Here is a 54,717-nt window from a genome sequence, read left to right on the forward strand (position 1 = left end):
ATGTCACACAACTCTCCGTCATCATCTATATCAGGCCGCCAACTATGTGAACCATGCCGCATCTTACAGCCTCGGTTCGTCAGCTGCGGCGTTAGCACTTGTGGGTAAGAGACAGGGCTAAAGACGCGGGGCTCCCACAAGCCGGTCTTGCTGAGTTGGGATGGTTACGGTTTACACCCCGACGAGGTGTTGGCACTGCCACGGCACCGTTACTCCTATCCAGCGATGGATTCGGAGGTACCTGGTTATTTTGCGTCGGTCTGCGTGTCCGAGGGCTTACTTATTTGATGAGGCAAACACCGAGTCAACTGCCAGTTGTCGAACTGTCAGTATCCGATGGGGTACCATCGAATCGACAGTGAAGGATACGCACAAAACGCACCTAAGACTGCACCGTGCAGTGAAAGTGAACAAAGACGGCGATTCATCCACGCCCTCAAGGGCATGGTATTCTCGCCTGTAATTCTATAATTGCATATGAAATAACCTGGACTTTCTCTAAGATACGACGTTCTCATTCGAAAATGCGGATGACGGTCGCAGGTCAAGGAGAAAGCACGCTACGTCCTCCTTGTTCGACTGCCCGGTCGGGAACGAAGTCGACCCGTTCCATCTTCGTCGAGGGAAAACGGTTTGCTTGCGACCGCACTAGAAGCAGTATGTCGGACGCGTGGTCGGACTGGAAACACGTAACGAAGGTGGACCCCGATGAACGACTCCACGGAGCGGACACGCTCACCGACGTCGCCGAAACGGGGACCGACGCAATCGTCGTCGGCGGGACGACGAACGTGACGGAGGCGGCCGTACTGCCTATCGTCGATGCGCTCTCGTCTCACGACGTCCCGCTATTCGTCGAACCGACGTACCGACCATCCGGGACGTACGGCGGTTCGGTCGCCGGGTATCTGATTCCAGTCGTCCTGAATGCAGGTGACCCGACGTGGCTTGCGGGTGCCCACAAAGAGTGGGTTCGCTCCGCCGATGCCATCGACTGGGAGCGCACGCACACCGAAGCGTACCTCGTTCTCAATCCGGACTCTGCAGTGGCGAGGTACACACGGGCCACCTGCGACCTTTCTGCCACGGAGGTCGCCGCGTACGCCGAGGTCGCAGAGCAGATGCTCGGCCAGGAACTCGTCTACATCGAGTCCTCTGGAATGCTCGCCGAGTCGGGCGTCGTGGCGGCCGCGAGCGACGCGCTGTCTTCTGCGACGCTGTTTTACGGCGGCGGTATCCGCGATTACGAGTCGGCGTACGAGATGGCGTTGGTCGCCGACACGGTCGTCGTCGGCGATTTGCTCCACGAAAACGGGGTTGCAGCGGTCGCCGACACCGTTCGAGGAGCGGCCGCCGCCCGTCGGGAGACGTAGCCGCGCCGTTCGAAACGCGGCCGATTCGTCGGGAACACTTCATCTCCGGTGCGATGAGAATGGTACCGTCTTCGGTGAGATGAGGGTGGATACTAGTGGGAACGTGTCGTGTCGAACGGATGCGGTGGCAGTCGGAGGTCGTCCAGATCCGGGAGATGTTTGACGTTGTAGACGACCTTCATCTCGTCCGTGGTCGGCACGCCGTTACACGAGAGTCGGATATTCTGTTCGAGCAACTCCGGCGAGAGGATGTCGTCGATGGGCATCGCCAACTCACCCTCCATCACCGCGACCGCACAGTTCGCACACGCCCCACCGCGGCAGGCGTACGGCCAGGCAAATCCCTGTTTCTCTGCGGCCTCGAGCAGGGTCTCGTCGGGCTGTACCGTTATCCGACCGTAGTCGACGGGGTCTAACCCTTCGGCCGACGCTTTCTCGAACAGGTCTCCGTCACCGAGATTCCACTGGTGGTCGTCGAGCACCTCGTAGTTGAGATACTCGACCAGCGTCGTCTCCGGTTGGTTGCGTTCCGTTACACTCTCGTGCTCGGCCTCCTGTATCTCGCCGTCGGATCCGTCCCGAATTCGTGTGTACGCCGTCCGAACCGCCTGAAATTCGGCCACGGACCCGCCGTGGTCTGGATGGGCTTCCTTCACCCGCTTTCGATACGCTTGAACGATTTCCGTGTCGTCTGCGTCTGCGTCGATTCCGAGGATATCGAACGGGGAATCCACACGACCCGCTAGGGGAATCGTGCCAATAAATCCTCCTTCTGGTGGCCAGTAATTTCGACGGTTCGTCCGTCACTCCGCGTCGACGCGCGGGTCGAGGCTCGAATACGCGATGTCCTGAATCAGGTTGCCGACGATACCCGCAAAGGCGATGACGAGTGCGATGCCGATGATGAGCGGCAGGTCACGTTGTTCGATTGCGAGCAGTCCTATCCTCCCGATACCCGGAATACCGAGCACTTCTTCGAGGACGAACACGTTCACGACCAGGACGCCGATGAGATCCGCAAAGAACAGCGAGAGTAGCGGTATCGCTGCGTTTCGAAGGATGTTACGAGTGACGCGTCTCGCCGAGGCATTTCTGACGACCGACCGATGCTGTCGCACGGAAGTCACGGACTGGAGTCCGTCTCCGTGATCACCCGAGGGAGGCGACCTGCCATTGTATACACAATCCGTATTCATCATACACAAAAAACTTATCCAACATCGGGACGACGATGAGAGTGACGTTGTCATGCCACAAGCCGTCTTCGACAGCAACGAATACGAACGGCGGATAGCACGGACGAAAGAGCGGATGCGGGAGGCGGATCTGGATGCACTCGTCGTCTCTGACCCGGCGAACATGAACTATCTCGCTGGCTACGACGGGTGGTCGTTCTACGTCCACCAGGCCGTCATCGTCACCCACGACCGCGACGAACCGGTCTGGGTCGGGCGAGAGATGGACGCGAACGGTGCACGAGCGACGACGTGGCTCGCCGAGGAGAACATCCAGTCGTACAGCGACGACCACGTTCAGTCGCCCTACGACCTCCACCCGATGGATTTCTTCGCCGAGATACTGGACGAACTCGACGTCGCGGATGGTCGCATTGGTTTGGAGATGGACGCCTACTACTTCACAGCGAAGTCGTACACCCGACTTCAGAAGAACCTCCCCGACGCCGAGTTCGACGACGCGACGCTCCTCGTCAACTGGGTTCGAATCATCAAATCCAAAGCGGAGTTGGAGTACATGCGCCAGGCCGCCCGCGTCTCCGAGAACGCGATGCAGGCCGGACTCGACGCCGTCGGGGAGGGTGTCCCCGAGTACGAGGTTGCGGCGGAGATCTACGACGGACTCATCAGGGGAACCGACGAGTTCGGTGGCGACTACCCCTCCATCGTGCCGTTGATGCCGTCCGGTGACCACACCGGAACGCCACACCTCACGTGGACAGACCGTCCCTTCGAGCGCGGCGACCCCGTCATCATCGAACTCTCCGGTTGTCGGAACCGGTATCACTCCCCGCTGGCGCGAACAACCTTCGTCGGCGAGCCGCCCGAGGAGATGCAGTACCGGGCGGAAATCGTCGTCGAAGGCCTCGAAGCCGCTATCGACCACGTCGAACCCGGCGTCACCGCCGAATCGGTCGAACGGGCGTGGCGTGAGGTCATCGAGAAGTACGACATAGAGAAGGAAGACCGAATCGGCTACTCCATGGGACTGGGCTATCCGCCGGACTGGGGTGAACACACCGCCAGTCTCCGCCCCGGCGACGAGACGGTGCTCGAAGAGAACATGACGTTCCACATGATTCCGGGCCTCTGGTTCGACGACTTCGGCGTCGAACTCAGTGAGACGTTCCATGTCACCTCGAACGGTGCCGAAGTACTGGCCGAGTTCCCCCGAAAACTATTCACTGCCTGACGAGATTCGAGGATGGGAGACCTCGACACTCGACGGCGCAGCGTCTCGGCCGGTTTCTCGACTGGACGACGGGTTCGTCTCCTCGCTGTCGCCGTTCGCGCCGCCGGCATCGGCGGGTGGGTCGTCTGTGCGGTCGACGGCAGCGTCCGCGTCGACGTCGACACTCGTGCGTTCGTGAGAAGATCCGGTGTCTCGCGATGGCACCGTCTCGTCAGTTCGACTCCGGCGCGAGAATCTGATTGTTCAGCGTCTCGCCGGTGTCGAGTCGTTCGACGTTCCCAGCGACGATGTCTGCGAGGCGTTCCCAGTGGCGCGGTGTGTGGCCCCCCGTGTGCGGCGTGATGAGGCAGTTTTCGAGGTTCCAGAGCGGATGGTCGGCCGGGAGCGGTTCGGGGTCCGTCACGTCGAGTGCCGCCCCACGGATCGTGTTCGACCGCAGTGCGGAGACGAGCGCGTCAGTTTCGACGATGGCCCCGCGTGCAGCGTTGACGAGAATGGCGTCCGTCGGCATCGTCGCGAACTCCGATGCCCCGACGAGGCCGCGCGTCATCTCGTTGAGCGGACAGGCCACGACGACGTACTCACTTCGCGAGAAGGCGTCGTGGATGGCGTCTTCCTCGAAGCCGACGACTTCGTCCGTTGGACCGCCTTTCTTCGGCGTGTATCGAACTCCGATGGTCTCGACCTCGAAGCCCTGGAGACGCTGGACGACGGCCTTCCCGATGGAGCCGAGACCGACGACCGTGACGGTGCTGTCGGTGAGTTCACCCGACTGGAAGTGTCGCCACTCGTGGTTCTGCTTGCGTCGCCACCCCTCGTGGAGGCGGCGTGCGAAGACGAGCACGTTGCCAATCACTTGCTCGGCGATACCGGGTGCGTGGATGCCGCCAGCGTTCGTCACGGTGATACCACGCTCTGCGAACGCGTCCAGCGGGACGTGGTCGGTTCCGGCGAACGTGCACGCGAACAGTTCGAGTCGGTCGGCGTGTGCGAGCAGGTCTTCGTCGACCGTGATACCGGTGACGACCCGTGCGTCGGCGACGAGGTCGCGTTCCTGTTTCGGCGTTCGGGCGAGCGCGATCGACCGGTCGGGCAGGCGTTGGCGCAATTCCTGGGCGTACGATTCCATCGAGAGTCCTTCCGTCCCTTCGCGCAGGACGACGATATCGGGGTTCTCACTCATTCTCTCACCACCGCGTCGGTTGACGCGAATCGATGGTCGAACGATTGTGACTGTCTAACTTAGTCCTTTATGTACCCGATGTCAACGGAAAGCGTTTACAATTAAGTGGATGGGACGTGTCAGTACCACACATGGCCGAGTCAGTACGAGACCGACTATCCGAGGTACGACGTGAGTTCCATCGGTATCCGGAACCAGCGTGGCGTGAGTTCTACACGACGTACCGACTCGTCGAAGAACTGCACGATATTGGCGTCGACGACCTCGCCGTCGGAACCGAGGTGTACGACAGCGACGATCGCATGGCTGTCCCCGAGGCCGACGATGTCGCCAGGTGGTACGACCTGGCACTCGACCGCGGCGCAGACTCCAATATCCTCGACCGGATGGCGGGTGGAAACACGGGCGTCGTCGCCGTCCTCGACCGGGGTTCCGGGCCGACGGTCGGCCTCCGGGTCGACATCGACGCCCTGTTCATCGAGGAATCGACGGCAGACGACCACGCACCCGTGGCCGAGGGATTCCGGTCGGAAGGAGACGGGACGATGCACGCCTGCGGACACGACGCCCACATGACGTGGGGACTCGCCACCCTCGAAGCCATCAAAGACAGCGACTTCGAAGGGAAACTCGTCGTCTTCTTCCAGCCCGCCGAGGAGGTGTCTGGTGGCGGCCATCCGATGGCCGAGAGTCGGTTCGCCGACGACATCGACTATCTCTTCGCCGTCCACGTCGGTCTCGACCACCCGACGGGCGAGGTCGTCGCCGGCATCGAGCGTCCGCTCGCCATGTGCCACGTCGACGTGACCTTCGAGGGGACGTCGGCACACGCGGGGAAAGCGCCCGAGGAGGGTGACAACGCGATGCAAGCGCTCGGAACCGCCATCCAGAACGCCTACGCCATCCCCCGTCACTCGGACGGGATGACTCGCGTGAACCTCGGGAAGGCGGAAGCGGGTACTGCGAGCAACGTCATCGCCGAGCGGGCACACGTCGTGGCAGAAGCCCGCGGTGAGACGACCGAACTCAAGGAGTACATGAAATCTCGTCTGACGAAGACACTCGAATCCGCCGCCGAGATGCACGGCTGTGACGTGGATATCGACGTCGTGAGCGAATCCCCTCGTGCCGATAGCGATCCCGAACTCGTCGACGTCGTAGCGAACGTCGCTCGCGACGTCGATGGGGTGGAATCGGTCGTTCCGACTGCGGACTTCGGGGCGAGCGAGGATGCCACGTTCCTGATGGAGCGAGTGCAGGAGGAAGGCGGCCTCGCCACGTACCTCATCGTCGGCACCGACCACCCGACGAGTCACCACACGCCGACGTTCGACGTGGACGAGCGGAGCCTCGGCGTCGGCGTCGACGTGCTGACGAAGTCGATACTGTCCGTCGCGGCGGACGAGTCATGAGTTTCGAGCAGACGAACGGGGAGTCTCCGACCGCCGCCGAGGTCGTCATCGGTGTCGACGTGGAAGCGGCCCGAGACCGTCTCGAAGCGGTGGTTCGTCGGACGACCATCGACCGCTCCACGGCGTTCGCTCGCGGGATGGTGTCGGTGGGACACGAATCGGGGACCACGCAGGGAACCGGGAAAGTAGAGCCGCAGTGTGTCCGACGCGATGGGCCCAGTTATCACCAGCCGCTAGCGTACAGCGACGAACGGTTCACGCCGCCTCGATGGCGTCGTTCAAGATGCCCATGCCGAGTTCGATCTCGCGCTCGGTCGAATCCAGCGGCGGGAGCAGGCGGATTGTCTTTGCGCCACAACCGAGGGTGAGCATCCCGCGTTTCAAGGCTTCTTCGACGACCGAATCGCGTCTTTCTGCCGTATCCAACTCGACGGCGAGCATCAACCCTCTCCCGCGAACGTCGTCGACGTGCGGGGAGGCGGCGTCCCGGAGCAGTTCTTTGGCCTGGTGGCCGCGTTCCGTCGCGTTGGCGAGCAAGTCGTACTCCTCGATAGCTTCCAGCGTGAACAAGCCCTGCATCGACGAGAGGAGGTCGCCACCGCCGAACGTCGAACCCAGGCGATTCTCCTCCGTCGGGAAGAGGTCCGACCGCGAGATGGTCGCGCCGACCCGGAGTGCTTTCGCGCTGGCGATGACGTCGGGTTCGATGGGGTAGTGGTCCGACGCCCACATCTCGCCAGTTCGACCGACTCCCGATTGAATCTCGTCGACGACGAGCGGGATGTCGTACATTTCGCAGACGTCGCCCACTTCGGTAACGAAATCGGTGCTCGGAAACCGATAGCCGCCGACCCCCTGTATCGGTTCGACGACGACGAAGGCGACCTCGTCGGGGTTGACGTGACCACCTTCGGGTTGGAGGGAGTTCCGGAGCTGTGAGCCGTCTTCGGTGAAGAATCCACAGTCGCAGGTTTCGGTGGCGCTGTCGCGGTCCTCACAGAACGGAACCGTTCGTACCCCCGCGATTTCAGGGTAGTGGCGCGTGTACACCTCGTTCGAGCGAGTGATGGAGAGGGTACCGAGTGTGCGACCGTGGAAGCTTCCGTCGAACGTGTAGGCGTACTTGGCGGGAGGGTTGTGGTCGTGGGTGATCTTCATCGCGTTCTCCATGGCCTCGGCTCCGGAGTTCGAGAGGAAGACGGTGTCCATTCCGTACTGGTTGGAGACGTCGACGAGCTTCTCGATGAGGTGGCTGGACGCCGGAAATTCGGCGGACTTCGGGTCGTCGCCTGCGCCGAAGTACATGTCTTGCCCGGCGACCTTCATCGGTTCGACGAGCGAGAACTCCCGCAGTTTGGAGAGGAGCTTCTCGTTGTTGTATCCGAGCGGTGCCGCACCGATATGACAGGTAAAATCGAGGAGGACGTTACCGTCGACGTCAGAGACGAACGGCCCGTCCGCCTCGCCCGTCACGTCCCAGACGAAATCGTGAGAGAATTCACTCGGTGCCGCGTGTTCGTGGTGGAAATCGATCCACTTCCGCGCGTTCGGCCCAGGAAACGCGCCCATGTTTGGTTCTGCCGTGTCCCTGTCCATACACAAAGTTCGTATATGCCGTTATTAAAACTTGTTATCGCACGTGTGAGGGAGGGCGACTTTCGCCGGTCAGTCGTCGTCAGGGGCCGTGGATTGCCTGGCGGACCCCGGTTGCTCGGCGGCGTCGGGCGGGCCGACGAGCGTGGTCTGGTCTTGGAGCAGCACGCGACCGTGCTTCGAACTGAACTCTTTGATGAGTCCGAGCATCGCGACGAAGCAGACGAAGGCGAACGGGGTACCCGTGATGATGGCCGCCTGCTGGAGCGTGTCGATGGCCCCGCCGCCGATCGTCATGAGGATGGCGGCGGTCATCCCCAGGACGACGCCCCAAAAGACTCGGTTGATGTTCGACGGACGGGCCTTCCCGCCGGTGGTCATCATCGACACCGCGAGCGTCGACGAGTCCGCCGACGTGATGAAGAACGTCGTCACGAGCAACATGAACGCCAGCATGAACACCGTCCCGAGGGGGAACGCGTCGAAGAGGATGAAGCCGGAGGCCTCCGCGCCTGGTGGGGTGTCGGCAAGCACCGGGCCGAAGTTAGCGATGCCGTTGTGCTGGGCCCAGACCGCGGAGCCGCCGACGACGGTGAACCACGGGATGGTCGCCGCCGAGGTTGCAACGATTCCTGTGAATGCGACCTCGCGAACGGTCCGACCCTTCGAGATGCGCGCGATGAACAGTCCGGCGAACGGCGACCACGAGAGCGCCCACGCCCAGTAGAACACCGTCCAACTGTTGGCCCACTCCGTTCCGCCATCGACGCCGGCCCCGGTGAAGAGGCTCATCGAGACGAAGTCGGTGATCATACCGCCGACAGCCTGCGTCCCGAGCAGCATGAGGAACACCGACGGGCCGACGATGAACGTCGCGATCAGCAGGAGCATGAACAGTACCATGTTGAAGTTCGAGAGCCGTCGGATACCGCGGTTGACCCCGAGTACCATCGAGACGGTGAACAGTAGCGTCATCACCGTTACGACGACGATAACGCCGAGGTCGCCGAGGTTGATTCCCCACTGGAAGTTGAGTCCGGAGATGAACTGGCTCCCGATGAACCCGAGTGACGTCGCCACGCCCCCGATGGTCGCGAACACCGCGATGATGTCGATGAACTTCGCGAGCGGACCGTCGAGGTTGTCTCTGCCGAGAACCGGCGTGAGCGCCGAGGAGACCCTGAGCGGGACGTCCTCGTAGTTGTACGCGAAGTAACCGATGGCGATGCCCATGATGGTGAAGACGGCCAATTGCGGGAGCGCCCAGTGGAAGAGCGTCTGCTGGACCGCGATGGTCATCGCCTCGGCCGACCGCGCCTGAACGTCGAACAAGGGCGAGGGGTTGTCGTAGTAGAACAACGCCTCCGTCGGGCCCCAGAAGACGACGCCAGCGGCGAATCCCGCCGAGTACAGCATCGCGAAAAACGACAGGAAGCTGTACTCCGGCGGTCCGTCACCGAACTTGATCTTGCCCCAGGGGCCGACTATCAAATACAGCAGGAAGACGACGACAAGGAAGACGATTAGTAGTAGCGCCCAGTTGAGATACTGATTCATTGCGCCGTTAGCCATGTTAAGACCGTCTTTGACCGTGCTAGGGCTGATGAAATACAGGGCAATCAGGCCGACCGTCAGACCAGCCCCAAAGAGGAAGACGAGCGGGTCGAGTTCTTCGCGGAAGCGACCGACCGCACCTGGGCCGTCAGAGTTGCTCACGCGAAACCACCTGTCTCGGGACTGTGAAACGTCGAATATGTCGCAGTGAGATCGTTCGAGCGCCTCTGGTATTGGCCACTGAGACGTTCTCTCGATGGTATCCCCGTCCGTCTGAACCGTCCGCGTCTATGTATGCTGTCGTTCATGGATGCGCCCTCACACCGTGTGGTTTGGTGCCGTGCATCAAACCAATCGTCAAATATCTTGATAAATGTTACGACTATTGAATCCTGTGGATACAATATACGTTTACAAAATTTGTCTCGGAACGTTATCTGTTTTTGTCTATGAACGTTATCTGTGTATTTTCACACGAGTAACATACCGTGTCACAGTTTCGCCAGATGAGCTGTCGTGGTGGGGGACTATGAGGGGATTTTTACCCGAGAATATCGGTAACAGAGCTGGATTCGAGTCCACCGGGTACGGTCGGAGAACTCGGTTCGTCGTTCTTCTGTCAGTCGGCAGATCCGCCCAGCGAGTCGGTCGGCCTGTGTTTCGACTTACTCGTACGGCGACCGATTTTGGAACTTCGCAACCCTTAATTCCAGCCATACACAAAATCTGTGTATGAGTGATCAGTCCGACACTGAGTCCCCAAACACCCTCACTTACTCCGCGGATCGTGACCGAGGTATCCTCACACCGAGCGACAGGGAGTACCTCATCGGCCGAAAGTCCGATTACACCGAACACTCGAAGAAACAGAAACGAAATCGGATTCGTCGTCGCGTCCGCAACGCCATCCTCGATTTCACCATTCTCTTCGAGCACCTCGAAGACCGCGACCGGGAGACCGTCTTCAACCCCGACGACGAGGCACGAGACGCCTACACGCAGGGAATCACCGACATGCTCGCGTTCCTCCACCTCGGCACGATGGGGTACTACACTCCGTTCAAGGATATGCTCGCCGAGGGCGTCAACAAGGCTGAACAAGAATTAGCCGGGTCGGACTATCGCATGGTTACCGTCGATTTCAACGTCGACCCGGTCGGCCGGATCGACGTGGACGAGGTAATCGACAAACTCGAATTCGGCGACTTCGAGGAGATCACCGACGAGGAACTCCGTGCGTTCGTCCGTCTCCTCGCCGAATCCGAGGACTTCTCGGCGACCTCCATGCGTTCGGAGATGAAAGAGCAGATGAGCGAGCTCATCGAGAAGGTCAGCGCCGCGGAGGAACAGCGCGACCAGCGCGTCGAAGAACTGAACGACTGATATTTTCTCTCGGGACCACCAGCCCAGATACGCCACTGTGACCATCTCGACGTGAACGTCCCCGGGAGGGACGACTTCGACGCAGATGCTCGCAGGTGGACCCCTGAAACCGGGCTCCGTCGACTTCGACAACGGTGGCGACTTGGTCCAGCACCTGGTCGGTCGTGCCTGGACGTCGGTTTCGACGGCGTCATCCAAGTGTATCTACATCTTACCGGAGCCTTACCCTGTCGGTCAGACGAGGCCCAGCAGTTCGTCGACGTGGCGTTTCCCGAGAGCGATCGAGTCGTAGTCTTCGGTGCCGATCTCGAGCGTCGCCGTCCCCGACCAGTTTGCGTCGGATAGCCCCGTCAACACCGTCTCGAAGTCGATGCGACCCATCCCGACCGGCAAGTGTTCGTCGTCGTCACTACGGGTATCGACCAGGTGGATATGTTCGATTCGATCGGTGTACTCGCGGACGAACTGGGCCATCCCGGTCTCGTCCATTCCGGCGAGGAGCGCGTGACTGGTGTCGAGTGTCATCGATGCGTCGGGGTACCGCGCCAGCAGTTCCGGAAACGACGTCACGTCGTAGTAACTGGACACGACGTTCTCGACACACGGGTTCAAGCCACGCTCCAGGGCTGCGGGAATCAAATCATCCAGTCCCGCGTGGACGAACTCACGACGTTCGTCGGCGGTCCAGCCGAGATTCCACGCATCCGAGGAAGGATGAAACACGACCGTTTCGGCTCCGAGGTCGGTCGCGAGGTCCATTCCCGCCGTGAGTTCGGCGACTGCACCCTTCCCGAACGGGCGTAAATGGCGACCCAGCGTCGACGGTAAACGGGAGGTGGACGACGATGTCGACGCCGGAGTCGATGAGGATGGTTCGCATCGATTCACGTCGGTCGACGATTCGTTCGCGCGCGTACGGGCCGTCGAGTAACAACTCCACGAGTTCAAACCCCTCGCTCGCGGCCCACTCGACGGCTTCCTCGAACACCATGCCGAGGCCGACGGTAAAGCCGAGGTCGATGTCGACGTCCCGTCCACGCTCGGCGTCACTGGCCGTCATGGAAACTACACCTTTCGGTTCGAGTGAATATGGCTTTCGATTTCTTCCCACAGAGCCGAGCTATCGGGTCGGGGTCAGGAGTCTGGGCGGCAACACCGCCGGGTTCGGACCGTCGTGACCGCCCCCTCGATTACGACTGTTCTACTACGAGGAGTGTCTGGTGACGGTCACATCGAATCAGACGGTCGTAGTCGACCCGCTCGACGCGGTGACGGTGGGGAGTCACGAACCGGGTGACGATTGATACTCCTTTCCCATACCAGCGGTCGGTTTGCGTCGGAAAATTCGCCACGCTCGAAGCACACTCGATAGTATTCGAAGGTGCAATCGGTTCACTCGTGTTCTATCTCCTCTATGCTCGCTCGCCAGTAGCTAACGTCACCGTCGGGTAGATTCCACGCCACTTCGGCGTCTATCGGGATGCGCATCCCGTTTCGAACCTGGTAGTTTCGAAAGTAGCCGGTCCACGGTTCGAAGCTGTCGTCCTCCTGTCTGTACCGGCCCTCGGCGAACACGCGTTCTACTTCGTCCCGGTCGTCGAAATGAAACACGAGGGAAGCGGTGTTGCCGTCGTGTTCTATCATCGCCCTGGCCGATTGGTCGTCGATTGGCTTCCACTCGACCCCTTCGTCCGGAAGGAGGGCGGTCGGAAACCAGACGCTCTCGCCGAGGTATCGTAGCAACTCACCTTCGTCCATCTCCGGACTCGGCTCGACATCGGCGACGGGAATCGTCGATAGAAGTTTCGCGTGTAACGAGCCACTGCCGGCTTTGTACGCGTCGACGACGCGAGTCGGAACGAACGGCATCATTTCGATTTCGGCGTCCCAGACGAATCCCGGCGGGTCGACGGTGAAGTGTTGGGTCGCTTCGAGTGGTTTCCACGCACCAGTCGCACCGCCCAGTCGAAACTCTCCGCGCTGGTGTAACCGAACGGCTCGTACGTACGGTTGCCCTTCCTCGAGGACGGTCTGGAAATACCGCTGTACCGGTTCGGGAAGCCCCTCTAGCGAGTCTTTCGAGAACTCTCGCTCCGGATGAGAAGCAGCATCCGAGAGGAGTTCACCGACGAGTCTGGTGTTTTTCCTTTCGAGACGAATCCTCCCCAGGAAGACCGCAGCGAAGACGCCGACTACGAATACTCCGACACCCCGAAGAAAACGTTTGAACCGCATGGGTCGTCTTTTCGTTCAGATTCACATCAATGTTGGCGTCGTTTGGACGGGCCGAGAGACGGGGTTTCGGATCGATCTTGGTCTCCACGTTGCGCTTCGACCGGGCCGAACGGGTATCCCACCGGTGATGAAAACGGTCGTACCGTGGACCGATCGTCTTCAGCCGAGAATATACTCGAGTGACGGATATCTCTCGATGAGTGGCTGGCCATCGACTTCGAACCGTTCGACGTAGGTGTCGAGACCGAGAATGCGGCCCGCTCCAAACGCAGCGACGGAGAGAAACACCAACAAGTACATGAAGTCACTGTTGATTAACCCGTGGGCCATGTCCCAGTTGCCGAAGTAGAACATGAGCATCATGAGCGCGCCGAAAAACGACGCGAGGCGGGTCAAGAACCCGACCATGAGACCGAGGCCGATCGCCGCTTCACCCCACGGGACGGCGACGTTCACGAAGTCCACGAACCACGGAGTCTGACTCATCCAGAGAAACAGGCCTTCCAGCGGATTTCCGTTCGTCGCTGCGACGTTCGCGAGATATCCCTGTGCTTCGAAGCTGGAGATGATTTTCTCGACACCCGAATAGAAGAACGCGAAACCGATTACGAGACGCAACGCGAGGACGAACCACGCGCTGAGGGGGTGGGCTCGTCCGTCGACACTCACGCTACCGATTCTCGATCGAAATTCGTTGTAATGCGTTTGCGTATCTACCATCGTCTTATCCTCGGATACCCTATTCTTGCAAGATACAAGTCCGGACTGCTTGATTGTTCAAGGGACGCCGAACTCGAATTTCACAATCCAACAACGGTCGAATCGAGGGTGGGTTCTCGTGCGCAGACGGCAGTGACGCTGTGACTCCCTCGTCGAGAATGCCGTTCAATCGTCTGCCGATTCTGCCTGCACGTCCCCTTCCTCGGTAGCTTTCCATCGAAGGGTAATCGCCCACTGCTTCGTGTCGTCTTCCACCGACGAGTGTTCGACCAGTTCCACGTCTCCGGCGGGACGAGGATGGTCGACCTCGTCGCTGGCGGTACGCGCCGAACGCACCCCCTCGTAGCGACCACACAACTCCTCGCGTAGCTCTCGAAGGTAGTCGGCGAGTTCGTCACGATTCAACGACGCCGTCTCTTCGGTGTCGAAACTGGTCGCGTCCCGCCCGACACCACCCGGTGACCCCGAACTGTGGTCACCGACGACGGCGTTGATTACTGCACCGAGCAGAAGCACGAGCCCCGAGAAGTAGAGGTAGGTGACGATGACGATGATGCTTCCGAGAAAGCTTCCCGAACCGGGGTCTTTGAGGAGGAGGTAGACCTGGAACAGTCCCTGGAGCGCGGCCCATCCGACTGCAGCGAAGACCACTCCCGGGAGAACGTCACCCGTCTGGACGTCCGCGTCGGGAAACCGATAGTAGATGGGGAAGAACGCGACCACGAGTCCGAGGACGAGAACGACGGGGGTCAGATAGCCGATGAAGGAGATGGTGTTCGAGAACCACGCGAAGACAGCACTGACGCCGACCGTCGCCACGATGGCGACGATGAGCGAACCGAGGACGACGAGGCTATCTACGACCTGGTCGAGAAACGAGTTTTTCGTTTCGGTTTCGTAAATCTCGGAGAAGGCAGTGTCGAGGCCGCGGAATATCTTGAGCGTCCCCCAGACCAGAACGACGAGTCCGACGAACGAGACGCTCGTGGCCGACGAACTCTCGCGGAAGATGTCTCGGACGACGTTCGCTATCGGACCCGGGAGCCATCTGCCAGCAACCGTAGCGATGCGCGCTTCGAGTCCGCCGCCGAAGACAGAGACGACGAAGAGGAGTAACAAGAGCAGGGGGGCGAGCGAGACGAACGCGTTGTACGCGATACCCGCCGCCATGAACGTCACGTTCTTCTCGGAAAAATCTGAGACCACGCGCTTTGCGAGCGCCCAGAGCGTACCAAGAGCGACCATGGACTCGATTCGACGGCCAGATTTGAAATCGCTGTGGCTAGCCGCCGGAAGCGCGTCGGTGACCGGTCGCTCGCACTCGTACAGAACCGACGTCTCCGACGAAAACTTTCGAGTCCGTCGACAGATTCGTCGGGCAAAAGAGTTAGCGTCTCGCGTTACAAATGGAGGGCCGATGTCCGAAGCCCGGAGCGAACTACGACAGGAACTCAGCGAGCTACAAGCTATCCAGGGGGTCGATTCCGAAACGCGAGAACTCATCGGGATTCTCAGCCAGACGATTCACACCCTCGGTGCGGAAATCGACGACCTTCAACAGCGCGTCGAAGAGCTAGAGGACGCGTTCGACGCGGACGAACGGCGAAAACGAACGTGGTATTCGGAGCGCCAGCAGCGAGAGTGAGTGGGGTCCGTTCCCCGAAGTCGAGTGCACGGAACCACCTCACCTCTCGCCGTCGTCTAGTAGAGCCGTCTACCCCGGTCCGTGATGGGACGGCTAAACTGTTTTCTATTACCGTACCGTACCATTGCTATGGTATCCCTTCGCTGGGTGCAGATGCCCGAGGGAGAACTGAACGAGTTTCTCGGCACCGGTGGCACGGGCGTCATCTCGTTTTCGACGCAGTCCGACGACCCGCCGTTTACGATTCCGGTGTCGTACGGCTACTACCCGGACACGAAATGTTTTTACTTCAGACTCGGATTCCCTCCCGACAGTGGGAAAGCAGCGGTCGTCGACAATCCGGTCGCCTTCGTCACACACGACCAGACACCGGAGGGGTGGCGAAGCGTCATCGCCACGGGCAAACTCGAAGAGGTGACCGACCTGCCGTACGACTCTGCGGCGGTCCAACGGATGTGGGCGGTGCAGATTCCGGTCGTCGACATTTTCGAACGTTCTCCGGACGAAGTCACGTTCCGGCACTTTCGTCTCGTCCCCGACAATCTGACGGGTCGGAAGGAGGTCGCGTCCGACGACTGACCGCTCGTGGTCTGCCTTCGGTCGTCGTCGAGAGAGCGTGTCCAGTTCGTTCACCAGAAAATATTTAAAATCTAACGGGAATAGCTATGCATGGGTCCCAATTTTCACGTCGTGGTCTGCTCGCTCTCGGTGCTGGCGGTCTAACTGCGTTGGCGGGGTGTCAATCCTTGTCGGCGTTCGATTCCAAGGTTCCCGTTCAGATTCACGTATTAAATACGACCGACGAAAATCTCAACGTGTGGGTACAGCTCACGAATTCCGGCGAGGGCGATGACTCCGTTGGAAAATCGCTCCCGATGGAGCCGGGAATGGTCGAGAGACTCTCTGTGAGGGTACCGAAGGCGACGTACCGACTGCGGGTCGCCCTCGACGGGGTGACCCCTGCGGTGGAACGAACCGTGCGGTGGGAAATCACCGGACGGGACTGTGCGAAGAACAGCTATGCGACGTTCGTCTCCGCCGAGACGGGATCCGACCTCCGGTTGCTCGCACAGGACTGTGACCATACGTGAATTCAAGTCAACCGAACACAACACGAACAACGTCCCATTGTACCCGGCACACGATTTGCGGATGCTGATAAATTCGCGGTGGGAACTTATCACTCACGACGCGTCTTGACCGCGGTCCCCGAGAGGTTGACCCACAGCATGCCCTCTGCCATCTCCTCGTAGTCGAACGTGGCACCGACGACGGCGTCGGCACCGAGTTCTTCGGCCTCTGCTCGAAGGTCGTTCATCGCTTCCTTGCGACCACTCTCGATTTTCTTCTCGTAGGACCCACTCCGACCGCCGACGACGTCTCGAATCCCCGCAGCGAGGTCGCTCACGACGTTCGCGCCGATGACCGCCTCTCCCGAGATGACGCCGAGGTACTCCGTCACGTCCCTGCCCTCGAGACTGTCCGTCGTCGTGATGGTGATTTCTGCCATACAGGCAAGTGTGCGTTCGGACCGGATATATTTTTTCGGCGGCGACGGTACTGACTCAGCGTCCCTCGACACCTCCCGGCAGTTGGAACTTCCACGGCCGAAATATCGGCTGTTCGAGCACCAACTTGGGGAAAAATAGATTCCCAGGAACCGAGAACGACGGGTGAAATTTACGAAGTTCAACAACCTACTACGTAGTAATGACTAAAATCAACAATTATTCGGGACGGGTCGAATTCGACGGCCACGAAGATGCAGTCATTCGTCGTCCACCAGGCCTCTCCGACGCGCGTCGGTATCAATTGCAGAGCGAACGACTGACGGAGGGGTGTGGCCGATGAGTCGCAAGGTCGACCACCGTCCGTTCGACACCCTCCAGCAACGGATGGAGATCCCGCTACTGTGGGCGCTCACGATCGTCGCGGTACTCATCGTCGGTGTCTTCGCCGCTACGTGGCTCGCAGGTAGCTCCCTCTGGATGGTCGGGGTCTCCACGCTTGCCGCGGCGTTCCTCGCGCCCATCGGACTGGCGATCCTCGGGACGGCTCTCCGATACCGTCTGTTCGATATCGTCGCCCACGTCGTACTCGGACTGTCGGCACTGTTCGTCGCCCTCCTCGTCACGTTGCTCAGTGCGGCGGAAGGGGCACTCACGTTATCGCCAGGCACCCTCGTGGTCGGCACCATCTGGGTCATCGGGATAGCACTGGTGCTGGCCGGGGTCTTCGTCTTCGTGGATGCCCCTCGGCGGCTTCGCCTCGTCGCCACGCTCGGACTCGGAGTTACGGCAGTCTGGGGGCTGATCGTCGCCGTCATCGTCGGCGAACTCGTCGTCGATATCGTCTTCGTGGGTGTCGACGAATCGCTCGTCCAAGACCTCCGCGACGACCTCGTTCCGATCCTCGCGGTCTTCGTTTCACTCGTCGTCTTGCCGTCGCTCGTCTTCGTTCGAGACCTCCAGGAGTCTCGAAAACGAAGCTCGAACGAGTGCTAACCGTCGCGACGACGTCGATATCGACCCTGCGTTCCTGAATTGCAGCTCGGCGAGGCGTCGATAGCGGACTGGGTCCGGATGACGGACGACATCGACGAATCGTGCCAGGCACAAATCGAGTATCTAAACGCCCATCCGTTCGTTCCATACGGTCACAGTTCACGGATACGTCTACGAAGTCGAAAGCGGTGCACTCCGCCGACCTGACGAGCGCATCGTCGAACGAATCGATACCCGAGCCTCTAACTGCGGGTCCATCGTCGAAGGATCGTCTCGACGCTTTTGGCTGTCAGAGTGTCTCGCTGTCGACTGCCATCTCTCCACCGGTGTCACAGTACCCGGTGTACAGCCGTTCATCTAGGCATTGACGCATTCGAAACTTGTTACAGTCAACGGAATGCAACGGGAAAAAAGGGTGGCGCCAGCCTAGTGCTGTCGGTGTCAACGGCACCGACCTGCTTTCCCCTTTTCCACTGGTCGTCATCCTCATCCGATAAAACCGATTTTGCCGATAGAAGATAATTCCCCGACGAATGTAGATTTAGATGTCTGAGAAAAAAGAGTCCATCTCAGAACTCATCCCGACCTACCATCACGGCTATTTGTTGGCCGCTCGATACGTATTTTTACGCTCGCCACGGCTGTATCCGTATGAATCTCCCCGAGGACTGGTCGGCGAACACAGTCCGCGCGAACGGAATCGAGGTGCAGTACTATCGGACGGGCGAGGGACTACCACTGGTCATGGCTTACGGGTTCTACGACAACGGACGGTGCTGGGCACCGCTAGCGGCGGACCTCGCAGACGATTACGACCTGGTGATGTACGACGCCCGCGGCCACGGTCGTTCGGACGCCCCCGAGGCGGGGTACGCAATCGAGGACAGGGTTGACGACCTCGTGGGGCTCGTCGACGCGCTTTCGCTCGTCGACCCGATTCTTCTGGGCCACTCGATGGGCGGGTCGACGGTGGCGTAGACGGCCGCGATTCGTCCTGAGCTCCCGCGTGCCGTCGTCCTCGAAGACCCTGCCGGAATGCGCGGTGACCCCGAAATCGGACCCGGCGAGCGAGCGCGCATGGTTCGTGAAGCCGTCGAGGACAGTGCGAACCGCTCAGTCGAGGTGATAGCGACCGACTATCCCGACCCCGACTCGACCCTCGCACGACGTCTCGCGGTCGCAGATGCCGGGCGACTCGTTCACGTTCCGGAAGCCGGCCACTGCGTGTTCCGCGACCGATATGACGCCGCGTACGCGGAACTGTGTGCGTTCCTTCGGCGCGTCTAGCCGTTCACCGACTCGCCGTCATCCGTATCTGCCCAGTGTGTAACGGCTGAAGCGGGTATCTCTCTCCGAATAACTCCCCAGCACCCTCGGGCCGGACGATTGGCCCCGGGTGAGTCGCCCAGAGCAGTTACGACGTAATTCGCCTAGTTAGGGAGTATGGACCGAACCGAGATGGTCGTTCAGGCAGCGACGGACGGTGCAGCGTTCGCCCGTCGGCAGTTTCGGACCGACCTCGACGTTTCGACGAAAGACACCAGGATGGACTACGTGACCGACGCCGACAGACAAACGCAACGTCGGGTCATCGAGACGATTACGGACGAATTTCCGGACGATACCATCGTCGGAGAGGAGGAAGATGCCGAAAAGGAGATTCCCGAGAACGGTGACTGCTGGGTGATAGACCCCATCGACGGGACGACGAACTTCGTTCGTGGAATCCCGCTGTGGACAACGAGCGTCGCGGCCGTCCGGGATACGGAACCGGTCGCGGCGGCGAACGTCTTACCCGTTCTCGACGAGACGTACGTAGCGAACGCCGACGACGTTCACAGAAACGGTGAGGCGATTACGGTCAGCGAGACGAACTCGCTCGACGTCGGAGTGGTCGCACCTATACTTCGATATGGGGGCGCGAACCGAGACGAGTTCACCAGTGTCGTGAGCGAACTGTCGGCGGTCTTCGGGGACATGAGGCGGTTCGGCTCCGCTCAGGCGACGCTCTCGCTGGTTGCGCGTGGTGCCCTCGATGCGACCGTCGGCGTCGTCGAACCCCACTCGTGGGATACGGTGGCCGGTGCACACATGGTCGACCAGGCAGGGGGTCGGGTAACCGACGTTTTCGGTGCGGCGTGGACACCATCGAGTACGGGAATCATCGCGACCAACGGCACACTGCACGCAGACGTTTGTACGGCGGTTCAGCGAGTGCTCGAAACGGCGTGAACCTCCGACGGAATCGGTACGCGGCAAACGAGAAGTGGTATCGAGGGGGTGGTTAGCGTTCGCCCCGGTGGTCGACTTCGCGGGTCACACGTCCACCAGCGTCGGCGACCGACGCTTCGTTAGCGGTCACGAAGTGTAAACCACCAGTCGTAGTACTCGTAGTCTTTCTCCTCGGCTTCCTCCCTGCGGGCGTCTGCACCGATGACGTCGCCCGGCGGCGGGAGGAGGACTTTGTCGCCGTGAAGTTCGTTGTTCGGCCAGTTGGCAGGCGTCGCGACGCCGTCCTCGTCGGACGTCACGAGTGCGCGGATGGACCGGACTATCTCGTCCATGTTCCGTCCGATCTCCATCGGATAGTACAGCATCAGACGGAGGACACCGTCGGGGTCGACGATGAAAACCGAGCGGACGGTGCTGGTGCCCTGTCCGGGGTGAATCATGCCAAGTGCCTTCGCGACGCTGCCAGTGTCGTCGGCGATGATGGGAAAGGTGATTTCGATGTCCAAGTTCTCTTCGATCCACTCGGTCCACTTGATGTGCGAGTGAACGCGGTCGACCGAGAGACCGATGAGGTTCACGCCGAGGTCCTCGAACTCCTCTAGATGTTGCTGGAAGGAGACGAACTCCGTCGTGCAGACAGGGGTGAAATCACCCGGGTGACTGAACAGGACGAACCACTCTCCGTCGTATTCGCCGGGGAGGTCCATCTCACCGTGCGTCGTGTTCACGTGAAGTTCGGGGAACGGGTCTCCGATGAGGGGCATCTGCGTTGTAGATGTTTCTTCCATGGTTTTACCACAGTATTGACTACGTTCTACAATACTATAACCGTTCGTCTTCGATGGTGACCCAGAGCGGTGCACACCTCATAATCGTGACTGCCGGTGCGCGACCGGTGGAAAAATGGTCGGCTGTAGTTAGCTCTCGAGTGTCGCGTCGAGCGTGATTTCGGGACCGGCCAGCGCTTTCGAGACCGGACAATTTTCTTTCGCCCGCTGGGCGAGGTCGTCGAAGGTTTCCTGGTCGACGTCGGGGATTGCGGCCTCCAGTGTCAGGTCGATGCGCGGAATCTCGAACCCGCCACCGTCGGCTTGTTCGAGGTGGACGTCCGCCGAAGTGTGGAGCCGGTCGGGCGTGTACCCCTCTTCTTCGAGGAACGCCGTCAACTGCATCGAGAAACACCCCGAGTGGGCTGCCCCGATGAGTTCTTCGGGATTCGTCCCCGGCTCGTCTTCGAAGCGGGTCGGGAATCGGAAGGTCCCCTCTATCTGTCCGCTTTCGGTCTCGAAGTCGCCACTCCCGTCTTTTCCACCTTGCCACGTCGTCTCGGCTTGTCTCTTGGTCATTCCAGGTGTCGATACGCTCGCCAGCCGTATGGAAATACTGGCCCCGAAACGACGGTCCGCGCCAGTCGGCGACGGACACGTCGGCTCGTATCGCTGGAGACACAAAGTCACCGCATCGTGTCGGTAGCTCGGCTCTTCATTTCGACCTGGGACGAGTAGACAGACGCGTCTGTCAGACCACGGGCGTTAATTCCCTCCCACGGATCGGTTCGGATGGTAAAGCATGACCGGTGACCGATTTATTCGGGGGTTCCCCGAATTCAACCACGTCGCTTGACATTGGAGACGTACAGCTTCTCGATACGACGCTACGTGACGGAGAGCAAGCGCCAGGGGTGTCGCTTTCACCCGAAGAGAAAGCAGAGATAGCCACTGCACTCGACGCGGCCAACGTCGCCATCGTCGAAGCAGGGAGCGCGTGTACGAGCGAGAGTGAACGCGATGCGATCAGTCGCGTCACGGACCTCGACCTCAACGCTCGTGTCACGAGTTTCACTCGGGGTGTCCGGACAGATATCGACCGAGCACTCGACTGTGACGTCGACGGTATCAATCTCGTCGTCCCTGCGAGCGACAGGCACATCGAACGGAAAGTCGGGTCGACGCGGGACGACGTCGTCGACACGACGGTCGATCTCGTCGAGTACGCGAACGCACACGGCCTGTGGGTCGAAGTCCTGGGCGAAGACGGGAGCCGTGCAGACGGCGACTTTCTCGAACGACTGCTGGGTACCGCACTGGACGCTGGTGCTGACCGCATCTGTTACTGTGATACCGTCGGCCACGCGGACCCGACCCGGACGTCGGCGATGGTCGGTCGTCTCGCCGACCTCGGGCCGACGAGTACGCACACGCACGACGACCTCGGATTGGCCCTCGCGAACGTCCTCGCGAGCATCGATGCCGGTGCAGACACGGTTCACGCGACGGTCAACGGGGTCGGTGAACGAGCGGGGAACGTCGCACTGGAGGAAGTCGCAATCGCGCTCGACCACGCCTACGACGTCGAGACCGTCGATATGACCGAACTCTACGCGCTCGCACAGACCGTCGAACGTGCGACGAACGTCCCGCTCTCGCCCAACAAGGCCGTCGTCGGAACCAACGCGTTCGCACACGAGAGCGGAATCCACACGGACGGAACGCTCAAAGACGAGGCGATGTACGAACCCTACCCACCGGAGAAAGTGGGTCGGGAGCGTCGCCTCGTGCTCGGCAAGCACTCGGGGCGGGCGAGTGTCCGGGCGGTGCTCGACGACCACGACGTCGACGTCGACGACATCGACCTCACGTCCGTCGTCACACGAGTCCAGGAACGTGCCGAGCGCGAGACTCCCGTCACCGACACGGACGTGCTCGCTATCACCGCAGACGTGCGCACCGAGTAGACCGACCTCCGGGACCGATGTTCGTTCCGGTGGTCGACACCTGCGTTTCGATTTCACCGCCCCTTCGTCCTGACCATCGACTTTTCCCGGGGTCTACAGACCGCCTCCCTCTTGGAGACAGTGAACGAACGATGTCCTTCACGAGCGATTTCGCTGTCGGACCGATTCCACAGAAAATGCGATTCCTCCTCGCCCCGTTCGAAACGGTATGGTTTCTGGGCCGTTCTACATCGGTGGTGAGATCCGATTCCCGCTCATCGTGATAAGATAGTATCTCTCAGACGTGAAATGCCGTTATAACAATGCTTATGTGGGATGATAACGTATATCACATTGACGGCACTGACGTACCTTGTCGCGTAGTGTCTGTCATCCAGGGCTAGTATCCCGTCACCACTACTTTAGGCTGTAGTGTTCAACAAAACCGAAAGTAAGATATTCATATATGTATGGGGGCGGAGATGTTTCTCCCGAATCTGTGTCACGGTCGCTTTTCTCGAGTGCCACGACCGTCCGCTAACGCGGGGAATACGAACCGTTCTAGCTTGTAGCTATCCAAAATCGTGACCTCTACGACTTGTGAACTCCAGGAGCGCCTGTATCGACACGACCGACGACGGTTTCCGTGACTACGTGAAATCGAATCTTTAGTTAGCTTATTTCCCTTTCACCTGCGGAAATCATCTTGGTGTAGACTCTCCCACCATCCGTCTGGCGAAGAAGTCACTCTCCTTTAGCCCTATCGACGACAGATAAGATAAATATTTTGAAATATATTAGAGTCGAATGTGATGGGAGAATTTTCAAATTTGAGATTATACTTCGCTCGTCGACGAGTATTCTTCGTGGTCGTCAGTATTCCAGTTGACAGCGAACATCACGAACGAGCGACGAACCCGTGCAGGAAACAGTTGACTAACTCGGTAGTTGACCGAGAATGACTGTTTGGGTGTCGATGAACACCGTCGACCAACGTCGAATGTCGCCTCCTGCCATCTGTCTAGCGCGTGTCAGCCACTCTGCGTTGCAGCCAGGTGCGCATCGAGCCACCCCGATAGCTGGTGGCGAAGCGCGAGGATTTGAAGCCCCATCGTCCGGTGTCCCGCTGGATACCGAATCGAAGAGACGCCCGACCACTCCGCGAGCAACTCTTCGATTCCGTCTGTGGGAACTTGCCGGTCCCACTGCCCGTAGTTCACTTGGATGGAAGACGAGTCGGGGACGGGTCGTCCGAGCAATCGTGGTGTAATCGGTCGCATCGCCGCTCGAATGTCCGATTCCGTGAATCCGGCGCGCACCGCCTCCCGTCGAACTCCCCGAGCTATCGGTGCCCGTTGTATCGTTTCGAACAGGTCGACGGCTGGAATCGCGAGAACAGCACCGTCCACGTTCGCCATCGTGACCGTCTGTGCGGCGATGTTCCCACCCAGGCTGATGCCGAAGAGATAGATGTCGTCGTATCCCTCCTCTCGAAGCGTGGCCACGAGCGTCCGGACGTCTGCCACTGCCTGAATCATCCCCTCGACGAAACGCGGTACGTCGCCCGAAAGCAGATACTGACCGGAGTATTTGGATTCTGAGGGAGCTCGTCCCATGTGATACGGTTCCGGAAGAGTGAAAAGATGGATCTCTCGACGGAGCAACGGGGTCGAGATGAGACGCTCGGCGGTAAAATCGGGGGCGAACGCTCCGTGCAGCATGATAGCCGCAGCGGACGCAGATTCACGTCCCCCTCCGTGCCACCTGACTCCCCGGACGGTGTCGTTCGCGTCGTGTGGGGACCGAACCGGTGAGTCGAACTCGAAGGGGCGTTCTATTCGGGGAACACCACTCGGCAGGAGACAACTCCACACGGACGGTGAGCGTTCGGTGAGGCCGAAAGAGAGCTCGGTCGGTTCGACGGCCGGATGGACTTCCCGAGGCTCAACCTGCACGAACCGTTCGAGGTCCCTCGATGTGGATTCGACGGGTGCCTGCTCCTGGCGAGACCGAACCCACCCTTCGAGGGAATCCGCAATCGCGTGGATATTCATACTGGGAGTTTACGTACCTGTGTGAAAAAGAAAGTGGGCAGCCATTGTCACGTCCCGTGGTTTTTCACCACCATTGGAATCGACCGTCCCCATCCCCGTCGTCGTCTGTGACTTCGTTCGATTTCGACGATACGCGTGTGCCAACGAAAACCCGTCTCCGACACGCGTGAGAGCGGGGACGTTCTCGCCCGTCGAGAACCGTCGGCACGGCTATGCCTGGTTCACACCATCGTACGCTCGATGAACGACTTGATTAGAACCCGTAGGTCGACGCTCGCCCGCGGCACGGCGGTGGGTGCTGTCACCTTCCTCGTCGGGTACCTCCTCACGTGGATTCTCGCCGGTACGAAGGTCGCACGCCTCGCTTGTCGGCACAGCAGATCCGCGGACCGGAATGAGAGCCGGAATGACCGTCGCCGTCGGCTATCTCGCGGCCGTCGTCCTCGGCCTGCTCGTCGCATCGCAGGCCGGTGTCGCTCCCAGTCCACTCCGCGCCCTCGTCATCGCTGGCGTCGTCTACCCGGTCGCCTTCGCCTCCCTGGGAGGTGCCGCCGTCGGATTGTTTGCGCGCGAGACGTCCGACCGAAGCGGGGAAAGCGTGGCGCGCTAAACCGGTGGCTCTCGTATACCGTCTCCTCTCACTGGGTCCACTCCTCGCATGTTCAGTAGGCGTGTTCACTTGGTATGTTCATTATGTGCATTCACTCTGTGCGTTCATCAGCGGTGGTCGAACGAGGGCGGTGTCTCGTGCCGATTTGGCAGCAGTCGAATCGGCGAAAGAAAGAACAACTCCTGCTAAAAATCTGTGTTAATCGCCAGGAGGTCACTTCTCGGACGAGTATTCGATTGTGATCGTCTTCACGGCGTAGATGTCGTCCCAGTCGCTGTCCTTGTCCATCAGCAACACCGTGAGTTCGATTTCGCCATCCTTGACGTTCGCTTTCTCGAGACCGTCTGGGTGGACGGTGACGGTGTACTCGCCGTTCGTCTTCTGGGTGACGTAGTCTGACCGCTCGATGAGCGTGCCGTTGGTGTCGGTGAACCGGGACCCGTTGTCGAGCGACCCGCCAACGTAGACGAGGAAGTAGGGTTCACCCACCACGTCACCGTGGTCCGCGGGGTCGATATTCTCCATTTGGGTGTCGGCAGTGACCTGCAGGTCGAAATCCGAATACCCGCCATCACTTGCTTCGGTCTCGTCTACGACCGTCACGCTCTCGATTCGTCTACCGTCGTCCGATTCTATCTTGTTCTGTAGCGGCGTGTTCGGCGACTTGGGCTCCGACCACGCCTCTTCCGTGGAAGTCGTTGCAGTGGTCGTGCCGGTGGTAGTCGTGTCGGCGGTAGTCGTGTCGGCGGTAGTCGTGTCGGCGGTAGTCGTGTCGGCGGTAGTCGTGCCGCCAGCGGACGTGGTGACAGTCGTCTGTGTGGTCGTCGTAGCCTTGCCCGACGTGTTGCCAGTGTCACCGCCGAGTGATGCACACCCGGATAACACCAGACAAACGACAAGCACGAGCGATATGGTCGTTCTCGTCATTGATGTACAGATACCTTCGAGTGGACGTCCACGGACGGTCCCAATAAATCTGCACCATTCGTTAATCTATATTTATAATGTAGTATATAATCTATATATCTATGATCGTTATAGTTGTACTTCCAGATATTTTCTAACTTCTATCATGATCTCGATTCGACCGGATACCTCCCGATTCCGGTCTGGTCATCCGAACCTACATTGTCGGGTGAGCGATACGGACGGTCACAAAACGGGTGTTTGAATCTCAGCCTTTCGGTTCGATTTTCCCGGCAAAGGTCTGGGTGACGATGGTGCCGTCTCGTACGATGAACGTGTCAGTCGCGAACTCGTAGTCGTTGTCCGGCGTTTCGCCCTCCCAGACGATGTGTGCGACTTCGTCCTCTATCGTCTGGTGGCGGAGTTCGACCGTCGAACCGGGCTGAGAGAAGTCGGCGAACAGTTCCTCGAACAGTCCCTCGATTTCGTCGCGTCCGTGGTACGTTCCGGTCTCGGTGATGATGACGGACTCCTCGCCGAAGTCCTCCATGACTGCTTCGAGGTTCTGGTCGTCGAACGCTGTTACGTGGTGTTCCAACACGCTTCGTGTCGTGCTCATTGGTACCAACCCCTACGTAAGACTTCGAGAAGCGGGTGTATCAATATTGCCCACGGTTCGCTGCGAGGCCCCTTGGCTCCGACTCCTATAAGCTTGATTCTGTTACGTCGTGAGAATGTTCCCCAACCGTCCTTTCGTGTCATCTGTTAACTCTCCAGCGAAACCATTCGCGAAAATATATTCGTGTTTATACTATATAAAAAACTATAGGTGATAGTATATAGTTGTTGTAATATTAATTATGAAATCAAGACGGGGGTATCTCCGCTTGCTCGGCGCTGGACTCGCGTCTCTCTCTCTCTCTCTTCGGGATGTGCGTCCAGCCAAACGGCTTCCCAACGGGCGACGCCAACGGATACTTCGACGAGTGACACTACCACGACACTCTCCGCAACCGAGTTTTCTGACGTACGCATCGAATCGGTTACCGTCACGCCGGCTGCTGTCTTCGAAGGACGACCGCACCCGGACGTGAGAGCGAAACGAGACCGTCAGTTTCTCCTCGTTCGTTTCGAGTCGACGCCGAACACGCACACCGACCTGACCGAGAATATCGAACTCCTCCTCGGAAACCGACGTACACGCCTGTGCCTGCCGTTTTACACTTCGACCAACCCGCAATCGCGTTCGAACTTCTCAACCCATCGCCGAAAACGGACCGAATCACGCTCACGTTCTGGGACACTCGTGAAATTCCGTGGGAGTTATCTGCCGACCAGCGGCGACGGCTCTCCGATTCCCACGCCCCGCGACTCGTTTCGTTCCGCGTCTCGGACACCGTCACCTCTAACGAACGCATTCGAGCGAACATCTAGCTCTCCAACGAGGGTGTCGCGAGTCGCTTTACTGCCGTCCTCTCGAGCGGTCCAGAACACGAACTCCTCCGAGAATCCATTGCGAGCGATACCGGACTCAGGTTCCAGACCAGCATCGTCCCGACGGAGGGACCTACCAACACCGTCACGCTCGACTACGGGTACGAAACTATCACAAGAGAGGTGACCATCCAGCGCAAGGAGTGACGCACTAGCCGCCGGAAACCCGTTCGAACGTCCCTGCCGATATTCACCACCCACGATGTCATCCACCCGTCGACGATTTGTGCACGCCGCTTCTGTCGCGGCCCTGACTGTCCTCTTCGGTTGCCCGGAGACAGTTCACCGTCCTGTTCGAGTGCTGCGGGCGTCTACGAACTCGATTTGTCGATGTACACTGTTTGGACCGCGTTCAGAAACTACGATGCCGCAACCGACGTCGCGGCGGTGCTCCGTGACCGGGGCTATGGTGTGGTGCGAACACGTGCGTTTCCGTGAATCACGTCTAGGGGCACGTGATTGGAGCGTTCGTCGGTCCCAGGCCACTCGGCCCCCGCCGGCCTTTCGTGGACACGGACCGGATGCTCGGTGTCGTCACGGCTTTTCTTACGAAGGGAGTGTGGAGCGAGTCGGATACGTCTGTTGGCGGATGCTCCACGACTATCACAATGCAAGAAGGGGTGAACCGCGAGCGCGCTGGGCGACGAATCGGCTCGACCGAGGGACGAGAGACGAAGCGCGCGAGAAGGTGGACCGAATCCCTCTCGGGATTTCTCCTCAAAACCGTCCGGAACGTCGGGAGCCACCGTTGCCCCGCACGTACTGATGGCTCTCGAGACCTATCTGTGTTTTATAATATTGTGCTATATTCACACAACTTTTGTAGGTTCGGGTCGTAGTTCGGTCCAGATGAGTGATTCGATGCACAAGTACATGGAACAGGATATCGAGTGTGAACGACTCCTCGAGTGCCTCCACGGCCTGAAAAGCCTCGACGTGGAGTGTTATCTCGTGCTGACGGAGACCGGCGAAGCGATGACAGTCGACGATATCGCGGAACGCGTCGACCGTGAACGCTCGACGGCGTATCGGTCGGTCCAACGACTCTTAGAACACGGTTTCATCCAGAAAGAGCAGGTGAACTACGAACAGGGAAGCTACTACTACGTCTACGAACCGAAGGATACGAGCGAAATCGCGGGTGAAATGCAGCGAATGTTAAACGACTGGTACGCGAAAATGGATGGGTTAATCGGGGAGTTTAGCATGTATTACCAGGAAACCGACCGTGAGAACGGCGACTGACCCCTCGGCGTCGACGACTGGACGCCCCGCGTTTTGTGCACGTTCGCACCACGATACTCTTTCACAGTATTGTGTTATCAATACAAAACTGTTATAACCTCTCGCCCCATAGCAGGTATCGATGACAGAAACTGAATCGGTTCCGACCGAGCCCCAGTACGTCGAAAGTACCGCGGACTTCCAGCAGAAGATCAACGAGAACGAAATCGTCTTCGTGGACTTCTACGCAGACTGGTGTGGTCCGTGCAAGATGCTCGAACCTATCGTGGAGGACCTCGCCGCCGAGACCCCGGCCTCGGTTCTGAAGGTCGACGTCGACCAGCATCAGCAACTCGCCGGGCAGTTCCAGGTTCGCGGTGTCCCGACGACCGTCCTGTTCGTCGACGGCGACGTGGCGGAAACCATGGTGGGCGTCCGGGGGAAAGAACAGTACGTCGGTCTCATCGACCGCGTCGCGAACTGACGAGCGAACCCTCCGTTTTCCCGACTCACGTTCCACGTGAGACGGAGCGACAGAGAACAGTTACCACACGAACCAGACGACAAATCCAACGATAAACCGACGATGACCGAAACAGTGCACTCGAACACGCCCGACGATGGGCCCGTACCGAAGAAACCCGTCCGATTGAACTCCACGACCGACTACGAGGAACTCCTCGCAGAGCACGACCTCGTGCTTCTCGAGTTCTTCACGTCGGGGTGTGGAATCTGCGCTTCGATGGAACCGGTACTCGGTACGGCCGCTCGCGTCGCACCGGGCGTGGTGGCGATGGTGAACGCCGGACTCGTCCCCGAACTCTCCGCCGAGTTCGGCATTCGGAGCGTCCCGACGCTCGTCGTCGTCAAAGAGGGCGAGGAAGTCGGTCGTCTCGACGATGGCTTCCAGAGTGCCGAGACGCTCGTCGAACTCCTCGAAACGCACGCAGAGCAGTAATTCGATTTCCAACAGATTCAATCAATGAGTAACTCAGACATAGCGACGAACGTACACGATATCGTCATCGCAGGCGCGGGTATCGCGGGGCAGACGGCGGCCATCTACGCTGCACGAGCGAACCGGAGTCCCGTCGTCCTCGAAGGCGACGAGCCGGGAGGGCAACTGACGCTGACCACCGACGTAGAGAACTTCCCGGGCTTTCCGGACGGCGTGGGCGGCTTCGAACTCGTCACCCAGATCAAAGAGCAGGCCGCACAGTTCGGCGCGACGTTCAGGTCAGGGAGCATCGTCGAAGCGAACTTCGACGAGCGCCCCTTCGAACTGACGCTCTCGAACGGCGAGACGCTTCGAACCCTGTCGCTCGTGGTCGCGAGTGGCGCGAGTGCCCGCTGGGTCGGTGCCGAGAACGAGGACGAACTCATGGGCTACGGCCTCTCGACCTGTGCGACCTGTGATGGTGCATTCCACCGGGGCGACGAAGTACTGGTCGTCGGTGGCGGCGACTCTGCGATGGAGGAGGCGACCTTCCTCTCGAAGTTCGCCGACCGGGTCTACGTCGTCCACCGCCGCCACGAACACCGTGCGTCGAATATCATGGCCGAACGTGCCCTGGAGAACGACGACGTCGAGTTCCTCTGGAACACGGAGCTACTCGAACTACAAGGAACGCCGGAGACCGGCGTCACGGGCGCTCGGCTGGTCCGCCACCCGGATGGGTACCCGAAAGAGCGCTACGAAGACGACGACCCCGCGGTCGAGGAGTTCGAGATAGACGTCGGCGGCGTCTTCTACGCCATCGGCCACACGCCGAACACCGGGTTCCTCGAGGGGACACGGGTCGAACTCGACGAGTACGGCTACCTGCAAACTGAGTCGGGTCGCACTGCAGAAACGGCGGTCGAGGGCGTCTTCGCCGCTGGAGATGTGACCGACGACCACTACCAGCAGGCGGTCACCGCCGCCGGTCTCGGCGCGATGGCCGCCATCGACGCGGACGAGTGGCTCGAAGAGGTGGCTCCCGAAGCACACGCTGAAGTAGAGGCCATCCCGGCCGACGATTGAGACGCCGCGTCGCGGTAATCGCCGTTACCAGCGTTCGTCGCCGGACCGCCTGCCCGTCTGTTTTCTGTGATTCGTTGCGTTCGAGACACAGGCTCACCCCCTACGGGACTACTGAACCGTTCGTCTCGACCGTCGATGCCCTCGGACGCTGTTCGTGAAATTCCGTTCTCTAACGTCGAACGAGAAAATCCGTACTCTACCGGTAGCAGGAACCGCTCGTCGGTGACTGTCGCTCCGCTGGAAACGACGACGAGGTCGTCACGATTCGTCCGCGTCGCCGAGTTTCGTCTTCCACTCGCTCATCGTCTGGGTGCAATCTCCGACGAGTTCTGCCGGATTCCCGATTGCAGTACAGTGGGGTGGAATCGAATCCAGGACGACGGCCCCTGCGCCTATCTTCGCTTTCGTTCCGACCGTAATCGGGCCAAGCAGTGTCGCACCCGTTCCTATCGTGACGCCGTCTTCTATCGTCGGGTGACGCTTCTCGCGTTTCATCGAGTCGCCGCCGAGCGTCACGCCGTGGTACAGCATGACGTCGTCGCCGATTTCTGCCGTCTCACCGATGACCACGCCGGCCCCGTGGTCGATGAAGAACCGACGACCGATAGAGGCTCCCGGGTGGATTTCGATTCCCGTGAGAAAGCGTGAGAGATGCGAGAGCAGGCGAGCGATGATGTAGTGGCCCTGCGACCACACTGCGTGGGCGATTCGATGCAGCCAAATCGCGTGCAGGCCGGGATAGAAAAGGACGACTTCGATCGGATGACGCGCAGCAGGGTCCTTTCGAAGCGCGGTTCGAACGTCTTCTTTGAGTCGGTCCATCATCGGTCGAGAGTACCTTGGTCGTCCGTCCAATAAAATCCGACGCAACCGTTATTCCCAGAGTCAGGTCGAGTCCATTTCCAACGCTATGACTCAGCCGAAACCCGTTTGCCTCGATGCGGTTCGGCGGACGTGTCGAATTCAGCGCTCGTCTCTTGCGCGGCAGGCGGGGAGCACTCGTGGTACCGTGACTCTCCCGATACTCTTTTTCTCTCGCGATCCCCCGTAAATCGGCGTGTGCTGGGCAAAGCGACGTTTGTGATTGCTGTCCGTCGTCCTGAAAAAGAGATATTCTCCGCCGAAGCGTACTCGTATCGGTGACTACGTGATGTCGACGCTCGTTCGGTACGCACTTGTTCTCCTCGGTGGTTTCGTAGCAGTGACAGCTATCGGCGGAGGAATCGCGATGGCGACCGGTGTCGACCCGCTTCCGAAGGAGTGGTTATCCGGAACGCCGTTCGAGAGCTTTCTGATACCGGGTCTGCTTCTGGCGGTGCTGGTCGGCGGTACCGCAGCAATTGCTACATACGGGATGATTACGAGTCCAGCCGCTGGGGCGCTGGTCGCGGTAGTCGCGGGCGGCCTCCTGATGGGGTGGATCGTCGTCGAAATTCTGCTCCTCAACCAGCCGTCGTGGACATGGACCGAGGCATTCTATTTCTTCGTCGGGGGAGTCATGGTGGTGCTGGGGGTCGTCCACGGATGGGGGTCGTAAGAACGGTCGCGACGTGAGAACGAGAGCGAATTCCGGAGTCACACCTGCTCGTCTGCCTCGTCGGCGGTGGGAATCCATCGAACGGAGCCCTCCCGTGAAAGTCGGAACGACCCCTCGAAACGTTCATCCACCGTTCGTCCGTGGCGGCCGGTTCACTTCGAGAACCCTCGCGATGCGATGGAGGAGCCGCTCGAGTCGTGAACGCTCGATTTCCCACCACGTCGTCGAGTGGTGATACTCCGCGAGAACGTCCTGTATCGCCTCCAACTGTGCGATGGTGAACCGAGTGTCGCCGGCGTCGAGGGTTTCGAACGAACGGTAGATTTCGAGCGGCGGTGGGTCGACCTCCGTCCCGTCGTCTACAGTCAGTTCCCGCTCGATTCGGTGAAGGAGCACGTGGTGGAGCGTCCAGTGTTCATCTGACGGCAGGGTAAGTGTGAACGACGAGGATGATAGCGGTCGGGTGGGCATCGGAATCGTGTGGGCGTGACTACCCGTACGCGGGACTCGATTATAACTCTTTGTGTAGTGCTAGCACACTTCACCATGGCCGAGTGCTGCGGTGCCGTACCGAAGACGGTCAGCGGTCACGGACGCCGAACGACCCCGTAGTACCCGCCTACCACTTCGACGGTCGTTTTGAAGAGGCCGATGAGAATGGGTCCGACGAACAATCCCACTGCACCGAGGAGGTACGTTCCGCCGACGACGCCGACGAAGATGACAGCCGAATGCATCTCTGATCCGCGGTCGATAATCACTGCTCGCAGATAATCGTCCGTGACTGCAACGGACGTGAAACCCCAGACGACGACGAACGCCGCGGACAGCACCTGCCCGTTCACGAAGAGATAGATCACTGCACCACCGAGAACCGGTGCGACACCGATGACGGGGACGATTGCGAGGCCCATCATCAGGACGGTGAGAAACAGGGCCTCTGGTACGCCGGTCAGGAACAGGCTGACACCCGCGACGATTCCCTGGACGATTGCGACGAGGACGTGACCCTTGAGGACGGCCCAGGTCATGTCGCTCACCGACGCGAACAACTCGTCCTGCACGTCCGGTGCGAGCGGCGTCGCCTCTTTCACCCACCCGACGAACTGTCGACCGTCCTTGAGGAGGTAGTAGAAGACGAACACCAGCAGCAAGAAACCGATGAAAGCGTGGAGACTGGCACTGAGGATGGTCGATGCACGACCGCTAACGTACGTCCCCAATCGTTCGGTTCCCTGTCGAACGTACGATTGCACGGGGACGGAGATTCCCGTATATCGTCTGAGAAAGCGTTCGAGTTGCTGGAGACCTCCGGCCCCGGAGAGGCGTTCGAGAAGAACGGTCCCTCTCGCCAGCAACGCAGTCGCCCCCAGCGACAGGGGAACGAGGACGACCACCACGACGAACAGAGAGAGCAATCCTGCGGACACACGTGAGCCGATACGATCTTCGAGCCGTCGGTGGAGGGGAAAGAAAACGAATGCGAGTAGTCCCGTCGCGAGCAACCACGAGAGAAACGGTTCTACCAGGAGCCAGGTGATCATCGCTAACACTACCACCAGTATCCACGCAAACGCCGTTCGGGTATCCATGTCCAGATACGTTCTCTCGAACGCAAGAAGACGTTGTGGGGGCCACTCGTTCGCCGAGTCCTTTCAGTCGTTTTCACGTCGGGAGCAACGTTGCAACTGTCGCCGACCGAATAATCGAGAGTCAGACCTATAGGCTTCGTCGTCGTGTCACGTGACGGGGGAGGTACAGATGCCACCTATGGAGGCGGGAGGGCGACTCCCGGTACACGATGCAGTCGAATCGGGCAGTGGGGGACGAGCGGCGGTTCAGCGACGCTCGTGGACGACGACGCTCGTCACGTGGACGTGCAAGGGTTGCCAGGACGAACGTCGGCGATGACCGACCGTTGGCTCGCAGCACTTCTCACGGTCGTGCTTGTGTCTTCGGGGGCGTCCATCGCGACTGCCCCCGGCCCGCCCACCGTTGTCGCCCAGGAGACGGCGACGCCGACCGAAGCGGGGGCGGGCGGACAGTTCCGACTGGTCTCGACCACGACGAACGTGCCGATCGACGGAACTGGCACCCTCGCACTGACGTTCGTCAACAACGGGGACGACGTCACCAACGCGAGCGTCTTCGTCGCGTCGCCCAACGAGAGCGTCCGGTTCGGCCCGTCCCAGAATGCCACCCGGAGCGTCGGTCCGTGGGCGAGCGGCGAACGGCGGACGGTGACGTTCGACCTTCTCGCCGAGGAGTTCGCGGAGACACGCAGCTACCCCTTCCGAGCGGTCATCACCTACACTGCAGCGAACGGATCCCGCGTGCGCACGACTCCGTTCGTCTTCGGTGTCCAGCCGTCCGAGCGCATCCTTCTCGAGCGATTCGAGGTCACCTCGATTTCCTCGACCGTCCAGGTGGCGGACACGGGTACGATTTCGGTCACTATCGAGAACACGGGCCCGGACGTCAGCGATGCAATCGTCTCTATCCGGTCGCTGAGCAGTACTATCCGACTGGGGCGGACGCGGAAGGCCACCCAGTACGTCGGCGAATGGGCCTCGAACGAGGACGTTACGTTCACGTTCGAAGCGACGGCGAGCAACGACACTGTCGTCACGAGTTACCCCTTCTCCATCACGGTATCCTACAGGGCGAACGGGACACGGAACCGGACGAAACTGGAGACGTTCGGGGTCGTTCCGGCCGCTGAGCAGACGTTCGCGCTCCAGAACGTGCGGAGTACCCTCCGCGTCGGCGACAAGGGACGAGTCACCGGCACGATTCGCAACACCGGGCCTCAAGCGGTACAAGAGGCAACGCTTGTCCTCGAGACGAGAACTGCCACCCTCCGACCGGAGGAGCGGCGGTACCCGCTCGGGACGATTCCACCTGACGAGGACCGAGCGTTCAGGTTCGACCTGGACACGTTAAACGCCACGAACGCGGGGCCGCGTGAGCTCACGTTCCGTGTCGTCTACCGTGACGGAGATGGAACGCGGACGGCGAGCGACCCGCTTCAGGCGACGATACGGGTCGGGAACGAGCGCGAATCGTTCGACGTCGACCCGATTACAGCGTCGTTCGCCAACGACGAGAGTGGCGTGCTACGCGTTCAGGTCGCGAACGACGCCGAGCAGACGCTGTCGAACGTAACGGCGCGACTGCAGGTCGACGAGCCGCTGACCAGCGACGACTCGAGTTCGTACGTCGGCGTGCTCTCCCCGAACGAGTCCAGCACTGCCGCGTTCGAGCTGACGGTGGAGGACGAGGCCATCCCGGGACGACATCCGGCGACGGTGACGATTACGTACGAGACGCCCAACGGGGAGCGTCGCGTCGCCGGCCCGTATCAGGTTGCCGTGCAGGTCGAACGGGAACGAGGACCGGGATTTCCGGTTCTCGCGACGGTCGCCGTCGTCGCCGCACTGTTCGTGGTCGCCGGTTGGTGGTGGTGGCGCGGGACGTAGTCAGACATCCTTGCGTTCGAACAACTCTGCGCTGGCGACGAGCAGGAGTGCGGCCACGACGACGAGCAAGGCGAGGTCGTTCCACGCGACGGTCCCCTCCGTCAGTATCTCGCCGACGTCGTAGTACCGGGTGAAAGCGAAGTCGCCGACCCACTCGTAGTCGGTGTCGAAGGTAAGCGAGTCGACGAGAAACATACCGAAGATGCCCCCGAATGCGACCGTCTGAGCGCGGCGCGCCGAGTTGAAGACGACCGACGCGACCATCCCGACCGCCGCGCAGGCGAGGAGGTAGCCGATGGAGTAGGCGTGGAGTGCGAACAGGTCCAGGAGGTCGAGTGATTCGTCGATGTAGCGGACGCCGACGTAGACGGCGAGGTAACTAATCGCGTTGACAACGACCATGCTGGGGACGAGTGCGAAGAACTTCCCGACGACGAGCTGCGACCGGCTGACGGGGTGAGCGAGCACCAGTTCCAGGGTGCCGTTTTCCACCTCACTCGCGACGCTCGACGCCGCAGCGTACGCGTAGTAGACGCCGAGCACGAGCAGCCACGCTAGCTGGTAGAACTGCGAGGCCAGAAAGCCGTCGATGGTAGTGATGGTCGTGACGTTGCCGACGAAGGCGCGTCGGGTCTCCTCGGGTAGGCTCTCGATGTAGACGTCGAGGTCGATACCGGCGTTCTGTATCGAGGGGAACAGCGCGACGTGGAGGGCGATGAGCACCACGAGTGCCCCCGTCAGCACCAGCGTCCCACGGACACGCTTGCCGACCTCGAATCGCGTTATCTCGAACATCTCACTCTCGACCTCCCTCCGGCACGACGTCCGTTTTCCGGGCCAGTTCGACTTCTTTTCTCTCGCGTTCGCCGCCCTCGTCGTAGAACTCGATGAAGACGTCTTCTAGCGACGTCTCCCGAATCTCCACGTCTTCAATCGTGTATCGTTCGAGGACGTCCACCAGTCCCTCGAACCCGTCACCGGTCACGACGAGGCGATAGGAGCCGTCCGCGTCGCTGCCCACACTCGCGACGCCCTCGAAGCGGAGGTCCTCGGGTGGCGGCGACTCCGCCAGGTCGAGGTGGACGACCTTCCCGCTCTTCTCGAGTAAGGTGTCGATGTGCTCCAGTGCGACGAGCCGTCCGTCGCGGATGATACACACCCTGTCACAGAGCCGCCGCACCTCGCTCAGGATGTGCGTCGAGAAGAAGACCGTGACACCTCGCCGCTGTTCGGCTTCGAGGAACTCGTACACCGCGTTCTGTGCGAGGGGGTCGAGCCCGGCAGTGGGCTCGTCCATCACGACCAACTCGGGGTCGTGCATGAACGCCTGAACCAGCGCGAGCTTCTGTTTGTTCCCCCGCGAGTACGCCTTTACCTTCCGCTCACGGGGGATGGGGAACCGGTCGAGCAGTTCCTCGCGGCGCTCGTCACCCGACAGCGACCCGAAGTAATCGAGCAGTCGTTCGCCGGTCGCGTCGCCGTAGAAGTCCGCGTCGCCGGGGACGTACCCGACGTTCTCCCGCGCCGCGATGGCGGCATCACGGTCGGTCACGTCGCTTCCAAGTATCCTCGCCGTCCCCCTCGTCGGTTTCAACAGTCCGAGCAGTACCCGGATAGCCGTCGACTTCCCCGCGCCGTTCGGCCCGAGGAACCCGAATATCTCCCCCGTCTCGACCGCGAACGTCAGGTCCTCTACCCCCCGAACGTCGCCGTAGTACTTCGTCAGGTTCTCGATTGCGATCGCGTTCTCGACGGTCTTCCCGTCCGTCGTCACATTGGGTGAGAGACGCCGTGAACGAACTTAACGGTTCCTCGGCTCGGAGGTCACCGAGCGAATCCGGCGACCGTCTCGGGGTTGCGGCCGCGCGGTTATCGTTTCGTCACCGCTACCGGCCGAGCACAGGTGCCTTTAGAGCGCCCACCTCCGCCAGGATGGCTTCGACGTTGGTGTCGTCGACCCCGTTGCTCCGCAAGGCTCGTTCGAGGTGCGTCGCGACGGCGTCGAAGTCTTCCTCGCCGATATCGAGATGGGCGTGTGCTTCGCGCATATCAGCGCCCGAGTATTCGACCGGCCCACCAGCGACCGAACTGATGAACTGCACCTGATGCGCCCGGAGTTCTTCCATGTCCATCCCTTCGAAGAACGCTACGAGTTGGTCGTCCGATAGCACGCGGTCGTAGAAGTCGTCGACGACTGCTTCGACGGCTTCTCGACCTCCGATTTCACGATAGACTGTTTGAGACATCGAACTCGATTCGATATCGTCGACGAGATGGAATACGCCCTGTTGCTAACATGCTCGGGCTTTTAACCAGCTCTGTGAAGAGTTAACATTACTCTGTCCGTAATCCGGTCATTCGAAGAATATCTGGTCCAGTAGTTTCGACTGCGTGGCGGCGAGATGTTCACTGAACGTCGCAACGGCGATGCCGAGTTCCGCCGCGACGGTCGTCGAATTCGCATCTTTCGGGTGTGCGAAGTACCCCATGTCGTGGGCAGTCTGTAACACCTCATACTGCCGGTCGGTGAATGCGCTCCGGTCCACGAACAGGAGTTTCTGTTGATTGTCCGTCGAAGACTGTGTCAATCGACGGACGCGGACGGTATCGTAGTGTGATTGGAGGTCGGCGACGATCGTTTGCAACGTTTCTATGTCCGGGACGATGAACGAGACGACGAGCGTCCCCGTTTCTGCATGCACATCACGAACTGGACACCCGTGGTCGGGCACGCGATCACACGGACAGCCGCCACGGTCGTTCGAGAACCGGTACACGGAGCGTGGGGCGTCGGAGAAGACGCTGTCTGCACGGTCGGGAACGCTGGACGCGTCGACTGGACCGTTCACCGTGACCTCACCGACGACTCGGCTCCCCTCCGCGGTAGGTTGTCGGTCGGTGACGACCGATTCGACTTCGACGTTCTCACTCATCGAGACGACGGGACAGGAGTTTACACCCGTCACCTCGATTTGGACGTAGATTCCACTCCCCATACGAGAACGGAATCGACGGTCGCATAAGTGAACACTGAAAGCCGTTGGTGGCTCACAGGTGGCGACGAAGTTAGAGAGGGTGCGTTTCGACGACTCGACGAAGGGCTGCGAAGCTACCGGGGCGGTCATCACAGATGGTACCATACGACACGTCATCCATACGTCCGGTGAGAAACTAGTTCCTTACAGTATGACCGAGGACGAGTTTGTCCAGTGGCGGTGTGTGGAGTGTCGTGAACGATTCGACGCGCCCGATACCCAGATGACGACGTGTCCCCACTGCGGAACCGTGTTGAAGATTCCCGACGAAGCGTGGGAGTACTATCAGTCGAAAGAGGACCCGGAGTAGTGTACCCCGACCGGATACAGGAGAACGCCGTGTGTGCCGCCTCGTCGAACGAGGCGTTCTATGGTCGTCGAGTGTTCTCTCTTCGCACCGGAACTGCCCACCCGTTGCACACTCGCTGGACGAATTGCAGAAAAGACCCGTCTGATTCTCGCCGTTCGGGAAGCATGCTCTCAGCTCATTATACGTTACTTCGAATAAATGAATATGGATGGAGTTGGTACTAACTGGATTGAGTTGCATCGCGTCGCCGCTAATTTCATGCCGTCCGAGCCGTTTTGCTCCCTTGTCGGCGACTCTCGGGGTGGTCTGGCGTGAGCATTCGACGTCTCCTCGCGGTCGGGCTCGCCGTCTTCATCGTGGTCGTCGCGGCGATAGCCGGTGGACTGTTCCTCTACTCTCAGCACCTCTACCGCGATAGCTACGGGAGCGAGTACCACTACGACGTCCGTATCACGCCGTCGTCGCAAATCACGAACGTCACGGTCATGGTTCCGCTTCCGAGCCACGACGGCGAAGTGCTCGTGGACGCCGATGCTGTGAGCCACCCGTTCACCCCCGACGGGTGGGCCTACGACGTCGTCGAGACGAGGTACGGGGCGATGCTCCGGATACGAGCCGACGAGGTTCCGACCGAGCCGACCTACCACTACAGTGTCAACGAGGATGACCGCCTCGTCCGCTGGGAGACCATCTCGGCTGCGGAGTACGACCCCGAGAACAGCAGTCACCTCCGCGCTTCCCACGACGACGTCGATATCAATGCCCGTGTGGAGAGCGACCGTACTGTCGACACCAGGTCGCCGATCGAGAACGAATCCCTGCTTCGACCACACCAGAACCGAACGGAGACGGCGTGTTTCTCACCTCCTGACGAAAAAGAGACCTGCTACACCTACGACGGTCGTGTCTTCGTCTCGTACGACGGTGCTTCCGACACCGCCGTGCACGTCTCCGTCGAACTGCGGGGGTCCAACAGCTGGTGGGTGTTCGGCTGGAACTTCAACGAGTACGTCGACCGCCAGTCCGTCGAGGTCGTCGGACCGCAGGACGGGTGGGTCGTCACCGAGGGCGACCTCGAGACGGGACAGGGGAACTACCGTCCACCGCCGAAGTGAGTCCGTACGAACGGCTTCGCCGAAGTATAGAAATCAACTAATTTCTCGGTGGTTCGTCTCTGCCAACCTGTGTTGGGACGAGAGTTAAGCCTCTGAGAGGCCTAGCTATCTCGATTATGCTCGAGGAGATACGACGAGCGAACAGAGCCACGCGCGTCCAGTACGGCCTCATGCTCATCTTTGGGGCACTGTGTATCGTGGCCGCGTTCGCACCGCTCGAAGAACCAATCCGCATCACGACCGTCGGTACCCTCTTTGGATTCACCGCCGGCCTCTGGGTCTCGCACCTCGTTCAAGTACTCCAGCGGGCCGCCGACATGCAAAAAGCCGACGTTGCTGGGTAATTTACCAGTAATAAAATTGACATACATCATGAGCCAACCAGAATCCACCGCCAACACGGAGACAGAATCGACGTTCCTCGATAGTATCGAGTTCCTCACGGGGGAGAATCCCAATCTCGGTTCGTTCCTCCTCGTCGTCGGGATGGTGACTTGCGTGTTCATCGCACTGTTCCAGTTCACACTTCCAGCCCCGATTTCCCATCTGCTCACGGCTGGGGTGTTGTTCGTCACCGTCCTCAGCGCCATCTTCGCGTCGCTTCTCGATAGCCTCGGTTACTTCGAGCGGGACACCACGACCGCTACCGACGAGTCCGACGACCGCCAGTCGGACGCCAAACCGTGGGTCCCCGTAGGGAAGGCGTCCGCGCCTCTTCCGCCACTACTCAATTTCGACGCCGAACTTCGAGCCTACGCCGACATGTACGACGGTGACCTTCCGGAAGAGTTCGAGCCGTTCATCAGCGACTACCTCCGTCTGAAGACCAACACGAGCAACCGGACCACCATCGCCAGCGACCTGCGTGCCGACCTCAACCCGATTGGCGCTCTCTTCGAAGAGGATTCCGAGGGCGACAGAATCTACGAAGACATCTCTCGACGGCTCTTCAGGTACATCAGCGACAAGGACAGTCTCCTCACCCTGGACCACGTTGCGTTTTACGACGAGGACGGCAACGAGGCCGACGTCGAGACTATCGACGACCAGCTCGCAGGCGTCGAACTCAGCGTCACCAACGAGGGAGAAACAGCCGAGGTTGACGTCGTCGTCACGTTGTACGACGAAGACGACTCCGCCATCTCCAGCCATAGCTACACGTCCGGTCCCGTCAGTCCAGGCTCCACGAAGGTTCTCGACACCGACATCTTCGTCCCTTCGGATGCAGAGCGCACGAGCGCGACCATCCGCATCTAAACCCGGTCGACCCGGGCCAGACCGTCGTGGGCGTTCGAGCCCACTGCGGAAGCCAGAAAACGGAACTGGCGTTGGGAACTCCCGTACGATTTCGGTACGCTCACCTGCCCGTGCCGAACGACCCGGTTGGACGATGGCACGCCCCAACACGCCGACCCGCGAATGATGATTCGCTGATAACTTTTCCTTCGTCCGCTCCCGCTCGACTGCGTGGAAAACGAGATTTCCGCGGGCGGTCCAGTGCTGTCAGCGGAATCGAATCGATTCGGTCGACGGCGCTATCTCGACCTCCCCACCGATGGGAATCGGACACGTCGGGTACGTGTGGCCGAACTCGCAATCGAAGACGACGGGGGCGTCTGCGTTGTACGTCTCGAAGACGTTCGCGATGGCGGTCCGTTGGCGCTTTCGATAATCCGCTCGCCACTCGGGCGGATTATCTTCGATGTGCGAACGTGCGGCTGCCCGCCCGACGAGTACGCCGTCGAAGCGTTCGAGGAGACCACGTTCCCCGAGCGCTCGGAGGTTCGCGGTGACGACGTCTGGATTCGGTATCAACTCGCTCGTCTCCAACGCGAGAATGGTTCCGTCCAGGGAATCGGCGGCGGGAAGGTAGCGGTCGGCGAGGAAGTGTTCGACGAGGACTTCGTAACAGCCGCCCCAGATTCGCCCCGAGACGGTGTCCTCCCCACCGACCCACGTGCGACCGCTGGTCGCTTCTGTTTCGCGCTTCGTCTCGACTGATTCGGGGTCGTCCCAGTCTCCGGCTTCGTCGGTGAACACGTCCGCCTCGCGCCACGCTCCGAGGGTATCTTCGAAGAGCGCACGGCCGAGATACTCTCTGGTGTACTCGAACATCTCGCCGTCCATCGCGTACTCGGTCAGCGTCGACCCACCGTAGTACGAGACGATGCCCTGATTCCAGAGAAAGAGTGCCACGTTCGTGTTGTCCGACCACCCGTAGAATCGCGTCGGATGCTCGCGGAGGACTTCGCCGTCGAGATACGGGAGGACGGTAATTTGGTCGTGGCCTCCGATATTTGCGATGACGGCCGAGATGCCGGGGTCGCGGAAGGCGTCCAAAATGTCGGTGGCGCGGGCTTTCGGGTTCTCCGCGAGCCACTCCGGGTCGGCGGTCGCAGTCGGATACTTGATGGGTTCGAGGTCGAAGACCTCGCGCATTCGTTCGAGGCCGAGTTCGTAGACGAATCGAGCGGACGCTGGCGCGTTCGACGCAGGTGCAACGACCGCGACCTGGTCACCGGGTTCCACGGCCGGCGGCGTGACGAAATCTGACACACATGAAACGGGATGCACGACGATTTAACGCTACCGGACGACTCGAATCGGCCGAGTCGAACGCCACTCGTCCGCTCCGCGAAGTTAGCGCCGTCGCCGTGACGACGGCGGAGGTACGGTCGTTCGGGTTCGGTTCCGTGTTCGTTCGTCTGTGCCATTCCACTGCCAATAGTTCACACACGATACCTCATAGCAACGTTAAGGAACTGCTGACGCGTAACCAGATCCGTCGTCCACAATCGCGCCTCCGAGAGAAGACACAGAGCGTATCCATCATAAGTGGACGTCGGAGATGAACCCAGCCCTCTCATCTCCTCACCTCGACCGCACCGACTCGTTCTGACCAGAACGCCCTCGCACGGGGAGGGGTCTTCGTCAGTGCCGTTCAGACGGTCCTACTCGACTTCCCGCTGTGAGGACGGCGGGTAACCGACCGCCGCCGTGAGAACTGGTGCTCGATGCCCGTGAGACTCGATGCTGGAGAGTGGCCATGGTCGACAGGCACGACCCGGCGGTCTTCGACGTGAGGCGGCGAATGAAGGGACGGCTGAAAGTCCCTTCGAACTGGACGAAATCCGACACGGACGAACGTAGAAGAAAGCGATGTGTGACCGGCGCTAGACCGGAGCACCCCCGGTCTGGGTCTGGCCCGGGGACTCGGGGCGCATCAGGACCCAACCGAACCAGAGCGTCCACAGGCTCATCATGACCGTCGATGCCAGCCAGACGAGACTCCCCGGAGTGACTCCGAGCCCTAACCCGAAAACGAACCCCGCGATGGCGACGATTCCCGCTCCGGCACCGGTCCACGACGCCCACGTCGGCGTCGCCTCGTGGTCGCTTCGAGCCTCGTTGCCGGCGATAGCCAGTGCGAAGACGACGAACGCTGCGCTGTGTGCTTCGACGAACGGCTCCCACGCTTCGAACGTCGCCGCGTCCCCGCCGACGGCGGCGGCCGTGATAACGGTGGCCTCGGCCACGGCCGCCGTCGTGACCCACAGTGCGCCCACGATAACCCCGGCCCACGCCGATACGGTCCACCAGTTCCGGGTGAGACGCGATTCGGCCGTCAGCACGATTAGCCCCGCTATCGTGAACGCGGCGAGCGCGATTGCCGTCGCCCAGTGTGCTGCCATCCACCGGGTTGGCTCCTCTGCGATTATCGCGATAAACTCGCCCCGGTCGGGGGAGGGCGGCGGATGTAGAACGATTCCCACTACTAAGAGAACGGAACCAATCGCGAGCCAGGCCCCGCCCATCCTCGTCCTCGTGTCTCTACCTGACGTCGTTCGGTTGATTATCTCTTCGTCTCTCGTTGCCATGGTGTCCTCCAGTGCGTTCATCTCGACGGTTCCCGTCTCCCCCAATGTCTCACAGTGAACGCTAGGTGGTACTTGGCCGTGGTGTGTTAGTCTTTGCCACACGGGCGGCCGAGGAGGACGAATCGTCGACCGAGACTCTCGAAATCGGGCGTCGCCGGAATGGTTTTGCTGACCGTGGTCGTGAACGGGACGTATGAGGGGGAGTGACCGAAGCGAGACACGGGCCGTGGAGATAGAGACCATCCTCAAACACAAGCCTGGAACGCGAGCAGTCCGTGACGAGGACGACCGGTACACCGTGGTCGGGGCGGCGAACCGACGGACGTTCGCCGACTGGCTGACGCCGGTCGAAGACCACTTCGTCTGTCACCGCAACGACATCCCGGACGCCGACGCGGATACGTGGCAGATTCAGGTGACGGGCGTCGACGACGACGTGACCATCTCGATGCACGCTTTGCGGGAGTCGTACCCAACGGTCGCCGTCGCACACACGATGGAGTGTGCTGGAAACAACCGCGGTCAACACGACCCGGAAACCGGGAGCGTCCAGTGGGAGTGGGACGCCGTTGCGACGGCGGTCTGGACCGGGACACCGGTTCGGGCGGTTCTCGACGACTGCGGTCTCGACGTGACCGACGACTCGGACCGCTGGCTCACCGTCGTCGGTGGCGACCCGCCTGCCGACGACGACGTGTACGTGAAATCCATCCCGCTGGCGAAGGCGATAGAGGACTGCGTCCTCGCCTACGAGATGAACGGCCAGCCACTGCCAGCCGAACACGGCTTCCCGGTCAGACTCGTCGTTCCCGGCTGGTACGGGACGAACAGCGTCAAGTGGGTCGAACAACTCCGCATCACGGATACGATGGTCACGGACGCGACGTTCGCCGACGAAGACGACGAGCGAACCTACACCTACTGGCAGCACACGGCCTACCGTATCCATCCGACGGACGTCGAGCCGGACATCGAGGAGACCCTGTCGACGGTCGACACGTGGGACCAACTCGTCGGCGACGTCGACTATCCGTACACGTTCGACGAGAACGTCATGTCGCTCATCGGCACACCGGACGGCGAATCCCCCGTAACGCCCGACGAGGACGGACGAATCGAGATTCAGGGAGTGGCGTGGGCCGGTGACGACCGCGTCACGCGGGTCGAGGTGTCGGCGGACGACGGTGACTCGTGGCACGACGCCGACCTGTACGGGCCGGATTACGATGGAGCGTGGCGTTTGTTCGCGTACAGTTGGGACGTCGACCCCATTCCCGACGGGACGGTCACACTCCTCTCACGAGCGACCGACGAGAACGGACGGACCCAGCCCGCCCGCATCGCAGTCCTCGACGACTGGGGAGACGTCCCCGAAGACGTTTATCCGTGGAACGAAGGTGGATATGCGGCGAACGCGTACCGACCGAACGGCGTCGAAGTACAGATTTCCGCGCGCGAGTGAGAAACTCCTCGGTCGTCGTCTCGGCTGTCACGTCTCGTCTCTCTCACTGCCGACTCTTCTCTGCCGTCGGTTTCGACGAGACCCGACCTACGGGTTCGTCGATATCGTCCGTCCTCGTTACGAGAGCGTCGCCTTTACGGATCGTTCTCCACCGAAGCGTTGGTTGGGTGTGGTACCGTTCGTCCTCGGCTGGTCGCCACCCCAGCTAACGTTGCCGGCGACGTTGCGTTCGAAGTGCGCCGACGAGAGCGTGACGTGATGGCTCGATTTATCGACGACGAGACCGAACAGGTTGCGCGTCAGTCGCACGTCCGCAACGGTTACGCTGGTGCTATTCGATACCGTGATTCCCTCCGCGTTCTCCCACGCATCGACGTGTTGCATCGTGATATCGGAGCCGTTTGCGACGTGGACACCTCGATTCCACCTCGTCGTTTTGACCGAACGGACAGTGACGTCGGTCACTCCTTGCGGGTGCGAGACTAAAATCGCGGTGGAGTCCGTCGCACCGGTGCCACGAAGCGTGTGTCCACGCCCCTGAAGCGTGACGTGACTTTCGTTGATCCGAATGCAACTGTCCGCCAGTTTTCCACCCTGAATGTCCTGGGTTAGTTTGTACGTCCCCGACTGTGAAATCTCAGTACAGTGTGTGATAGGCTGGGGCTCTGCCCGCGTCTGTCCATCGGTGAACGGGAGGTTGACCGGGTTGCTGAATGCTGCGAGGAGCACCACGAGTCCCAGGAGGATAGCCACCCCGCTTTTGAGGTATCGGCGGCGACCAGGGAACACCATCTGCGGAGGTGCGAAAGAACAGTATATAAGTCCCATGGCCGACGAACGATTTCTCCCCCCTCATTCCGAGTGAACGTCGCCTTCGGGCCGGAGAAGACCCCTGGTTCCGGCTGACGGACGCCGGCGTGTCGTGACCCGCCGTTTTTTTGCTCGAACGGCCGTCCGATGTGCTGATAACGTCCGGCCTACAGACGGACCAGCAGCGTTGGAGACGGACGCGGGTTTCACGACGAGTGATTCCGCTCTGCCCGTCGTTCTGGCGGTCGCGTCACAGAATCGAAATACGAGAGTGACTCGAGAGAGACGTGGACGGCGAGTGCCTGTTCGGTGTTCTGTGCTTCCGGTGAAAGATCGCTCATCTCCACGTGAGTAGAAAGCACGAGCAGCGTCCCTGTGAAGACCACCAAGAGCGTGATGAAGAGGACGAGCAACGCCTTGAGTGCTTCGAGAACATCGTTCTGCGACATCGTATCTGTCTGGACAAAGACTCTGGTGAACCCCTATCAATCTTCAGGCTCTGTGAATGGTCGCGCAGAAAACGGACGCGTTACACGACGAACGTAATCGAATACTTTCAGCTCTCCGGGGCCGCGCTCCCTTCTGGTCTCTGTCTCCCGAGTCGCCGCTCGCTGACCGGCGTGCCGCGGGTTGGTACTGCTTGGTGGCGTGTCGGTTTCGAGCGTCGAAAATCGGTCGGTGAGTGCGACTCGAACAGACGTTACTTGAAGTCCTCGACGAGGTCCCCCAACCGCTCGACCGGAATCGCTCGCATCGCTCGCGTGTCCAACCCGTGCCGTTGAATCGCCATGGCGATCTGAGCGACGGCGTCCTCGTCGTCGGCCTCGAACGTAATCTGGAAATCGTAGTTGCCGACGAGGATGTAACTGTCGAGTAACGTTCCACCGAAGGCTTCGATGTCGTCGCTGATTTCCCCCCAGATAACGCCCAGTTCCTGCGGATTCTGAAATTGCTGCTCGTTCACGTCCGCTAAGAGCGTATACGTCGTCATCGAACGGAGTTCGCCACAGGTCCGTATAGGAATTTCTTAAACTTGGGAAATAGCTCTCCGTGAGTTGAAGCGACCGTCGTCGATGAGACGAGCCCAAACGGTATCGAAACTTCCAGTTCTCTCCGGTGCTACCGGACGGCGGTCGTTGCTTCACAACCGGGTGACGGCGGAGTCGTGGGCGAGTCCTAACGGCCTGACCGACCGTTATCGAACGTGTTCGTCCCGTTGTGGCGAAAAGTAGTGAACGCCCTGAAGGGCCTGAACGCACTCGGTCCTCACACCGGGACGTCGCCCACTCGACCCCGAGACCGCACTGGGTTTTATGCACGTCAGCCCCGACGAGTGCTCCGGGGGAGAAACGTGAGTCGAAATAACGAGCTACGACCCAGTGACGAGGTCGACGAGAGTCAACTCGAACTCGCACGCCAGGCGGGTGACGCGTACCGACAGGCGGCCGAGTACATGATAACGGAGGTGGCCGAGACGGGAGCGAAAACCGAAGTCGCGGACTACGTCGTGGGCTTCGCCTTGGAGGAAGCCGAGGGGATGTATCGGATGAAAGACGGTCGGTTCGAGTGGAAAGACCCCGGAGAGAGTGAGAACTGCCACCTCGAAGTTCTGGTCGCCAGTTCCGAAGACGGTCGATTCCTCCCCGGCGTATCCGTCCGGGCGACGCTGGAGGATTCCGAGGGGAACACCGTCGGCCCGGAGCGAATCCCGTTCGTGTGGCATCCGGGCCTCTATCACTACGGTCGAAATTTCGCACTTCCGAATGATGGTGTGTACACGATTACTGTCTCGGTCGAACCGCCGGAGTTTCCGCGACACGACGAAACGAACGGCGACCGATTCACCGGCCCGGTCGAGGTGACGTTCGAGGACGTCCACGTCGAGACGGGGACGAGCAGTTGATTTCTCGGACGGTGCCCCGCCGAAACGTCTCGGTTTTTCGTGTCGACCTGTCGCGCATCTAGTCGGCCAAACGACAGTTCCTGCGTTGGCGTCGAGGGAAGTTCGGTCGAACGACGGAGTCGAAAGGCGGCGGTCTCTACCGGTTACAGACCGACGAACCGTTACTGACCCTCCGTCAGTCGAACCGTCAGCCATCAGGGACTGGCTTTTCGACGTACGTCTCTCGGCGATTCGGCAGCATCTTTTCTGGTGTCAGTCACCGACAGTGCGTGCACGGTCAGGGGAGACGGAGTTCGTCCGAAACTTCGTACAGATACCCCTTGTTCAAAAGTTCGTCTATGGTGGTCGCTGCGAGTTCCGGTTCGAAGTCACGTCGGCGCAGTTGTGCCATCGCTTCGTCACGTGACGGATTGTCGTCTGACGTGGTGATGATGGGTGTGAGATAGTCGAGTGCCTCTTCTGCCGAGGGACTCAGCGGGGTGCGTGGATTACTGTCCTCTTCCATTGCTGTGATGGGGAGTGAGATTTGGTCTCGTTCGAGTGAACTTCGTGGAAGTTCTAAGTTCAATCTGGTTTTGTCGTCGTCTCCTAATAGTCTTTGCTCTGTGTTTCGCCCTCAGATGACCACCTCTCGGTGGCTGGTCCGGACTTCGTGTTGCCACGTCGGGCGGATATTATACTTTACGAAAATTATATATTATAAATAATATACTCGGTTGTCACGCGAAGAGATATCGTGTAGAGAGCGGACGGCACAATCGAGACGGGTTCACGCACTGCCGTGAAAGCCACCGACTGTCATGCTCGACACGCAGCCATCCACCGACATCGAATCATGCTCCCCACCGACACCACACAGATCAAGCAGTTCGAGTCGCACACGAACGGCGTCACGGTCGAGAAGACACTCAGCATCAGCGACGATGCTATCGGTGTCGTCACCATCGCCATCGACTCGACGCACGACGACCCGGTCACAGTGCGAGTCACCGACCGCCTCCCCACTGGGTTCGACAGTGACCGCATCGGTTTTCGTCCGGAAGATACCGACCACTGGACGGTCTCCGACGAAGCCGTGGTCTTCGAGTCTTCCGTTCCGATGACGGGAGACGTCGAAACGCTGTACGGTATCAACGAGATCGATAAACCCGAACTTCGGCGATTCGTCGACAATCCCGCGGTCACTGTCGAGTTCGACGAGGAGGACGTCGAAGACACGGTCTTGAGTGACGATCCGGTGGACGCCCCCGACGGTTCAACGGCAACCGAGCCACCGAGCGATTCGACCACATCGGAGGAGTCTTTTCTGGACGAGACAGTCCTGGACACCCTTCTGGCTGACGAGCCAGTCGAGACGTCGGACGATTCTACGGTCCGACCGACGACAGACGACCGACCCTTCGAAACGCCGTCCGCGGGAGATGGGTCGGACGAGACGATACTGACGTCGTCGACGACGGAGACGCAGGTCGATTCCGAGTCAGGAGTCAGCGAGACTACGCCGGCCACCGAAATGCCACTCGGTCCGGAGGCTGTACTGTCGAGCTCGCCCGTCGACGGCGAATCACACGACGTGGTCGGTGCTCTCGTAACCGCGCTCGAACAGGGGTCGCTGACGGACCACGAACGGACCGTTCTCGACGAGCACTCCGGTCAGGACGACGCTACGAGCGAGGAACCGCCGAACGGGAGCGTTGTCGCACGGCTCCGGCACGTCGAGACGACCGTGAACGAACTCGAAGCCTACACGGCCGCCCTCGAATCGTTCCTCGACGAGACCGGGGACGCAAACGAGATGTTGAACAAACTTGAGGAGACGTGAGAGACCATCCACGGAGTGCAGACCGACCTCTCGTCGATCGAAACTCGTCTGGCTTCGATGACGGACTGTCTCGACGGATTCGAGACGACTGCCGACACGGTCGACCACCTGAACGAGCAGATGAACGAGGTGGATGCGACCGTGGCGACGCCTCGAGACCACCACGAAGCCATGGGCGACAGGATATCCGATATCGAATCGGAGATGGGATCGATTCAGACGGCCGTCTCGGCGAACGAGTCCTTCCGAGCATCGGTGGAGACGGCCATCAAGGAGAACGAGGCTGACGACACCCTCACAGACGCCGATTCGACGAGTTAGACGACATCGTTGCCCTTTAGCCTTCCACGATAGCGTCGAAATGCGATTTCAGCGAAGCGACGGTCTCGTCGGTGTTCGCAGAGGGAGTCGGCATCTTCGTCACCGGTGGTGGCGTCCGCGCATTTACACCCCCATAGTGTTGCCCTCCCATCGTCGGACCGTTCGATAACGGAACACTCTGCGAGACCTCTCACGATCGAGCGAGAACGCGCCTCTCGGAGAATCTTCGCCCTCGGACGTACAGCAGGTTCGAATCACTGGCCGGTCTCGGTAGGAGTCTCTTCGGTGGTCGAAATCGAGAGACGTCCATCGAATCGGTTCCACACACTGGCGACCGAATCAGCTCACGGAGTCGGGTGTGCGTGGGAGTTCGATGAGGTCGGAGTTGTTCCGGTAGGTTTCGAAGACCCGGTCGGCCCAGGCGTAGGCGATGGCGGAATCTGTGTCGACGAACACGCGCATCGCACCCGTCTCCTCGTCGAACCCGGCGATACCGACCCGGTCGTCGAACACCGCTAGTCCGTAAGGGAGCGTCTCACGGGTTCGGAGTTCCAGGTGGCCGGTGTCGATGGCCGACTGGAGGCGCTCCGGATATGTCTCGACCAGATTGTCCACGACGTCCTGAAGGTAGATGAGTTCGGTCTCGATTCCGTCGAAGAGGTGGTCGTAGACGTCCGCGAGCGCCGGGGGAACCATGTGGGTCGTGTTGAACCCTCGGAAGGTAGAACTCTCCCGTAGCAGCGCCACGAATCTGGCGACCGGTCGGTGGGGATCTTCGGGCGTCGCCGTGGTCACCGTCGCGTCGGCGAACGGGGGGATGACGAACTCCTGGTGGTACTCACAGATGGCGTCGAGGAGCGGCGCAATCGCGGTGGCCGTCCGCAGGTTCCGCTCGAAGCGCAGTACCTCGTCGGCGTACGACACCCCTTTCCCCGTCAGCCGGAACCGGTTGTCGACCCGGTCGGCGAGTTCATTGTCTTGCAGCCAGCGAGTGAACCGGTGGCTCGTCGCACGTGACACCCCGAGGCGCTCTTGAATCTCGTCCCGATACAACGGCTCTTCGACGAGCACCTCCAGTAGCTCGCGGTGTTGAATCACGTCGAGGAGTTCGTCGGTGCTCAGCCGCTCGGGTGGCACGTCTGCGCTGCGCTGCTTGCCGATAAGCTCCATCGTCGTCTCGAGAATCTCGTCGAGTACGGTGTTCGACATTGCTGCCTCCTGGTGACTAGTGCTCATCGTCGACACGACGACTAGTAGGTGTACAAGACGCGTCCCAGCGGCTTAACCCTATCTCGGCGGTGGGAGCGTCCTATCGCATTCCGTGACTCCCGACACCGTTCAACAGGACGAATCCGACCGCTATCGAAACGAAGCCTGCGGCGATGCCGACGGTCGGCGGTTCGTGGAGGAACACCCAGCCGAGGAGAATCGCCACGACGGGGCTCACGTAGGACGTGAAACTGGTTCGGGTCGGCCCGACCGTCCGGATGAGAACGAGAACGGCGACGTACCCGATTCCCCCGACCAACACCGAGAGGTACACGAGAACTCCCAGGAGGGCTGGAGTCCAGACGACGGTCCCCACCGGTTCACCGAGCGCCACGCTCGTCGCGTGCAGGATGAATCCGCCGAGCAACGCCCCCCAGGCGGCCTGGACCGTCAGCGGGGCCGTCGTCTGGAGACGGCCGAGCAGGACACCACCGAGACTCCCGCACGCGGCCGCACAGAGCACCATCGCGGTCCCCGGTCCGGTTCCGAGCTCGAAACCGGTGGAGGCCGGCTGAACGACGACGACGGCACCGAGGAGTCCGAAGGCGATTCCCGTCATCTGTCGGTGGGTGAGCCGCTCGTTCGGGAGCAGTACGCGGGCGATGAGGGCCGTCAAGACGGGCCCGAGGCACATCACGACAGCCGCCGTGGACGCGGTCGTGTACTGTTGACCGACGAACAGGAACCCGATCGCGCCCGCGAATACCAGCACGCCGAGGACTGTGACCGCAGTCCAGTCGACCCGCGTCTGCGGCCGTCGCGGTCGTCCCGTCGCCACTGCAACCGACAGGAGGACGACGGCTGTGAGGTAAAACCGGAGCGCCGCGAGGAACAGCGGCGGAACTGACGCGACCCCGACGCGAATCGCGACGTACCCACCGCCCATGACGAGGACTATCAGGACGAACAGCGCCGTGGTTCCGGTCCGTGTCCCGAGTTCCGACCGCGGCAGGTCCCGTAGCGTACGGCGTGCCAATCCTTCCTTCGTTCTCATGGACGGTCAGTAGGACCGTACTCTGCGTATAATTACCTGCAAATATTAATAGCAATAAACGAGACGAATCCCGACCCACGGCAGTTGTTTCGAGCGACGAGCGGTCGTTCACGTGGGGACAGAGCGGTCTCTCGGTGATGTTCCCGTCTCACCGGATGAGACTCCTCTCGGGCACATGTATCAATGTCTCTAGATGACTATATCGAGGTACAGAACCTTCTTCCTCTCATGGCAACCGACGCTACCCAGACGGAACAGGACGTGTTCATCGAGCGCCTTCTCGACGCCATTGCCGGAACGATGGACGTATACAGCATCTATCTCGGCGACACGTTCGGGCTCTACCGGGCGCTCGCCGAAGGTGGCCCGCAGACGACCGACGAACTCGCGGCAACGACGGACACCCATGAACGCTACGTTCGGGAGTGGTGTGAACAGCAGACGGTCACGGGCATCCTCGTGGTCGACGACCCGTCAGCATCGTCCGAACGGCGACTGTACTCGCTCCCAGAGCCACACGTCGAGGTGCTCACCGATGAGGAGAGCCTGAACTTCCTCGCGCCGCTGGCCCAGCTCGTCGCCGGTTCGGCTGCACCCATCGGGCAGGTAGCAGAGGCCTTCCAGACCGGCGGCGGCGTCCCGTACGCTGACTACGGGCACGATACCCACGAAGGAGTGGCGCGGACGAACCGCCCCTCGTTCCTCCACCTGCTCGGTCAGGAGTGGCTTCCAGCGATTCCCGACGTGGACGCCAGCCTCAGACGCGTCGGCGCGCGCGTCGCTGACGTCGGCTGCGGCCACGGCTACTCCACCATCGGGATGGCCCGGGCGTATCCGACCATCACCGTCGACGGCTTCGACCTCGACGCTGCGTCGGTCGCGGCCGCGCGCGACCACGTCGAAGCGGCCGGCCTCGAAGATCGCGTGACCATTCACCACGGCGACGCGGCCGGCCTCGAAGATCGCGTGACCATTCACCACGGCGACGCGGCCGACCTCGCCGTCGAAGACGTCGGTGAGTACGACCTCGTGACCGCTTTCGAGTGCGTCCACGACATGTCCGACCCCGTGGGGGCCCTCCGAACGATGCGACGGCTGGCCGGTGACGACGGGACCGTCTTCGTCGTCGACGAACGGGCTGGCGACTCCCTCGCCGAACCGAGTGAAATCGAGCGTCTCCTCTACGGGTTCAGCGTCCTGCACTGCCTGCCCGTGGGGATGGCGGACCAGCCATCCGCGGCGACCGGAACGGTGATGCGGGCCGACACGCTCCGGGAGTACGCGACCGAAGCGGGGTTCGAGGCGGTCGAGATCTTGCCCATTCAGAACTTCTTCTGGCGGTTCTACCGACTGTCCTCCGGCGACAGTCCGACGTCCGGAGGTGAATCTCCGTGAACCGAATCTCGACCCGTGGTGCCGCCCTCTGGCGTAACCGGACCGTGCAAGTCGTGCTTGCGAGTACACTGCTCGCACCGCTCGGCGTTCCGCTGATTGCCC

Annotated in this window: 63 protein-coding genes and 1 pseudogene (1 of these 64 only partly in view); 32 read left to right on the forward strand and 32 right to left on the reverse strand. The window is 60.6% G+C overall.

The window, feature by feature from the left end; translation table 11 throughout:
- Positions 1-659 precede the first annotated feature (659 nt).
- Positions 660-1,373: a phosphoglycerol geranylgeranyltransferase gene (locus tag ACR3FF_RS11305; protein WP_458188119.1), complete on the forward strand. Its 714-nt coding sequence runs from the start codon at positions 660-662 to the stop codon at positions 1,371-1,373.
- A gap of 92 nt (positions 1,374-1,465) precedes the next feature.
- Here the strand turns inward: ACR3FF_RS11305 and fer are convergent, their stop codons facing one another.
- Positions 1,466-2,107: a ferredoxin Fer gene (gene fer, locus ACR3FF_RS11310; protein WP_458188120.1), complete on the reverse strand. Its 642-nt coding sequence runs from the start codon at positions 2,105-2,107 to the stop codon at positions 1,466-1,468.
- 69 nt (positions 2,108-2,176) lie between these two features.
- Entirely contained in the window at positions 2,177-2,500 is a 324-nt protein-coding gene (locus ACR3FF_RS11315) for an ABC transporter permease subunit (protein ID WP_458188121.1), read from the reverse strand.
- Between the two features lie 121 nt (positions 2,501-2,621).
- Here ACR3FF_RS11315 and ACR3FF_RS11320 point away from each other — a divergent pair, with 121 nt between their 5' ends.
- Positions 2,622-3,800, forward strand: a complete 1,179-nt coding sequence (locus tag ACR3FF_RS11320; protein ID WP_458188122.1) for a M24 family metallopeptidase — start codon at positions 2,622-2,624, stop codon at positions 3,798-3,800.
- Here the strand turns inward: ACR3FF_RS11320 and ACR3FF_RS11325 are convergent.
- Both ACR3FF_RS11325 and ACR3FF_RS11330 read right to left on the reverse strand, forming a co-directional pair.
- Positions 3,786-4,004: a hypothetical protein gene (locus ACR3FF_RS11325; RefSeq protein ID WP_458188123.1), complete on the reverse strand. Its 219-nt coding sequence runs from the start codon at positions 4,002-4,004 to the stop codon at positions 3,786-3,788. The two genes, ACR3FF_RS11320 and ACR3FF_RS11325, sit on opposite strands and share 15 nt — an antisense overlap.
- A gap of 7 nt (positions 4,005-4,011) precedes the next feature.
- Complete coding sequence (locus tag ACR3FF_RS11330) at positions 4,012-4,983, reverse strand: D-2-hydroxyacid dehydrogenase (RefSeq protein ID WP_458188124.1); 972 nt, start codon at positions 4,981-4,983, stop codon at positions 4,012-4,014.
- 131 nt (positions 4,984-5,114) lie between these two features.
- Here ACR3FF_RS11330 and ACR3FF_RS11335 point away from each other — a divergent pair, with 131 nt between their 5' ends.
- Entirely contained in the window at positions 5,115-6,395 is a 1,281-nt protein-coding gene (locus tag ACR3FF_RS11335) for an amidohydrolase (RefSeq protein ID WP_458188125.1), read from the forward strand.
- A 255-nt stretch (positions 6,396-6,650) separates the two neighbouring features.
- Here ACR3FF_RS11335 and ACR3FF_RS11340 read toward each other — a convergent pair whose 3' ends face one another.
- Together ACR3FF_RS11340 and ACR3FF_RS11345 are read right to left on the reverse strand one after the other, a co-directional pair.
- Entirely contained in the window at positions 6,651-7,991 is a 1,341-nt protein-coding gene (locus tag ACR3FF_RS11340) for an aminotransferase class III-fold pyridoxal phosphate-dependent enzyme (protein ID WP_458188126.1), read from the reverse strand.
- A gap of 69 nt (positions 7,992-8,060) precedes the next feature.
- Complete coding sequence (locus ACR3FF_RS11345; RefSeq protein ID WP_458188127.1) at positions 8,061-9,704, reverse strand: BCCT family transporter; 1,644 nt, start codon at positions 9,702-9,704, stop codon at positions 8,061-8,063.
- 570 nt (positions 9,705-10,274) lie between these two features.
- On the opposite strand from ACR3FF_RS11345, the gene ACR3FF_RS11350 reads away from it, so the two are divergent.
- Positions 10,275-10,925 (forward strand): DUF8102 family protein, encoded by a 651-nt coding sequence (locus ACR3FF_RS11350; protein WP_458188128.1) that lies wholly within the window; start codon positions 10,275-10,277, stop codon positions 10,923-10,925.
- Positions 10,926-11,159: 234 nt separating this feature from the next.
- Here the strand turns inward: ACR3FF_RS11350 and ACR3FF_RS11355 are convergent, their stop codons facing one another.
- The 5 genes from ACR3FF_RS11355 to ACR3FF_RS11375 all read right to left on the reverse strand — a co-directional run bounded on the left by ACR3FF_RS11355 (position 11,160) and on the right by ACR3FF_RS11375 (position 15,125).
- Positions 11,160-11,684, reverse strand: coding sequence for a sugar phosphate isomerase/epimerase family protein (locus tag ACR3FF_RS11355; protein WP_458188129.1), 525 nt, complete (start codon positions 11,682-11,684; stop codon positions 11,160-11,162).
- Entirely contained in the window at positions 11,590-11,985 is a 396-nt protein-coding gene (locus tag ACR3FF_RS11360; RefSeq protein WP_458188130.1) for a hypothetical protein, read from the reverse strand. Before ACR3FF_RS11360 ends, ACR3FF_RS11355 begins: the two co-directional genes overlap by 95 nt.
- A 332-nt stretch (positions 11,986-12,317) precedes the next feature.
- Positions 12,318-13,160 carry a DUF6920 family protein gene (locus tag ACR3FF_RS11365; RefSeq protein WP_458188131.1) on the reverse strand — a complete coding sequence of 281 codons (843 nt, stop codon included), beginning with the start codon at positions 13,158-13,160 and terminating at the stop codon, positions 12,318-12,320.
- A gap of 159 nt (positions 13,161-13,319) precedes the next feature.
- Complete coding sequence (locus tag ACR3FF_RS11370; RefSeq protein ID WP_458188132.1) at positions 13,320-13,880, reverse strand: DoxX family protein; 561 nt, start codon at positions 13,878-13,880, stop codon at positions 13,320-13,322.
- Between the two features lie 165 nt (positions 13,881-14,045).
- Positions 14,046-15,125: a YihY/virulence factor BrkB family protein gene (locus ACR3FF_RS11375; protein ID WP_458188133.1), complete on the reverse strand. Its 1,080-nt coding sequence runs from the start codon at positions 15,123-15,125 to the stop codon at positions 14,046-14,048.
- 172 nt (positions 15,126-15,297) lie between these two features.
- Between ACR3FF_RS11375 and ACR3FF_RS11380 the strand changes: the two genes are divergently transcribed.
- The 3 genes from ACR3FF_RS11380 (at position 15,298) to ACR3FF_RS11390 (ending at position 16,616) form a co-directional block, all read left to right on the forward strand.
- Positions 15,298-15,525, forward strand: coding sequence for a hypothetical protein (locus ACR3FF_RS11380; protein WP_458188135.1), 228 nt, complete (start codon positions 15,298-15,300; stop codon positions 15,523-15,525).
- Positions 15,526-15,654: 129 nt separating this feature from the next.
- The gene (locus ACR3FF_RS11385; RefSeq protein ID WP_458188137.1) at positions 15,655-16,104 is read left to right on the forward strand and encodes a pyridoxamine 5'-phosphate oxidase family protein; all 450 of its coding nucleotides are present in this window, start codon (positions 15,655-15,657) and stop codon (positions 16,102-16,104) included.
- 236 nt (positions 16,105-16,340) lie between these two features.
- Positions 16,341-16,616 (forward strand): hypothetical protein, encoded by a 276-nt coding sequence (locus ACR3FF_RS11390; protein WP_458188139.1) that lies wholly within the window; start codon positions 16,341-16,343, stop codon positions 16,614-16,616.
- An 89-nt stretch (positions 16,617-16,705) separates the two neighbouring features.
- Here ACR3FF_RS11390 and ACR3FF_RS11395 read toward each other — a convergent pair whose 3' ends face one another.
- Positions 16,706-17,035 (reverse strand): YbjQ family protein, encoded by a 330-nt coding sequence (locus ACR3FF_RS11395; RefSeq protein ID WP_458188140.1) that lies wholly within the window; start codon positions 17,033-17,035, stop codon positions 16,706-16,708.
- Positions 17,036-17,235: 200 nt separating this feature from the next.
- Between ACR3FF_RS11395 and ACR3FF_RS11400 the strand changes: the two genes are divergently transcribed.
- The 5 genes from ACR3FF_RS11400 (at position 17,236) to ACR3FF_RS11420 (ending at position 20,261) form a co-directional block, all read left to right on the forward strand.
- A complete protein-coding gene (locus ACR3FF_RS11400) occupies positions 17,236-17,376 on the forward strand; it encodes a hypothetical protein (RefSeq protein ID WP_458188141.1) in 141 nt (46 codons plus the stop codon).
- Entirely contained in the window at positions 17,373-18,029 is a 657-nt protein-coding gene (locus ACR3FF_RS11405) for a hypothetical protein (RefSeq protein WP_458188142.1), read from the forward strand. The genes ACR3FF_RS11400 and ACR3FF_RS11405 overlap by 4 nt, the downstream gene beginning before the upstream one ends.
- 651 nt (positions 18,030-18,680) lie before the next feature.
- Positions 18,681-19,007, forward strand: coding sequence for an alpha/beta fold hydrolase (locus tag ACR3FF_RS11410; RefSeq protein ID WP_458188143.1), 327 nt, complete (start codon positions 18,681-18,683; stop codon positions 19,005-19,007).
- Positions 19,008-19,064: 57 nt separating this feature from the next.
- Entirely contained in the window at positions 19,065-19,316 is a 252-nt protein-coding gene (locus ACR3FF_RS11415) for a hypothetical protein (protein WP_458188144.1), read from the forward strand.
- A gap of 156 nt (positions 19,317-19,472) precedes the next feature.
- Complete coding sequence (locus ACR3FF_RS11420; protein ID WP_458188146.1) at positions 19,473-20,261, forward strand: inositol monophosphatase family protein; 789 nt, start codon at positions 19,473-19,475, stop codon at positions 20,259-20,261.
- A gap of 119 nt (positions 20,262-20,380) precedes the next feature.
- Here the strand turns inward: ACR3FF_RS11420 and ACR3FF_RS11425 are convergent, their stop codons facing one another.
- The gene (locus ACR3FF_RS11425) at positions 20,381-21,049 is read right to left on the reverse strand and encodes a peroxiredoxin (protein WP_458188147.1); all 669 of its coding nucleotides are present in this window, start codon (positions 21,047-21,049) and stop codon (positions 20,381-20,383) included.
- 129 nt (positions 21,050-21,178) lie between these two features.
- Positions 21,179-21,607: an OsmC family protein gene (locus ACR3FF_RS11430; RefSeq protein ID WP_458188148.1), complete on the reverse strand. Its 429-nt coding sequence runs from the start codon at positions 21,605-21,607 to the stop codon at positions 21,179-21,181.
- A 230-nt stretch (positions 21,608-21,837) separates the two neighbouring features.
- Between ACR3FF_RS11430 and ACR3FF_RS11435 the strand changes: the two are divergent.
- Positions 21,838-22,986: pseudogene (locus ACR3FF_RS11435) on the forward strand (homocitrate synthase/isopropylmalate synthase family protein); the annotation flags it as partial.
- A 1,019-nt stretch (positions 22,987-24,005) separates the two neighbouring features.
- Here ACR3FF_RS11435 and ACR3FF_RS11440 read toward each other — a convergent pair.
- The gene (locus ACR3FF_RS11440) at positions 24,006-25,028 is read right to left on the reverse strand and encodes an alpha/beta hydrolase (RefSeq protein WP_458188149.1); all 1,023 of its coding nucleotides are present in this window, start codon (positions 25,026-25,028) and stop codon (positions 24,006-24,008) included.
- A gap of 295 nt (positions 25,029-25,323) precedes the next feature.
- On the opposite strand from ACR3FF_RS11440, the gene ACR3FF_RS11445 reads away from it, so the two are divergent.
- Complete coding sequence (locus ACR3FF_RS11445) at positions 25,324-25,638, forward strand: DUF7978 family protein (RefSeq protein WP_472850152.1); 315 nt, start codon at positions 25,324-25,326, stop codon at positions 25,636-25,638.
- Between the two features lie 213 nt (positions 25,639-25,851).
- On the opposite strand, the gene ACR3FF_RS11450 is transcribed toward ACR3FF_RS11445, so the two are convergent.
- Both ACR3FF_RS11450 and ACR3FF_RS11455 read right to left on the reverse strand, forming a co-directional pair.
- Positions 25,852-26,565 carry a hypothetical protein gene (locus ACR3FF_RS11450; RefSeq protein WP_458188151.1) on the reverse strand — a complete coding sequence of 238 codons (714 nt, stop codon included), beginning with the start codon at positions 26,563-26,565 and terminating at the stop codon, positions 25,852-25,854.
- Positions 26,566-26,812: 247 nt separating this feature from the next.
- Positions 26,813-27,163, reverse strand: a complete 351-nt coding sequence (locus ACR3FF_RS11455) for a nuclear transport factor 2 family protein (RefSeq protein ID WP_458188152.1) — start codon at positions 27,161-27,163, stop codon at positions 26,813-26,815.
- A 587-nt stretch (positions 27,164-27,750) separates the two neighbouring features.
- Between ACR3FF_RS11455 and ACR3FF_RS11460 the strand changes: the two genes are divergently transcribed.
- From ACR3FF_RS11460 to ACR3FF_RS11480, 5 genes are all read left to right on the forward strand, one after another.
- Positions 27,751-27,978 (forward strand): hypothetical protein, encoded by a 228-nt coding sequence (locus ACR3FF_RS11460; RefSeq protein WP_458188153.1) that lies wholly within the window; start codon positions 27,751-27,753, stop codon positions 27,976-27,978.
- Between the two features lie 909 nt (positions 27,979-28,887).
- Positions 28,888-29,283: a helix-turn-helix domain-containing protein gene (locus ACR3FF_RS11465; RefSeq protein ID WP_458188154.1), complete on the forward strand. Its 396-nt coding sequence runs from the start codon at positions 28,888-28,890 to the stop codon at positions 29,281-29,283.
- A 121-nt stretch (positions 29,284-29,404) separates the two neighbouring features.
- A complete protein-coding gene (trxA, locus tag ACR3FF_RS11470) occupies positions 29,405-29,746 on the forward strand; it encodes a thioredoxin (RefSeq protein ID WP_458188155.1) in 342 nt (113 codons plus the stop codon).
- 102 nt (positions 29,747-29,848) lie between these two features.
- A complete protein-coding gene (locus ACR3FF_RS11475; RefSeq protein WP_458188156.1) occupies positions 29,849-30,220 on the forward strand; it encodes a thioredoxin family protein in 372 nt (123 codons plus the stop codon).
- A gap of 24 nt (positions 30,221-30,244) precedes the next feature.
- Positions 30,245-31,285, forward strand: coding sequence for an NAD(P)/FAD-dependent oxidoreductase (locus tag ACR3FF_RS11480; RefSeq protein ID WP_458188157.1), 1,041 nt, complete (start codon positions 30,245-30,247; stop codon positions 31,283-31,285).
- Between the two features lie 258 nt (positions 31,286-31,543).
- On the opposite strand, the gene epsC is transcribed toward ACR3FF_RS11480, so the two are convergent.
- Entirely contained in the window at positions 31,544-32,110 is a 567-nt protein-coding gene (epsC, locus tag ACR3FF_RS11485) for a serine O-acetyltransferase EpsC (protein ID WP_458188158.1), read from the reverse strand.
- 325 nt (positions 32,111-32,435) lie between these two features.
- On the opposite strand from epsC, the gene ACR3FF_RS11490 reads away from it, so the two are divergent.
- Complete coding sequence (locus ACR3FF_RS11490) at positions 32,436-32,822, forward strand: hypothetical protein (RefSeq protein WP_458188159.1); 387 nt, start codon at positions 32,436-32,438, stop codon at positions 32,820-32,822.
- 123 nt (positions 32,823-32,945) lie between these two features.
- On the opposite strand, the gene ACR3FF_RS11495 is transcribed toward ACR3FF_RS11490, so the two are convergent.
- Positions 32,946-33,293 (reverse strand): DUF7853 family protein, encoded by a 348-nt coding sequence (locus ACR3FF_RS11495; RefSeq protein ID WP_458188160.1) that lies wholly within the window; start codon positions 33,291-33,293, stop codon positions 32,946-32,948.
- Positions 33,294-33,409: 116 nt separating this feature from the next.
- Positions 33,410-34,414, reverse strand: a complete 1,005-nt coding sequence (locus tag ACR3FF_RS11500) for an AI-2E family transporter (RefSeq protein WP_458188161.1) — start codon at positions 34,412-34,414, stop codon at positions 33,410-33,412.
- 169 nt (positions 34,415-34,583) lie between these two features.
- Between ACR3FF_RS11500 and ACR3FF_RS11505 the strand changes: the two genes are divergently transcribed.
- Complete coding sequence (locus tag ACR3FF_RS11505) at positions 34,584-34,733, forward strand: hypothetical protein (protein ID WP_458188162.1); 150 nt, start codon at positions 34,584-34,586, stop codon at positions 34,731-34,733.
- The gene (locus tag ACR3FF_RS11510; protein WP_458188163.1) at positions 34,730-36,301 is read left to right on the forward strand and encodes a COG1361 S-layer family protein; all 1,572 of its coding nucleotides are present in this window, start codon (positions 34,730-34,732) and stop codon (positions 36,299-36,301) included. Before ACR3FF_RS11505 ends, ACR3FF_RS11510 begins: the two co-directional genes overlap by 4 nt.
- On the opposite strand, the gene ACR3FF_RS11515 is transcribed toward ACR3FF_RS11510, so the two are convergent.
- The 4 genes from ACR3FF_RS11515 to ACR3FF_RS11530 form a co-directional block, all read right to left on the reverse strand.
- Entirely contained in the window at positions 36,302-37,096 is a 795-nt protein-coding gene (locus ACR3FF_RS11515; RefSeq protein ID WP_458188164.1) for an ABC transporter permease, read from the reverse strand.
- A 1-nt stretch (position 37,097) separates the two neighbouring features.
- Positions 37,098-38,075, reverse strand: a complete 978-nt coding sequence (locus tag ACR3FF_RS11520) for an ABC transporter ATP-binding protein (protein ID WP_458188165.1) — start codon at positions 38,073-38,075, stop codon at positions 37,098-37,100.
- Positions 38,076-38,187: 112 nt separating this feature from the next.
- On the reverse strand, positions 38,188-38,547 hold the full coding sequence (locus ACR3FF_RS11525; protein ID WP_458188166.1) for a group I truncated hemoglobin: 360 nt from the start codon (positions 38,545-38,547) through the stop codon (positions 38,188-38,190).
- A gap of 108 nt (positions 38,548-38,655) precedes the next feature.
- Complete coding sequence (locus ACR3FF_RS11530) at positions 38,656-39,297, reverse strand: helix-turn-helix domain-containing protein (RefSeq protein ID WP_458188167.1); 642 nt, start codon at positions 39,295-39,297, stop codon at positions 38,656-38,658.
- Positions 39,298-39,487: 190 nt separating this feature from the next.
- Here ACR3FF_RS11530 and ACR3FF_RS11535 point away from each other — a divergent pair, with 190 nt between their 5' ends.
- The 4 genes from ACR3FF_RS11535 (at position 39,488) to ACR3FF_RS11550 (ending at position 42,018) form a co-directional block, all read left to right on the forward strand.
- Entirely contained in the window at positions 39,488-39,646 is a 159-nt protein-coding gene (locus ACR3FF_RS11535) for a hypothetical protein (RefSeq protein WP_458188168.1), read from the forward strand.
- A 311-nt stretch (positions 39,647-39,957) separates the two neighbouring features.
- Positions 39,958-40,761, forward strand: coding sequence for a hypothetical protein (locus tag ACR3FF_RS11540; protein WP_458188169.1), 804 nt, complete (start codon positions 39,958-39,960; stop codon positions 40,759-40,761).
- Positions 40,762-40,877: 116 nt separating this feature from the next.
- Positions 40,878-41,105, forward strand: coding sequence for a hypothetical protein (locus ACR3FF_RS11545; RefSeq protein ID WP_458188170.1), 228 nt, complete (start codon positions 40,878-40,880; stop codon positions 41,103-41,105).
- Positions 41,106-41,133: 28 nt separating this feature from the next.
- Complete coding sequence (locus tag ACR3FF_RS11550) at positions 41,134-42,018, forward strand: hypothetical protein (RefSeq protein ID WP_458188171.1); 885 nt, start codon at positions 41,134-41,136, stop codon at positions 42,016-42,018.
- Between the two features lie 246 nt (positions 42,019-42,264).
- On the opposite strand, the gene ACR3FF_RS11555 is transcribed toward ACR3FF_RS11550, so the two are convergent.
- Together ACR3FF_RS11555 and ACR3FF_RS11560 are read right to left on the reverse strand one after the other, a co-directional pair.
- Entirely contained in the window at positions 42,265-43,317 is a 1,053-nt protein-coding gene (locus ACR3FF_RS11555; protein WP_458188172.1) for a S66 family peptidase, read from the reverse strand.
- A 617-nt stretch (positions 43,318-43,934) separates the two neighbouring features.
- The gene (locus ACR3FF_RS11560) at positions 43,935-44,639 is read right to left on the reverse strand and encodes a hypothetical protein (protein WP_458188174.1); all 705 of its coding nucleotides are present in this window, start codon (positions 44,637-44,639) and stop codon (positions 43,935-43,937) included.
- Between the two features lie 193 nt (positions 44,640-44,832).
- On the opposite strand from ACR3FF_RS11560, the gene ACR3FF_RS11565 reads away from it, so the two are divergent.
- A complete protein-coding gene (locus ACR3FF_RS11565) occupies positions 44,833-46,101 on the forward strand; it encodes a molybdopterin-dependent oxidoreductase (RefSeq protein WP_458188175.1) in 1,269 nt (422 codons plus the stop codon).
- A gap of 117 nt (positions 46,102-46,218) precedes the next feature.
- Here ACR3FF_RS11565 and ACR3FF_RS11570 read toward each other — a convergent pair whose 3' ends face one another.
- The 3 genes from ACR3FF_RS11570 to ACR3FF_RS11580 all read right to left on the reverse strand — a co-directional run bounded on the left by ACR3FF_RS11570 (position 46,219) and on the right by ACR3FF_RS11580 (position 47,902).
- The gene (locus ACR3FF_RS11570) at positions 46,219-46,893 is read right to left on the reverse strand and encodes a right-handed parallel beta-helix repeat-containing protein (protein WP_458188176.1); all 675 of its coding nucleotides are present in this window, start codon (positions 46,891-46,893) and stop codon (positions 46,219-46,221) included.
- A gap of 224 nt (positions 46,894-47,117) precedes the next feature.
- Positions 47,118-47,360: a hypothetical protein gene (locus ACR3FF_RS11575; RefSeq protein WP_458188178.1), complete on the reverse strand. Its 243-nt coding sequence runs from the start codon at positions 47,358-47,360 to the stop codon at positions 47,118-47,120.
- 251 nt (positions 47,361-47,611) lie between these two features.
- On the reverse strand, positions 47,612-47,902 hold the full coding sequence (locus tag ACR3FF_RS11580) for a GYD domain-containing protein (protein ID WP_458188179.1): 291 nt from the start codon (positions 47,900-47,902) through the stop codon (positions 47,612-47,614).
- A 360-nt stretch (positions 47,903-48,262) separates the two neighbouring features.
- Here ACR3FF_RS11580 and ACR3FF_RS11585 point away from each other — a divergent pair, with 360 nt between their 5' ends.
- On the forward strand, positions 48,263-48,814 hold the full coding sequence (locus ACR3FF_RS11585; protein WP_458188180.1) for an iron transporter: 552 nt from the start codon (positions 48,263-48,265) through the stop codon (positions 48,812-48,814).
- A 277-nt stretch (positions 48,815-49,091) separates the two neighbouring features.
- Here ACR3FF_RS11585 and ACR3FF_RS11590 read toward each other — a convergent pair whose 3' ends face one another.
- Entirely contained in the window at positions 49,092-49,319 is a 228-nt protein-coding gene (locus tag ACR3FF_RS11590) for a hypothetical protein (protein WP_458188181.1), read from the reverse strand.
- Positions 49,320-49,649: 330 nt separating this feature from the next.
- On the opposite strand from ACR3FF_RS11590, the gene ACR3FF_RS11595 reads away from it, so the two are divergent.
- Together ACR3FF_RS11595 and ACR3FF_RS11600 are read left to right on the forward strand one after the other, a co-directional pair.
- The gene (locus ACR3FF_RS11595; RefSeq protein WP_458188182.1) at positions 49,650-50,636 is read left to right on the forward strand and encodes a hypothetical protein; all 987 of its coding nucleotides are present in this window, start codon (positions 49,650-49,652) and stop codon (positions 50,634-50,636) included.
- 57 nt (positions 50,637-50,693) lie between these two features.
- Positions 50,694-50,957 carry a hypothetical protein gene (locus ACR3FF_RS11600; protein ID WP_458188183.1) on the forward strand — a complete coding sequence of 88 codons (264 nt, stop codon included), beginning with the start codon at positions 50,694-50,696 and terminating at the stop codon, positions 50,955-50,957.
- Positions 50,958-51,296: 339 nt separating this feature from the next.
- Here the strand turns inward: ACR3FF_RS11600 and ACR3FF_RS11605 are convergent, their stop codons facing one another.
- Both ACR3FF_RS11605 and ACR3FF_RS11610 read right to left on the reverse strand, forming a co-directional pair.
- Positions 51,297-52,193, reverse strand: a complete 897-nt coding sequence (locus ACR3FF_RS11605; RefSeq protein ID WP_458188185.1) for a helix-turn-helix transcriptional regulator — start codon at positions 52,191-52,193, stop codon at positions 51,297-51,299.
- Between the two features lie 73 nt (positions 52,194-52,266).
- On the reverse strand, positions 52,267-53,220 hold the full coding sequence (locus ACR3FF_RS11610) for a DMT family transporter (RefSeq protein WP_458188186.1): 954 nt from the start codon (positions 53,218-53,220) through the stop codon (positions 52,267-52,269).
- Between the two features lie 228 nt (positions 53,221-53,448).
- Here ACR3FF_RS11610 and ACR3FF_RS11615 point away from each other — a divergent pair, with 228 nt between their 5' ends.
- Both ACR3FF_RS11615 and ACR3FF_RS11620 read left to right on the forward strand, forming a co-directional pair.
- Positions 53,449-54,615, forward strand: coding sequence for a class I SAM-dependent methyltransferase (locus ACR3FF_RS11615; protein ID WP_458188187.1), 1,167 nt, complete (start codon positions 53,449-53,451; stop codon positions 54,613-54,615).
- Positions 54,612-54,717 carry the 5' portion of an MFS transporter gene (locus tag ACR3FF_RS11620; RefSeq protein WP_458188188.1) on the forward strand. 1,133 nt of this gene lie beyond the right edge of the window, so only the first 106 of its 1,239 coding nucleotides appear in the window; it begins with the start codon at positions 54,612-54,614; its stop codon lies off the right edge, out of view. Before ACR3FF_RS11615 ends, ACR3FF_RS11620 begins: the two co-directional genes overlap by 4 nt.

The sequence above is a fragment of the Haladaptatus ordinarius genome (genome assembly GCF_054177595.1).

Coding starts and splice junctions, on each gene's coding strand:
- ACR3FF_RS11515 (WP_458188164.1), bottom strand. CDS start 37,096: ATGTTCGAGATAACGCGATTCGAGGTCGGCAAGCGTGTCCGTGGGACG.
- ACR3FF_RS11495 (WP_458188160.1), bottom strand. CDS start 33,293: ATGCCCACCCGACCGCTATCATCCTCGTCGTTCACACTTACCCTGCCG.
- ACR3FF_RS11405 (WP_458188142.1), top strand. CDS start 17,373: ATGAGTCGCAAGGTCGACCACCGTCCGTTCGACACCCTCCAGCAACGG.
- ACR3FF_RS11475 (WP_458188156.1), top strand. CDS start 29,849: ATGACCGAAACAGTGCACTCGAACACGCCCGACGATGGGCCCGTACCG.
- ACR3FF_RS11340 (WP_458188126.1), bottom strand. CDS start 7,991: ATGGACAGGGACACGGCAGAACCAAACATGGGCGCGTTTCCTGGGCCG.
- ACR3FF_RS11525 (WP_458188166.1), bottom strand. CDS start 38,547: ATGTCTCAAACAGTCTATCGTGAAATCGGAGGTCGAGAAGCCGTCGAA.
- ACR3FF_RS11330 (WP_458188124.1), bottom strand. CDS start 4,983: ATGAGTGAGAACCCCGATATCGTCGTCCTGCGCGAAGGGACGGAAGGA.
- ACR3FF_RS11395 (WP_458188140.1), bottom strand. CDS start 17,035: ATGGCAGAAATCACCATCACGACGACGGACAGTCTCGAGGGCAGGGAC.
- ACR3FF_RS11320 (WP_458188122.1), top strand. CDS start 2,622: ATGCCACAAGCCGTCTTCGACAGCAACGAATACGAACGGCGGATAGCA.
- ACR3FF_RS11575 (WP_458188178.1), bottom strand. CDS start 47,360: ATGTCGCAGAACGATGTTCTCGAAGCACTCAAGGCGTTGCTCGTCCTC.
- ACR3FF_RS11505 (WP_458188162.1), top strand. CDS start 34,584: ATGCCACCTATGGAGGCGGGAGGGCGACTCCCGGTACACGATGCAGTC.
- ACR3FF_RS11360 (WP_458188130.1), bottom strand. CDS start 11,985: ATGACGGCCAGTGACGCCGAGCGTGGACGGGACGTCGACATCGACCTC.
- ACR3FF_RS11385 (WP_458188137.1), top strand. CDS start 15,655: ATGGTATCCCTTCGCTGGGTGCAGATGCCCGAGGGAGAACTGAACGAG.
- ACR3FF_RS11590 (WP_458188181.1), bottom strand. CDS start 49,319: ATGGAAGAGGACAGTAATCCACGCACCCCGCTGAGTCCCTCGGCAGAA.
- ACR3FF_RS11355 (WP_458188129.1), bottom strand. CDS start 11,684: ATGGACCTCGCGACCGACCTCGGAGCCGAAACGGTCGTGTTTCATCCT.
- ACR3FF_RS11465 (WP_458188154.1), top strand. CDS start 28,888: ATGAGTGATTCGATGCACAAGTACATGGAACAGGATATCGAGTGTGAA.
- ACR3FF_RS11305 (WP_458188119.1), top strand. CDS start 660: ATGTCGGACGCGTGGTCGGACTGGAAACACGTAACGAAGGTGGACCCC.
- ACR3FF_RS11415 (WP_458188144.1), top strand. CDS start 19,065: ATGCGCGGTGACCCCGAAATCGGACCCGGCGAGCGAGCGCGCATGGTT.
- ACR3FF_RS11380 (WP_458188135.1), top strand. CDS start 15,298: ATGTCCGAAGCCCGGAGCGAACTACGACAGGAACTCAGCGAGCTACAA.
- ACR3FF_RS11365 (WP_458188131.1), bottom strand. CDS start 13,160: ATGCGGTTCAAACGTTTTCTTCGGGGTGTCGGAGTATTCGTAGTCGGC.
- ACR3FF_RS11480 (WP_458188157.1), top strand. CDS start 30,245: ATGAGTAACTCAGACATAGCGACGAACGTACACGATATCGTCATCGCA.
- ACR3FF_RS11375 (WP_458188133.1), bottom strand. CDS start 15,125: ATGGTCGCTCTTGGTACGCTCTGGGCGCTCGCAAAGCGCGTGGTCTCA.
- ACR3FF_RS11450 (WP_458188151.1), bottom strand. CDS start 26,565: ATGACGAGAACGACCATATCGCTCGTGCTTGTCGTTTGTCTGGTGTTA.
- ACR3FF_RS11335 (WP_458188125.1), top strand. CDS start 5,115: ATGGCCGAGTCAGTACGAGACCGACTATCCGAGGTACGACGTGAGTTC.
- ACR3FF_RS11425 (WP_458188147.1), bottom strand. CDS start 21,049: ATGGAAGAAACATCTACAACGCAGATGCCCCTCATCGGAGACCCGTTC.
- ACR3FF_RS11370 (WP_458188132.1), bottom strand. CDS start 13,880: ATGGTAGATACGCAAACGCATTACAACGAATTTCGATCGAGAATCGGT.
- ACR3FF_RS11545 (WP_458188170.1), top strand. CDS start 40,878: ATGCTCGAGGAGATACGACGAGCGAACAGAGCCACGCGCGTCCAGTAC.
- ACR3FF_RS11560 (WP_458188174.1), bottom strand. CDS start 44,639: ATGGCAACGAGAGACGAAGAGATAATCAACCGAACGACGTCAGGTAGA.
- ACR3FF_RS11600 (WP_458188183.1), top strand. CDS start 50,694: ATGACGGACTGTCTCGACGGATTCGAGACGACTGCCGACACGGTCGAC.
- ACR3FF_RS11400 (WP_458188141.1), top strand. CDS start 17,236: ATGACTAAAATCAACAATTATTCGGGACGGGTCGAATTCGACGGCCAC.
- ACR3FF_RS11570 (WP_458188176.1), bottom strand. CDS start 46,893: ATGGTGTTCCCTGGTCGCCGCCGATACCTCAAAAGCGGGGTGGCTATC.
- epsC (WP_458188158.1), bottom strand. CDS start 32,110: ATGATGGACCGACTCAAAGAAGACGTTCGAACCGCGCTTCGAAAGGAC.
- ACR3FF_RS11550 (WP_458188171.1), top strand. CDS start 41,134: ATGAGCCAACCAGAATCCACCGCCAACACGGAGACAGAATCGACGTTC.
- ACR3FF_RS11500 (WP_458188161.1), bottom strand. CDS start 34,414: ATGGATACCCGAACGGCGTTTGCGTGGATACTGGTGGTAGTGTTAGCG.
- ACR3FF_RS11595 (WP_458188182.1), top strand. CDS start 49,650: ATGCTCCCCACCGACACCACACAGATCAAGCAGTTCGAGTCGCACACG.
- ACR3FF_RS11615 (WP_458188187.1), top strand. CDS start 53,449: ATGGCAACCGACGCTACCCAGACGGAACAGGACGTGTTCATCGAGCGC.
- ACR3FF_RS11530 (WP_458188167.1), bottom strand. CDS start 39,297: ATGGGGAGTGGAATCTACGTCCAAATCGAGGTGACGGGTGTAAACTCC.
- ACR3FF_RS11510 (WP_458188163.1), top strand. CDS start 34,730: ATGACCGACCGTTGGCTCGCAGCACTTCTCACGGTCGTGCTTGTGTCT.
- ACR3FF_RS11440 (WP_458188149.1), bottom strand. CDS start 25,028: ATGAATATCCACGCGATTGCGGATTCCCTCGAAGGGTGGGTTCGGTCT.
- ACR3FF_RS11490 (WP_458188159.1), top strand. CDS start 32,436: ATGTCGACGCTCGTTCGGTACGCACTTGTTCTCCTCGGTGGTTTCGTA.
- ACR3FF_RS11565 (WP_458188175.1), top strand. CDS start 44,833: ATGAGGGGGAGTGACCGAAGCGAGACACGGGCCGTGGAGATAGAGACC.
- ACR3FF_RS11430 (WP_458188148.1), bottom strand. CDS start 21,607: ATGACCAAGAGACAAGCCGAGACGACGTGGCAAGGTGGAAAAGACGGG.
- ACR3FF_RS11350 (WP_458188128.1), top strand. CDS start 10,275: ATGAGTGATCAGTCCGACACTGAGTCCCCAAACACCCTCACTTACTCC.
- ACR3FF_RS11535 (WP_458188168.1), top strand. CDS start 39,488: ATGACCGAGGACGAGTTTGTCCAGTGGCGGTGTGTGGAGTGTCGTGAA.
- ACR3FF_RS11420 (WP_458188146.1), top strand. CDS start 19,473: ATGGACCGAACCGAGATGGTCGTTCAGGCAGCGACGGACGGTGCAGCG.
- ACR3FF_RS11410 (WP_458188143.1), top strand. CDS start 18,681: ATGAATCTCCCCGAGGACTGGTCGGCGAACACAGTCCGCGCGAACGGA.
- ACR3FF_RS11605 (WP_458188185.1), bottom strand. CDS start 52,193: ATGAGCACTAGTCACCAGGAGGCAGCAATGTCGAACACCGTACTCGAC.
- ACR3FF_RS11610 (WP_458188186.1), bottom strand. CDS start 53,220: ATGAGAACGAAGGAAGGATTGGCACGCCGTACGCTACGGGACCTGCCG.
- trxA (WP_458188155.1), top strand. CDS start 29,405: ATGACAGAAACTGAATCGGTTCCGACCGAGCCCCAGTACGTCGAAAGT.
- ACR3FF_RS11455 (WP_458188152.1), bottom strand. CDS start 27,163: ATGAGCACGACACGAAGCGTGTTGGAACACCACGTAACAGCGTTCGAC.
- ACR3FF_RS11580 (WP_458188179.1), bottom strand. CDS start 47,902: ATGACGACGTATACGCTCTTAGCGGACGTGAACGAGCAGCAATTTCAG.